Consider the following 57,671-nt stretch of genomic DNA (forward strand, 5'->3'; position numbering starts at 1 on the left):
TTCCCGGCCCGTACGGCCGTGGCCGACCTCAAGCGGCTGGAGGCGCTCGGCGAGGACCCGAACGCCATCGGCATGAACCTCTACGAGCCGTACGGCGCGGCGGAGGGGGAGCGGCGCTTCAAGCTCTACCGGCTGGGCGCGCCGATCTCGCTGTCGCGGGTGCTTCCGCTGCTCACGCGGATGGGCGTCGAGGTGGTGGACGAGCGGCCGTACGAGATCGACCGCGACCACGACCCCCAGACCAAGGACGCCTGGATCTACGACTTCGGCCTGCGGTACACCCCCTCGGAGGACGTGCACCGCGACGAGTTCAAGCGATTGTTCCAGGACGCGTTCGCCGTGCTGTGGCGCGGCGAGGTGGAGAACGACGGCTTCAACGCGCTCGTGCTGGCCGGCGGGCTCACCTGGGAGCAGGCCGAGATCCTCCGGGCGTACGCCAAGTATCTGCGGCAGGCCGGGACCACGTTCAGCCAGGCGTACATAGAGAGGGTGCTGCAGGGCAACGTGCGGCTGGCCCGGCTGCTGGTGCGGCTGTTCGAGGCCAGGCTCGACCCGCGCCGGCCGGACGACGCCAGGGCGGAGGTCTGCGACGCGCTGACCGAGGAGATCCTCGCCTCGCTGGACGAGGTGGCGTCGCTCGACGAGGACCGCATCCTGCGGGCCTACCTCGAGATGATCCAGGCGACGCTGCGCACCAACGTCTTCCAGGCCGCACGTGAGGACGGGCGCGAGGCGGGGGCCGCCGGCAGCCAGTTCGTCACCGGCAGGCGCAAGCCGTACATCTCGCTGAAGGTCGACCCGCAGGCGATCAGCGTGCTGCCGCTGCCCCGGCCGAAGTACGAGATCTTCGTGTACTCGCCGCGGGTCGAGGGCGTGCACCTGCGCTTCGGCAAGGTCGCCCGCGGCGGCCTGCGCTGGTCGGACCGCATGGAGGACTTCCGCACGGAGATCCTCGGCCTGGTCAAGGCGCAGATGGTGAAGAACACCGTCATCGTGCCGACCGGCTCGAAGGGCGGCTTCGTCGTCAAGCAGCCCCCGGCCGGTGGACGCGACGAGGTCCTGGCCGAGGGCGTGGCCTGCTACCGCCAATTCATCTCCGGTCTGCTCGACCTGACCGACAACCTGGTCGCCGGGCAGGTCGTGCCGCCGCCCGACGTCGTGCGGCACGACGGCGACGACACCTACCTCGTGGTCGCCGCCGACAAGGGCACCGCGAAGTTCTCCGACATCGCCAACGAGGTGGCCAAGGAGTACGGCTACTGGCTCGGCGACGCCTTCGCCTCCGGCGGTTCCGTGGGCTACGACCACAAGGCCATGGGCATCACCGCCAGGGGCGCCTGGGAGTCGGTGAAGTACCACTTCCGCACGCTCGGCGTGAACGTGCAGACCACCGACTTCACCGTGGTCGGCATCGGCGACATGTCCGGCGACGTGTTCGGCAACGGCATGCTCCTGTCGGAGCACATCCGGCTCGTGGCGGCCTTCGACCACCGGCACGTGTTCATCGACCCCGACCCGGACGCCGCGCGCGGCTTCGCCGAGCGGCGGCGGCTGTTCGAGCTGCCCAGGAGCTCGTGGGACGACTACGACAGGTCGCTCATCTCGGCGGGCGGCGGCGTGTGGCCGCGCACCGCGAAGTCGATCCCCGTCTCGCCGCAGACGCGCTCCGCGCTCGGCCTGCCGCACGGCGTCACCGCGCTCGCGCCGAACGACCTGATCAGCGCGATCCTGCGGGCCCCCGTCGACCTGCTGTGGAACGGCGGCATCGGCACGTACGTCAAGGCGTCGTCGGAGACCCACGCCGACGCGGGGGACAAGGCCAACGACGTGCTCCGGATCAACGCCGCCGACCTGCGCTGCAAGGTCGTCGGCGAGGGCGGCAACCTCGGCTTCACCCAGCGGGCGCGGATCGAGTTCGCGCTGAACGGCGGCCTGATCAACACCGACTTCATCGACAACTCGGCCGGTGTGGACACCTCCGACCACGAGGTGAACATCAAGATCCTGCTCGACCAGGTCGTCCGCGACGGCGACATGACCGACAAGCAGCGCAACGAGCTCTTCCTCGACATGACCGACGAGGTGGGCAGGCTGGTGCTGGAGGACAACTACGCCCAGAACGTCGTGCTCGCGGCGGCCCGCACCCAGGCGCCGGAGATGCTGCACATCCACGCCCGCTACCTGCGGAAGCTGGAGCGCGAGGGCCTGGTCAACCGGGAGCTGGAGTTCCTGCCGTCGGACAAGGTGCTCGCCGAGCGCCGCCAGGCCGGGCTGGGGCTGGCCAACCCCGAGTTCGCGGTGCTGCTCGCCTACACCAAGCTCGTGGTGGACGCGGAGCTGCTGCAGTCGGACATCCCCGACGACCCGTCGCTGGCGTCGTGGCTGGTGTCGTACTTCCCCTCGGCCCTGCGCGACCGCTTCCGCGCGTACATGGACTCCCACCCGCTGCGGCGGGAGATCATCACGACCCGGATCGTGAACGACCTGGTCAACTTCGGCGGGACGAGCCTGGTCTACCGCTTCGGCGAGGAGACCGGCGCGTCGGCGCCCGACATCGTGCGGGCCTACCTGGTGACCCGGGAGGTCTTCGACCTGCCGTCGTTCGTGCGGCAGGTCGAGGAGCTGGACAACGAGGTCGACACCGCGACCCAGCTCGCCATGCTGCTGGAGGGCCGCAAGTTGTCCGAGCGCGGCACCCGCTGGCTGCTCGGCAACCGCCGCCCGCCGCTCGACCTCGCCTCCACCGTCCGCTACTTCGTCGAGGGCGCGAACGGCCTGCTGCCGCACCTGCCCAAGCTGCTGACCGGCCCCGACCTGCTGGCGTACGAGGAGCGCAGGGACTCCTTCGTGGCCAGGGGCGTGCCCGGCGAGCTGGCCGAGCGGGTCGCGGCGATGGTGCCCGCCTACTCCACGTTCGACCTCGTGGAGATCGCGGCGTACACCGGCAGGCCGGTGAGCGAGGTGGCCGAGGTCTACTTCGACCTGGCCGACCGGCTCCAGCTCGCCCGGCTGCGCGAACGGGTGATCGCGCTGCCGCGCGACAGCCGGTGGAACTCGATGGCCAGGTCCGCGCTGCGCGACGACCTGTACGCCGCCCACGCGACGCTGACCAGGGACGTGCTGATCCACAGCCGGCCGGGCCTGTCGCCGGAGGAGCGGCTGGCGAGCTGGACGGAGGCCAACCAGGCCGCGGTGACGCGGTCGCGGCAGACGCTGTCGGAGATCTGGGAGAGCGACACCTTCGACCTGGCGACGCTGTCGGTCGCGCTGCGCGCGGTGCGGACGCTGGTCTCCACCAGCAACCTCCCCCACGCGGAGGCGTGACCGTACTCGGCGATCAGCGGTTGGAGCCGCCGGTGACGATGCCCTCGTAGCCGACGACGTGCGCGGGCGCGGTGGACGCCTTGGGCGGCACCGCGCTCACGTACTGCTGGGTCTCGACGATCTGCCGCTTCTGCCGGATGAACAGGTCCTTGGCGGGGCTCAGCAGCCAGCGGGCCGCGGCGGGGACCGTCACGGGACGCCCCTCGCCGCACTTGAGCCCCTGCGGGACGGGCGTCCAGGAGGACGTGCGGATCAGCGTGTACAGCATCATCGCGCCGCCGTCGCGCGTACGCAGCGCGAAGATCGGGTAGTTGGGCGCCGAGGCGAAGATCGACTCGTAGTTCATGCAGTCGTCGGCCTTCGCCGACTCCTTGGTCTCGCTGATCTCGTCGAAGAATCCGGTGGTCTGCGGGCCCGGGGCGATCAGCCCGGACGCGTAGCCCTTGGGGCCCTCCTCGGCGACCGTGGCGTGCAGCGGGCCCATCAGGTTGGGACTGATGGCGACCGTGGCGTCGCGCGACTCCAGCGCCGTGGCGAACCCGTCCGCGTCGAGGGCGACCGAGGGCGCCTTCGCGCCCGGGTAGAGCAGGGACGCGAAGCTGTTGCGCCACGGCCCGTCCTTGCTCTGCCGTACGAACGTGAACACGGCCGTGCGGACGTCGCCGGACGCGTCGCGCCGCTCCGCGGTGGCCGCGAACCAGACGGCCGGACGGGCGCTCTGCCGGGGCACGAGCACCTCACGGTTGTCCCAGGTGTAGCGGGCGGGCTTGCCCTCGCGGGAGTGGATCTCGGCGATCGTGATGGGACGCTGGCCGTCCTGGGTGAGCAGGAGCGCCCACCGGCCGGCCCCGGCCTGCCTGAGCACGTCGTCGGTGTCCAGGAACGCGTCGAGCGCCCGGGAGGCCTCCTCCAGCGTCACCGCCGGGGGGCTGGGCGACGGGCTCGGGCCGCGTTCCTCGCCGGGGCTCGGCAGCGCGGAGGTGGCCGCCGCCGGGCTCGCCGGCGACCGGGCGGGCTCCCCGCCCGAGCAGGCGACGGTCGCACACGTCACGAGGGCAAGGGCCAGCGCGCTCCGAACGACCCCGTTCACGCCAGCCTCCCCATGCAATCGATTCACATGCTATCGAGGTGCGCTGCCTGACAGGGTCTCCGATTCGCGTACCCTTTACAGACGTGGCAGTCATCGATCCAGCCGAAGAGATCAACGAGCTTGGCGGCACGCTGAAGAGCATTCAGGACGTGCTCGACCTCGACGCCCTGCGCAAGCAGATCGCCGAGTTGGAGGAGCAGGCTGCCGCGCCTGACCTGTGGAACGACCCCGAGCAGGCTCAGCGGGTCACCAGCCGGCTCTCGCACCTGCAGGCCGAGGTCAACCGGGTGGACGGCCTGGGCCGCCGCCTGGAGGACCTGCCGATCCTGTTCGAGCTGGCCGCCGAGGAGGGCGACGAGGACGCGCTGGCCGAGGCCGACAAGGAGCTCGCCGCGCTCAGGTCCGAGGTCGGCGCGCTGGAGGTCCGCACGCTCCTGTCGGGCGAGTACGACGCCCGCGAGGCCCTGGTGACCATCAACGCGCAGGCGGGCGGCGTCGACGCGGCCGACTGGGCCCAGATGCTGCTGCGCATGTACCTGCGGTGGGCCGAGCGCAAGGGCTACCCGGCCGAGACCTACGAGACCTCCTACGCCGAGGAGGCCGGCATCAAGTCCGCCACCTTCGCGGTCAAGGCCCCCTACGCGTACGGCACGCTCAGGGGCGAGCACGGCACCCACCGGCTGGTGCGGATCAGCCCGTTCGACAACCAGGGCCGCCGGCAGACCTCGTTCGCGGGCGTGGACGTGGTGCCCGTGGTCGAGCAGACCGACCACATCGACATCAACGAGGACGACCTGCGCATCGACGTCTACCGGTCGTCCGGGCCGGGCGGCCAGGGCGTGAACACGACCGACTCGGCCGTGCGGATCACCCACCTGCCGACCGGGATCGTGGTCTCCTGCCAGAACGAGCGGTCCCAGCTGCAGAACCGCGCGACGGCGATGGCCGTCCTCTCGGCCAAGCTGCTGGAGCGCAAGCGGCAGGAGGAGGCCGCGGCGATGAACGAGCTGCGCGGCGAGGCGACCACGTCGTGGGGCACGCAGATCCGCAACTACGTGCTGCACCCGTACCAGATCGTGAAGGACCTGCGCACGGGCGTGGAGGCGGGCAACCCCACCGCCGTGCTGGACGGCGACCTCGACGAGTTCATCGAGGGCGAGATCCGCTGGATGCGCCGCCAGGAGTCCGGCGACGCCGCCCAGTAGGCGTATCAGTAACCGCTGATGTGACCGACTGCCACCAGCACCACGACGAGCAGCACGATCAGCGCGATGACCAGGGGCGACAGCCCCATGAACCCGTGGTGGTGAACCTTGGCGCGGCCCTCCCGGCAGACGGGGCAGCGCCCCTCCACCACGGGGCCCGCGCACGCGGCGCAGATCAGATGTTCGCAGCTCATAGCAGCTTTACCGCCCCATCGCCCAAGGGCTAATCGTTTTGTTTCCGTTATGGACGTTCCATGCCAGTGTTACCCCTAGACTGGCCTTCGGCCAAACGGAACGTCGATCCCGAGCAAAGTGACCGGCGACCCCCGGACCGGCCGTCCCACCCCCTAGACTGGCTAGCCGTGATGCGCCCGTGATCCATTTCGATAATGTCACCAAGGTCTACGCGAACCAAAACCGGCCTGCCCTCGACCACGTGAGCGTGGACGTCGACAAGGGCGAGTTCGTCTTCCTGGTCGGTCCTTCAGGGTCGGGGAAGTCCACCTTCCTGCGGCTGGTCCTGAAGGAGGAGCGGCCCAACAGCGGCTCCATCCACGTGGCCGGCAAGGACCTGTCGAAGCTGTCCAACTTCAAGGTGCCGCACCTGCGCCGCCGGATCGGCTGCGTGTTCCAGGACTTCCGGCTGCTGCCGAACAAGAACGTCTACGAGAACGTGGCGTTCGCCCTGGAGGTCATCGGCAAGCCGCGCCGGTTCATCCGTAAGGTCGTGCCCGAGGTCATCGAGCTCGTCGGCCTGGAGGGCAAGGCGCATCGCATGCCGGAGGAGCTGTCCGGCGGCGAGCAGCAGCGGGTCGCCATGGCCCGCGCGTTCGTCAACCGGCCGATGATCCTGCTGGCGGACGAGCCCACCGGAAACATCGACCCCGCCACGAGCATCGGCATCATGAAGGTGCTCGACCGAATCAACAGGACCGGCACGACCGTCCTCATGGCGACGCACGACGCCGCGATCGTCGACTCCATGCGCAAGCGCGTGGTCGAGCTCGAGGACGGCAAGATCGTCCGCGACCAGTCGCGCGGCGTGTACGGCCAGGCGTATTAGGAGTAACTGGGACCATGCGGGCCAACTTCATCTTCTCCGAGGTCTGGATCGGCCTTCGGCGCAACCTCACGATGACCATCGCGGTGATCGTGACCGTGGCGGTCGGCATGGCGCTGCTCGGCGTCGGAATGATGATCAACTCCCAGGTCTCGAAGCTCACCGGCTTCTGGACCGACAAGGTCGAACTGTCGGTCTACCTGTGCACGAAGAACGCGCCTTTCGAGCCCTGTAAGAACAAGGGCGCGGTCACGCAGGAGGAGAAGGCCACCCTCAAGCAGACGATCGAGGCGCTTCCGGACGTCGAGCGGGTGCAGTTCGAGAACCAGGCCGAGGCGTACAAGCACTTCCAGGAGACCGAGAGCAACCGCACCCTCCTGTCGGTGACCAAGGCCGAGGACATGCCGGAGTCGTTCCGGGTGAAGCTGAAGGACCCGGACAAGGCGGCGGCCGTCGCGGCCAGCCTCAAGGGGCAGGCCGGGGTCTCCAACGTCGTCAACGAACGCGACCTGCTCGAATCGGTCTTCGGCTTCATGGACAAGCTGCGTTACATGGCGCTGGGCATCGCCGCCCTCATGTTGTTCGCGGCCATCCTGCTGATCGGCAACACGGTCCGGCTGTCGGCGTACAACCGCCGCAGGGAGACCGGCATCATGCGACTGGTCGGCGCGTCCAACATCTACATCCAGCTGCCGTTCGTGATGGAGGGCCTGATCGCCGGCCTCATCGGCGGCGTCCTGTCCGGCGTGATCCTGATCATCGTCAAGGTCTTCATCTTCGAGTCGATCCAGACGTACATGGCCGCGCCCCTCGGCTGGGACACGGTCGCCGGTGTGATCACCGGCACCATGGCCATCGGTGTGCTGATCTGTGTGCTCGCCTCGTTCGTCACCCTGCGCCGCTACCTGCGGGTGTGATCCCGCAGCGCCGCGCAGCTCGTTTCCGCCCCTCGCGGCGACGGTAGGCTCCCCTTATGCCACGTGAGACCGGGCGCAAGCTGATCGCCCAGAACAAGCGTGCCAGGCACGACTTCTTCATCGAGGACACCTACGAGGCCGGGCTCGTCCTGACCGGCACCGAGGTCAAGTCCCTGCGGGCGGGAAAGGCCAACCTGACCGACGGCTACGCCTCGGTCGAGGGCGGCGAGCTCTGGCTGATCAACGTGTACATCCCGGAGTACAGCCAGGGCACCTGGACCAACCACGCCGCGCGGCGCACGCGCAAGCTGCTGCTGCACCGCAAGGAGATCGGCAAGCTCGAAGCGTCGCTGAAGGAGAAGGGCCTCACGCTGATCCCGCTGTCGATGTACTTCAAGGACGGCCGGGCGAAGATCGAAATCGGCATCGCCAGAGGTAAGAAGGACTACGACAAGCGGCAGACGCTGATGGAGAAGCAGGCGAACCGGGAGATGGCGCGGGCCATGTCGAACGCGGTCCGCCGCCGGGGGGGCCGTTAGGCCGTGTCCTTCCGAAGATTCGGGGCCGTCCGGGCGAGAGCCGTACGGGCCGCGCTCGCGCTGGGCCTGACCGCCCCCCTGCTGACCGGCTGCTTCGAGGAGCCGTCGCCGCACGAGGCGGTGCGCGACTTCCTCGTCGGCTGGCAGACGGGGGACTACGCGGCCGCCGCGCGGCGGGCCGACGGCGACCAGGCGGCGGTGCGCAAGGCGCTGGAGAACGCCCGCCTGCAGTTGGACGCCGCCTCGGTCCGCTTCTCCCTGCGGGGGATCGACCAGGACGGCGACGCCGCGCAGGCCGGCTACCACGCCGAGGTGGACCTCGGGGAGAACAACCCCCTCTGGCAGTACGACGGCAACCTGCCCCTGCACCTGGTCGGCGGCCAGTGGAAGGTGCGGTGGTCGCCGAGCGTCATCCACCCCGACCTGCACCCCGGGCAGCGGCTCGCGGTCGCCACCGTCCCCAAGGGCCGCAAGCCCATCCTCGACCGCAACGGCAACGCGCTGCAGGACGAGACCGTGCTGCACGTCGCCGGGGTCACCCCCGCGAAGGTCAAGGACCCCGGCCGGCTCTGCGACCAGTTGTCGAAGGTCACCGGCTTCGCCCAGGACCGCCTGCTGAGCCGCATCCTGTCGTCGCCCCCGCAGGACTTCGTCCCCCTCGCGACGTTCGGGCGGACGAAGTTCGCCCAGATCAGGTCCAAGCTGGAGGCCATCAGAGGTCTGGAATTCCAGACCGACAACCCGCCGGTCGCGCCCAAGTCGCCCACCCAGATCGTCGGCGTGGTCTCGGCCATCACCCCGGAGGCGGAGCAGCGGCTCGGCGGACCGCAGCGGGCGGGCGACACGCTCGGCCGGGACGGCCTGCAGCAGGCCTACCAGGACCAGCTCACCGGCTCGACCGAGACCCGGGTCGTCGTTCTCGACAACGCCACCGGGCAACAGGTCAAGGAGCTCAAGGCGTGGCCGGGGCGGGAGAACTCGTCGGTCCAGACCACGATCGACAGCCGGCTCCAGAGCGCCGGGGACGCCGCGGTCGCGGGGCCCCGCCCGGCCGCGCTCGTCGCGGTGCAGGCCTCCACCGGCGAGGTGCTCGCCGTCTCCACCAACCAGCTGCACCAGGAGGACGACGCGCTGGCGGGCAAATACGTGGCGGGCAGCGCCTTCTCGATCATCGCCGCGGAGGGACTGCTCCAGTCGGGCCTCGACCCCAAACAGAAGGTGCCGTGCAGCGCCGACCGCACCGTGGGCGGGGCGCGCTTCCAGCAGCCCGGCGTCGACGGTGTGACGACGCCCACCTTCCAGACCGACTTCGCGCAGGGCTGCGTGACCGCGCTGGCGTCGCTGGCCCGGCGGATCAGCGGCCAGCGGCTCGCCGCCAGCGCGACCCAGTTCGGCATCGGCAGCGACTGGAAGCTGCCGCTGAAGACCTTCAGCGGGTCGATCGCCGCCCCCGACGGCGACGCGGCCATCGCGAAGATCATCGCCGGGCAGGGCGCGCGGGTGAGCCCGCTGGCGATGGCCCTCGTCGCCGGGGCCGTCAGGTCCGGCACGTGGCGGCCGCCGGTGCTGGTGGTCTCGCCCCTCGCGCCCGATCCGAGCGCCGAGGGCGGCACCACCCCGGCCACCGCGCGGCCCGTGACGCTCGACCCCGCGGTCACCGCGAAGTTGCGCACGCTCATGCGGGCCGGTGTGTCGTCCGGCGCGGCCTCCGCCGCCTCCGCCCCCGGTGATCCCGTGTACGGCGTGGCCGCCGAGGTCACCCAGACGGAGAAGAAGGAGCGCACGAAGCTCTCGTGGTTCGTGGGCTGGCAGGGGGACGTCGCGGTCGCCGTGCTGGCGCAGAGCGGCGACCTGTCGGCCGCTCCGGCGATCGCGGGGAGCTTCTTCCGCGGGGCTCAGCCCCAGACCTGAAAAAGGCGTGAGGGCGAGCAACCATCCGGGCGGTGACCGGCGTCTTTCTAGGTGACTGGGACCCGCTTGGGGGGTTGCGGGCCCAGTCGCCGTGATGAGGACAGGGCTCCATCTCGGGGGGAGCCCTGCCGTCCGGACCGGCTCGACCCTGCCGGTCGGCCCCCGGGGCGTGCGCCAGAGGCCGCGTCCCGGGGGCTTCGGCGTCCCCCGGCCCACCGGTTCGCCGGCTGCCGGACCGGGGGAAGGAATTGGAGTCGCGTCGTCCGTGTTGTCATGAGTAAGCTTGTGACGCCGGCCCTCCGGGGCCGGGTTGACAACTGCACAGGGGGTGACCGGTTTCGACTTCGACATTGCAAGTCAGGGGAAGCGGGTCGGGGACTGCGGACATAACCCCGTCAACACTGTGACCGCAAACAAATAAGTGCCAATAACAAGAGCACTGAGGTCAGCCAGGCTTCCCTGGCTCTCGCCGCCTAAGCAGCGAGAAACCTCTGTCAGCCCGGGAGTGCCTTCGGCCCGGAACTGACATCGCTAGAAGGCTCAACCGTCCGGCCCGGTCACGGGGCCGTACGGGAAATCAAACAGTGACTGGGCCCGTCGGCGACTCGCCTGTGAGATTGCCGGGGCCGAGAAAATCGCAACAGGCTGCACCCGGAGAAGCCCTGTCTTGGTGTTGAAGGACGCGGGTTCGATTCCCGCCACCTCCACGTCTGTCAGAAGGGGCGGGGAGGAAGCGCATGCTTCCTCCCCGCCCCTTCTGCTTTTCCCGGCCGGGTCAGGTGGTCGTGTGGCCGGGCGCGCGTCCGGCCCGGACGCGGTGCGCGGGGATCGTCATCGCGAGGGTCCCTTCCAGATGCCTGATCTGGACAGGAAGTTAGGGATCGGCGTCCGTGACCCGCGTCACCCTGGGGAGCCCAACCGCGGAGTGGCTCTCAGGCATGACGAGTACCTAGAGTCGGGGCGTATGTGGGAGGGGTCTGCCGTGGGGGAGCCGGAAGCCGTGGGAGAGCGGAAAGTGGTGGTGCGGCGGTCGCTGCCGTCCGAGCCGGCCGTGCGGGGATCGGCCTCGCTGTTCCTGACGGAGGCGGAGCGGCAGGGGGTGCGGGCCGGGCGCAGGATGCTGTACGTCGGCCCGGAGCCCGCGTCGGAGCACGTGGCCGCCGGGCTGCGGGTCGAGCCGGGCACGCCCGTGCTGGCCCGGCGCAAGCTGCTGCTCGCCGGCGACGTGCCGGTGCGGGTCGCCACGAGCTTCCTGCGGCTCGATCTCTTCGCGGACACCCCGTTGTGCGAGCCGGGCTTCCTGTCGCCGAGCCTGCAGGCGCGGATCGAGGAGCTGGGCCACCGGTTCGGGCGGGCGGAGGAGCAGTTGGTCGCCCGGCCGCCCCGGGACGACGAGGCGGCCACGCTGCACCTTGATCCCGGAGAGTGGGTGATCCAGATCGTGCGGGCCGCCTACTCGGCCGAAGACGTACCGATCCACGTGCTGGAGACGGTCTGCGCGGCCTCCCGCCACGTCTTCGACATCGTTCAGGTGAGCGGCGCCGACGAGTTCTGACCGGCGCGGGAGCCTCAAAGAGCTGTGGTACGGCGTAGTACGGGTCGCTTCGATGGAACGATGAGCGCCAGACCCAGACCTGTCGATGTCAGTGTGCGGCAGTTCGTCAGCGACTCCGGCAGCATCACCCGGGGGCTACGGCAAGGGCAGCAGTATGTGTTGACGATCAACGGCGAGCCGCTTGCCGAGATCATTCCGATCAAGCGTCGCCGGGCCGTACCGACCGCGGAGGTGCTTGCCGTTTTCGCCACCGCGCCGGTTCTCGACGCCGACGAACTCCGTGCGGACCTGGACGCCGCGATCGATCAGGAGTTGCCCGCCGATCCGCTGGAGGGGACCGGCCTGTGAGGCATATGGAGGGTGTGCTCGACACCAACGTCGTGGCCGTCCTGCCCCTGTTCGACGCCGCCGAACTCCCGGAAGCATCCCTGATCACCGCTGTGACGCTCGGAGAGTTGTCGGACGCGCCGCATGCCACCACCGACCCGATCAAGCGGGCCCGGAGGATCGCGGTCCTGCAGCATGTCGAGGCGACTTTTGACGCGCTGCCCTACGACGCCGAGGCTGCCCGGATGTACGGCCAGATATGCGCTGCGGTTCGTATCTCTGGCCGCCAGCCACGCGGCAGGGTGGCAGGTCTGATGATCGCCGCGATCGCGGCCGGCAACGGGCTTCCTCTCTACACCGCCAATCCGAAGGACTTCGCCGGTCTCGACGGCATCGTGGAGGTAGTGGCCGTATCGCGGCCTCCGGACGCGACGGCCTAAATGATCAGTTCCAAGGGTCAGTGGTCGTAGCGATCCCGGACTTGCCGGACGGGTGGCGCGGCCCCATAGGCTAAGCCCCCCGTCCGCAATGTCTGGGGGAGTCATGACCAGTAGGTTCACCGAGTTGGTCGTCGACTGCCACGATCCGGAGCGGCTCGCGGCCTTCTGGTGTGCGGTCCTGGACTTCAAGGTGATCGATCGGAGCGAGGGCAAGGTCGAGATCGGCTCCTGGGAGCCGACCGTCGAGGAGGTCCGGGCCCGCCAGATGCCGCCCACCCTGATGTTCATCCGGGTGCCCGAGGGCAAGACCGTGAAGAACCGGCTCCACCTCGACGTCAGCCCGATCGACGGCAGTACCGACGACGAGGTGGCCAGGCTGCTCGGCCTCGGCGCCGCCAAGGTGGACGTGGGGCAGGGCTCCGGCCGGAGCTGGGTGGTCATGGCCGACCCCGAGGGCAACGAGTTCGATGTCCTGCGCACCCTGGCACCGGCCAAGTACATGATCGGCCCGGAGGGTTAGTGGTCGAGTTCCGGTTCGGCGTCTAGCAGGTCCGGCAGCGTCTCGCGTGAGCGGCCGCAGTCCACGATCCATACGTCGTCGCTCCACACTGGAATCGATCATCTAGGTGAGCGGCGTCGACGAGTTCTGAACGGCGTAGGCGTCGATCTCCGCGAGCAGGGCCGATTTGCCCTCGGCGCCGAGGAAGGACGCCTCCACCGCGGCGCGGGCCAGGTCGGCGACGCCCTTCTCGTCGAGGGAGAGCAGCTCGGCCGCCACGGCGTACTCCCGGTTGAGGTCGGTGCCGAACATCGGCGGGTCGTCGGTGTTCACCGTCACCGGCACTCCGGCCGCGACCAGCGCGGGCAGCGGATGCTCGGCCAGGCTGGGCACGGCCCCGGTGCACACGTTGGAGGTGGGGCAGACCTCCAGCGTGATCTCGTGCTCGGCCAGGTGCTCCAGCAGCGCCGGGTCCTGCACGCTGTGGATCCCGTGGGCGATCCGTTCGGCGCCGAGGTCGCGTACGGCCTGCCAGACGTGTTCGGCGCCGGCGACCTCACCGGCGTGCGGCACCGAGTGGAGCCCGGCGGCGCGGGCCGCGGCGAAGTGCGGGGCGAACCACGATCGGGGCACCCCGGTCTCCGCGCCGCCGAGACCCAGGCTGACCAGGCCGTCCGGCCGCTGGTCGAGCGCGATGGCGAGGGTCTGCTCTGCGGGCGGACCCGGGATGCCGGGGATGTCGAAGCACCAGCGCAGGACGGTGCCGAAGTCCGCCTCGACCCTGCGGCGGGCGTCCTCGATCACCTCGCAGAACTCCTGCGGGGCGAATCCCCGGGCCAGGTGGGGCTGGGGCGTGATGGTGAGCTCGGCGTACCGCACCTGCTGGGCGGCCATGTCGCCGCCCACGCCGTGGATCAGCGTCCACAGATCCTCGGGCGTCCTCACCAGGTCCATGATCTGTGGATAGACCTGGAGGAAGTGAGAGAAGTCGCGGAAGTCGTAGAACGTCTCGACCAGTGCGGGGTCGGCGGGCACGGGCGTCGCCCCCTCATAGCGGGCGGCGAGCTCGGCGACGATGTGCGGTGACGCCGCACCGATGTGGTGCACGTGCAGTTCCGCCTTGGGCAGCCCGGCGATGAACCGGGTGAGTTCCGGGGAGATCACGGTCCGACCGTAACAACCAGCTGGGAGCCCTCTCCAAGCCAAATCGCGGTATCTCACACGAGTTTGTCAGGATCGGGCTCATCCCCCGGCCGGCAGTTCGCTGAGCACCACGGCGACCGTCCTCCTGGTGCCGTCCGGACGCATCAGCTCCACCCGCACCCTGTCGCCCGGCTTGAGCGTGGCCAGGATCTGCGCCAGGTCGCTGGCGGTGGGGGTGGCGGTGCCCTGGACCTTGACGATCACGTCGCCGGGGCGGATGCCCGCTTTGTCCGCGCCGCCGCCGGGAGACACGGAGCCGACGGCCACGCCGATCGGTTCGCCGCTCGCGTCGACCGCGGTGCCGACCCGTACGCCGAGGGCCGCCCGGCGGCTGTTGACGACCTGGCCGTACCGGATGATCTGGCGGGCCACGTCGGTCGCGGTGTCGCTCGGGATCGCGAAGCCGAGGCCGGGCGCGGTGCCCTGCTGCGGATCGACGGCCGCCAGCGTCGGGATGCCGATGACCCGGCCGGACAGGTCGACCAGGGCGCCCCCGCTGTTGCCGGGGTTGATGGGCGCGGAGGTCTGGATGGCGTTGGTGATGGTCGCGGCCCCGCCGCCGGCGTGCCTTTCGCCCGTCACGGTGCGGCCCAGGGCCGACACGATGCCCTGGGTCACGCTGCCGGAGAAGCCGAGCGGGTTGCCCATGGCGAGCACGATCTGCCCGACCTTGAGGTCGGCGGAGCGGCCGAAGGTGGCGGGCGTGAGCCCGGTCGCGTTCTCGACCTGGATCATCGCCAGGTCGCCGGGGGGAAAGGAGCTCACCAGCCGGGCCCTCCTCGGCTTGCCGCCGGTGGCCAGCGTGACCTGGAACTCCGTCGCGTCGCCCACGACGTGGGCGTTGGTCAGGATGTGGCCTTGGGTGTCGTAGACGATGCCGGAGCCGAGGGCCTGGCCGGTGGTGATCTGCACGATCGACGGAAGGACCCTCTTGATGACCTGCTCGTAGGTCGTCTCGAGCTCGATCGGGCGGCTGGGCACGGGCGCCGCCGTGGCCGTGCCCGCCGTCGGGGTCGCGGCCGGGGTGGCGGTCTCGCCCGGGGTGGTTCCCGACGCGCATCCCGCCGCGACGAGCGCGGCCACGGCCGGGCCGGCGACCGTACGGAGGACCTTCCGTGAGAGCTGCATAGCCCCCTGTCTACCTGCGTGAACGGCCGCCGCAAGGCGGCGCGCCGGGACCGGCGCAGGTCATGACGGGTGCCGGGGACGGCCGATACCGGAGCCCGCGGAACCCCGGCCTAGCCAGCGAATATTCCTCTAGAATATGGTTCTACAAGGACCTAGCGCTGGAGGAACTTATGGCGATCGGGCTGAGCGAGGAGCACGAGGCGCTTCGCGAGTCGGTGACCGGATGGGCCGAGCGGGCCGTGCCCGCCGACCTCGTGCGGAGCGCGGTGGGCGTCCTCGCCGATCCGGGCACGGAGGAGCGTCCGGCCTTCTGGTCCGCTCTCGCCGGCCAGGGGCTGCTCGGGCTGCACGTCCCCGAGGAGTACGGCGGCTCCGGCTATGGCCTGCTGGAGGCCGCGGTGGCGATCGAGGCGCTGTCGGAGCGGGTGGCGCCCGGGCCGATGGTGCCGACTGTGCTCGCGAGCGCCGCGATCCTCGCCTCGGAGGGCAAGGCGCAGGCCGACCTGCTGCCCGGGCTCGCGGACGGATCGCTGACCGGCGCGGTGGCGCTCGACGGCGCGGTCACCGGTGCGCGCGACGGCGACGCGCTGACGATCGGCGGCACGGCCGCGTACGTCCTCGGCGCGGCGGTCGCCGACGTGCTTGTCCTGCCGGTGGTCACGGACGCCGGCGAGGAGTGGGTGGCGATCGACGCCGCCCAGGCCACGGTCACCACGGTCAAGCCGCTCGACCTCACCCGGGGCGTGGCCAAGGTCGAGCTCGACGGCGTACGGGTGCCCGCCGAGCGGCTGCTGACCGGCCTGACCGGCGCCGAGGTGCGCAACATCGCCGCGATCGTCCTCGGCGCGGACGCGGTCGGGGTGGCCGCGTGGTGCGTGGCCGCCGCCGCCGACTACGCGAAGGTCCGGGTGCAGTTCGGCCGCCCGATCGGCCAGTTCCAGGGCATCAAGCACAAGATCTCGCGAATGCTGGTGGCGCTGGAGCAGGCGCGGGCCACGGTCTGGGACGCCACCCGGGCGGAGGACGCCGAGCGCGACTACGCCGCCGCGATCGCCGCCGTCATGGCGCCCGACGCGGCCGTGCAGTGCGCCAAGGACGCGATCCAGACGTTCGGCGGCATCGGCTACACCTTCGAGCACGACGCGCACCTGTACTACCGCCGGGCGCTGACGATCCGCGCGCTGCTCGGCTCGTCCTCCGAGTGGTCCGACCGGGTGGCCGCGCTCGCACTGGGAGGCGTCGCGCGGGAGATGGAGATCGACCTGCCGGAGGAGTCGGAGCCGCTGCGCGAGTCCATCCGGGCGGAGCTCGCCGAGATCGCCGCCCTGGAGGGCGCCGAGCAGAAGCGGGCCCTGGCCAAGGCGGGCTTCGTCATGCCGCACCTGCCCAGGCCCTGGGGCCGGGCGGCCTCCCCGCTGGAGCAGGTGCTCATCCACCAGGAGGTCAGGGCGGCCAAGATCAAGCCGCCGCAGATGATCATCGGCGCGTGGGTGGTGCCGTCGCTGGTCACGTACGGCACGCCGGAGCAGCAGGAGCGGTTCCTGCCGCCGACGCTGAGCGGCGAGCTGATCTGGTGCCAGCTCTTCTCCGAGCCGGGGGCCGGGTCCGACCTCGCGTCGCTGCAGATGAAGGCGGAGAAGGTCGAGGGCGGCTGGAAGCTCAACGGCCAGAAGATCTGGACGTCGGTGGCGCACGTCGCCGAGTGGGCCATCTGCATCGCCCGTTCCGACACCTCCAAGCCCAAGCACGACGGCATCACCTACTTCCTCGTGCACATGAAGGCGCCCGGCGTCACCGTGCGGCCGCTGACCGAGATGACCGGGGAGAACCTGTTCAACGAGGTGTTCCTCGACGACGTCTTCGTGCCGGACGAGATGGTCGTCGGCGAGGTCGACGAGGGCTGGCGGGTCGCGAGGAACACGCTGTCGAACGAGCGGGTCTCGCTGTCGTCCGGTTCGGGCGGCACCGGCGCCTCGGTGCCCGACCTGCTCGGCCTGGCGGGCCGGCTGGGCCGCGAGCTCACCGCGGCCGAGCGGCAGGACCTCGCCCGCGTCGTCTGCGAGTCCCACTCGATCAACGCGCTGTCGCTGCGGGTGACGCTCAAGCAGCTCGCGGGCAGCGAGCCGGGCGCCGACGCCTCGGTGCGCAAGCTGCTGTCCACCGCGCACGCGCAGCACGTCTCCGAGGTGGCGGTCTCCCTGCTCGGCCCGGCCGCCGTCACCGCCGCCGACTGGAAGCTCGGCGACGCCGGCTACTGGAACCGCGCCGTGCTCGCCACCCGGGCGATGACCATCTACGGCGGCACCACCGAGGTGCAGCTCAACATCGTCGCCGAGCGCATGCTCGGCCTGCCCCGCGACCCCGAGCCGGGCAAGTAGCCCGGGACATAGGGGGGCACATAGGGCGGCTCGTAGCGGTGAAGAGCGCGGCACGGCCGGGTCACGCGGGCGTCCTGAGCCCGCGTGACCCGGCCGTCTCCTGTACGGTCACCGGTCCATGGCACAGGCGGAGGCCGCGAGACCGGCCGTCGGCGCGGACTCACGCCCAGGCGGCGAAACAGCCGCGGACGCGGGGCAGGGGGTCAGCCGTCGTGGTGGCGCGTCCCACGGGCGGGATCGCCGAGGTCGAGCCGGCCCAGTTCGGTTCTGGAGGCGACGCCGAGCTTGGGAAAGGCCTTGTGCAGGTGATAGCCCACGGTACGCGGGCTCAGGAAGAGCTGGGCGCCGATGTCACGATTCGTGGCGCCCCGCGCGGCCAGGCGGACGATCTGCAGCTCCTGCGGGGTCAACAGGCCGGCCACGCCCACCGCGCGGACGTCGCTGGACACCTCTCCCGTGGCACGCAGCTCGGCTCGCGCACGCGTGGCCCAGGGATCGGCGCCGGCGCGTTCGAACATGTCCAGCGCCTGCCTGAGGTGGATTCTGGCGTCGGCCTTGCGCCGGTTTCTGCGCAGCCATTCTCCGAACAGGAGTCTGGTGCGGGCCTCCTCGAACGGCCGGCCTCCGTTCAGGTGCAGGCTGACGGACTGGATGTAGTCGCTCTCCGTCTTCTCATCCCGCGTGGCGGTCAGCGCTCTACAGCGCAGGGCGACGGCGCGCGCCCAGGGCTGCCCGGTGGCGGTGGCCCATTCGTCGAACCTGGCGAGCGGTGCCCTGGCCCGTTCGGGTTGCTCGCACCGGACCGCCGCCTCCACCAGATCCGGCACGAACAAGGTGGTCGTGAGCTGGTGGCGAACGGTGCCGGCGATACCCGTCTCCAGGTGGTCCAGTGCGGCCTGCGTCCTGCCCTGTCCGAGGGCGAGCAGGCCCTGCGCCCAGACCGCCCAGGCCAGGCTCGACACGTTGCCATGATCGATGGCGTGGGCGCGAACGCGGCTCGTGAGCTGTTCGCAGGTCCGGTCGTCGCCGGAGACCGCGGCGAGCCACGCGAGCACGCCATGGAGGTGGTCGACGCGGTGGTGCTGCCCGGTGTCCTCGGCGATGCGCACGGCTTCGGTGGCCGACGCCTTCGCGTCCTGGAACCGGCCCAGGTAGAGCTGGCTGCTGGCGAGGTTCTGCAGCGCGTGCGGCAGCCAGCCGATCATCGCCTGGGCCCGGCAGTCGTCGGCCAGGCCGGCGGCCAGGTCCAGGGACGTCTCGTCGTCGCCCACCATGAAGGCCATCGACGCGATGATGAGCCGTTCTCCGGGGCCTGCCGGCTGGGATCGCCTGGCGTCGGCGAGTGCCGCGTGGATGGGCACCAGCCCGCGGGCCGGGTCGCCCGCCAGCAGGGCGGCCAGGCCGGTCATCGCGGAGATGACCGGGTGGAGGGGATGCCCGGGCGGCAGCTCCAGGGCGTGGAGGCGGTCGACGGCCTGCCCGGCCAGTTCGGGCGCACCGGCGAACCAGGCGTCGCGTACGGCTTCCGCCAGCATGGACGCGGCCATGACCGGGTCCGCGGCCGCGATGGGCGCGGCGGCGGTCATGAGGATGCCGTGCGCGACCCGCGGTGAGCCCTGCTCGAACTCGACGGCCGCGCGGACTCCCGCGAGCTTGGCCCGCTCGCGCGGATCGTCGGTGAGCAGGGCCGCCCGGTCGGCCAGCGCGCGCGACCGCAGGAGCTGACCTGCGTCCATCGCCGCCTCGGCGGAGCTGATCAGCCGGCGTACCCGCTCGCGGGGGTCCGGGGTGAGCTGCGCCGCGCGCTGGTAGGCCGCGGTCGTGGCGGCGTGGCCGCTTCTGCGCCTGGCCCGCTCGGCCGCGTGCTCCAGCTCGGCGGCGACGGCTTCGTCGGGTTCTGTGCACGCGGCGGCGAGATGCCAGGCCCGCGCGTCGACGTGCCGGCCGCCGTCGGCGGCTCCGGCCAGTGCGGCGGCCAGTGCCCGGTGCGCGGCCACGCGCCTGGTGAACGAGGCTCCTTGGTAGGCGGCCGCCCTGATCAACGGGTGGCGGAAGGCGAGCTCCCCGTCGACGCGGATGAGCCCGGCACGCTCACCCGGTTCGACCGCGTCAGCGCCGACGCCCAGCCGCTGCGCGGCCGCGAGGATAACGGTGAGGTCGCCGGTGCTCTCCGCGGCCGCCACGAGCAGCAGGGTCCGGGCGGGTTCGGGCAGGGCGTGGATCTGCGTCTGGAAGGCCTCCTGCATCCGTCCGGTGAGCGGGAGTGGACCGAGATGGTAGGCGAGCGGGTCGACGTGCCCGGCCCGCTGTTCGGGAGTGAGCGCCGCAGGAAGCTCGATGAGCGCGAGTGGGTTCCCCTCGCTCTCGGCGAGGATGCGGTCCCTGACGTGCGGCGCCAGCGTGCCGGTGGTCTCACTCAGCAGCGTGGCCGCGTCCGCCGGGCCGAGGCCGCCGAGCCTCATCTCGGGCAGGCCGGTCGGCCGGAATCCGTGGCTGCCGTCCCGGATGGACAGGATCAGCGCCACCCCTTCCGCCTCCAGCCGCCGCGCGGCGAAGAGCAGAGTGTCGGCCGAGGATCGATCCAGCCACTGGGCGTCGTCGACCAGGCACAGCAGGGGGCCGTCGCCGGCGAGCTCGGACAGCAGGGTCAGCGTGCCGAGACCGACCAGGAAGCGGTCGGTCGCGGTGGAAGCGGCCAGCCCCAGGGCTCCTCTGAGGGCGTCCGCCTGCGGGACCGGCAGCCGGTCGAGGCGGTCGAGCCCGGAACGCAGCAACAGGTGGAGCGCGGCGAACGCCAGCTCGGTCTCGCTCTCGATGCCCACCCCGCGCAACGTCCGCATCCCTGTGGCGGAGGCCTTCCGTGCCGCCTGATCGAGTAGCGCCGACTTGCCGATCCCCGCCGGTCCGCGAACCACCAGAGCGCCGCTTCGGCCGTCCCTGGCCTCGGCCAGCAGGTGATCTATGCGATCGGTTTCGGCCCTACGCCCGTACAACACGGCACGATCTTATTGAGGACGTGACGTATGTCCGCTTCGGGATGACCGGTCATGTGACAGATTACGGGCGGGCGGCGCCGCCCTAGCGTCGTCGGCATGGATCTCCCGACGTTCTCCCAGGCGGAACGGGACCGGCGCTGGGATCTCGCCCGCGAGCTCATGGACGCCGAGGGCGTCGACGCGCTCGTCGTTTACGGCGGACGCGGGAACGGCGGGCCGGCGGAGTGGGCGCCCGACGTGTTCTTCACCAACGACTGTCCCGGCGCGATCGTCGTCTTCCCCCGGGTCGGCGAGCCCATCGCGCTGGTCCGGTCTCCCGCGCATCGGCGACCACCTCGTGGCGAGAGCGCGCGGCGACGCGGTATGGATAAGGCCGGAGAACATGCTGGTCGCCGGGCACGCGTACGGCGTGGCCGAGGCGCTGCGCGCACACGGGCTCGACAGGTCGGCGATCGGCGTGCTCGGCCTGGAGGCCTGCCCGCCTTCCCACAGCGATCCGCCCATGCCGTACACGTTGTGGTCGTCGGTGCTCCAGCAGCTTCCCCAGCTGACCTTCAAGTCAGTGGAGCGCGGTTTCGTCACACGAACCCTGCCCCAGTCCGCCGAGGAACTCGCGGTCGTCGGCCATGCCGCCGCCGTCGGGGAGGCCATGGCACGCGCCATGTTGCGGGCGGTACGACCCGGCGTCAGCGAGGCGTCGGTGTTCGCGGCGGGCATGGCCGAGTGCCTGCGGCACGGCGCCATGACTCCGGGCATGTCGATCGCCTCGGGGAGGGAGCCCGTCTCATACGGCCCGCCCGCCTGGTCGTACAGGCCGCAGCGGCCACGCGTGATCGAGGACGGTGACCTGGTCCTGGCCGAGATCTCCTGCTCGTATGGCATGCGCGAGACCCGGCAACGGGTGGCCGTCGCAGTCGGCGGCATTCATCCCGAACTGGAGGCGGCGGCGAGGACCGCCCGCACCCCCTCGTGCACGCCGTCAATCCTCGCGCGGCGGTCGGCGGGTCCGGGGCCCGGCTCGCCACGTTGCCGGAGACCGCGCGCTACGGGCTGCTCGCCGAGCAGCCCACCATCGGCTCCGATCTGCCCCTCGCTCCGGGAATGACCTTCGCCCTCACGCCCACCTGCGCCTACGGCCGCCGGTCGGCCGGCCTCGGCGGCACCGTCGTGGTCGGCGAGGACGCGCCGACCGAGCTCAACACCACCACCACCCACCTCATGAGGAGCACTGGATGACCCGTCACCGTTCCACCCTCGCCGCCGGCCTCGTGGCCGCCGCCCTGATCGCCCTGTTCGCCTACCTGTCACCGGGGCTGGCGCTCTGGCTGACCTTCATCCCGGCGATGGTGATCGCCTACGGCTGCCACCTCGCGACCACCGACCGATGGCTTCCCGACCCCTCCCGGGTGCTGCCGATCTACCTCATCGGCCTGGCCTGGCAGTTCCTCCACTTCGGGGAGGAGTTCATGAACGGGTTCAACTGGCGCTGGCCCACCGAGGTCTTCGGCGCGCATGCCATGTCACTGTCCCTGTTCATCTGGATCAACATGATCTCCTACGCGGCCTTCGCGCTGGGCGCGCTCGCGATCTACCGGGGCTGGCGGGTGCCGCTGCTCATCGCCTGGTTCTTCGCCATCATGGGCGCGATGGGCAACGCGATCGGCCACCCCGTCTACGACCTGGTCTCAGGTGACCTCGCCTTCCCCGGCATCGTCACTTCCCTCGGCTACTGGGTCATCGGCCCGATCCTCGTGCACCGCTTGTGGACGTCCGCCCGCCCGCACGCGGACGTCGCCCCCGGCGCCCGCCCGGTCGCCGCCTCCGTCTGATCGCCGGGTACGCCGACGCGCTCTCGACGGCGGCGTCCTCACTGCAACCTGCACCGAAGGGAATCGTCATGTCCATCTCTCGCATTCCGGAGCGCGAGATCGCCGAGCGGCCCACGGGCTACGGAGGTCCGAACCTGTCGCCGGTGGGTCTCGAACTGGTGCCGCATGAGTTCACGCCCGGCGTGTGGGCGCTCATGGCCAACCTGCCGCCGAAGGACAACAACGGCGTGATCGCGGGGCGGGACGCCGCACTGGTGGTCGACGCCGGGATCACCTCCGGTGTCTCGGCCAAGATCCAGGCCGCCGTCGCCCGTCTCACCGACCGGCCGCTCCGCTACCTGGCCAACACGACGTACCACGGCGACCACACCTTCGGCAACGCCGCGTTCCCCCGGGAGGTCGTGATCGTCTCGTCCGGGGCGAACAAGGCGAACATGACCGACCTGGCGTACGAGAAACAGACCCGCTCGGCCAACATGTACGGCGACGCCGCACTGCTCGACGAGGTCACCGTGTGGCGCACGCCGGACCTGACGTTCGAGTCCTCCGCCGAGATCGACCTGGGTGGACGCGTCGTCCAGCTTCATCACTTCGGCCCCGGCAACGGCCCGGGAGACACGATCGTGTACGTCCCCGACGCCCGTACCGCCTGGACCGGCAACTTTCTCTGCCATGCCGGCACTGCCCACATGCTGCTCCAGGGCGGCCCCGAACCGTACCTGGGCTCGCTGCGCAGGATGCGCGAGGCCCTGCCCGATCTGGAGACCATCGTCCCCGGTCACGGCCCGATGGGAGACGGGCCCGCGGCTGTGGACGCTCTCATCGGCTACCTCGAACGGCTCCATGCCGAGGTGGAGGCGAGTGTGAAGGCGGGTCGCAGTCTGGAGGAGACGTTCGCCGCGTGCACCGATCCGTGGGCGGAGCGCCTCGATCCCCGGCTGTCGGCCGCCCTCGCGCGCTATCCGGTGCCACGGCAACCCGCCCAGCAGGGCATGCTCACCCTCTGCCGTGATCTGCACCGGCTCAACGTCCTGGCCACCTACCGCCTTTACGAAGACCGGTGAGAACCCGCCGCGTACGGCGGTGCCGCGCCGGAGCCTTCTCCGGCGACAGCGGCGGCTCGAATCGTTGTCAGCGTTGACCGGCGGGTCGGCCCAATAGCCTGTACGACATGTGGCGGCCCTTCCGGTTTGTGCGGCTTGGCCTTTTGAGGCGTGAGAGCGCCGCGCGGGGGCCGGCGGTCGTGCGGTTCGGACCGGCCCTGCTCGGCCTGGCGCTCGGCGTGCTCGCGCTCGGGCCCGCCCTGGGGCCGGGGTTCACGCTGCGCTACGACATGGTCTTCGTGCCGGACCCGCCGCTGCGCCTCGGCGACGGCTTCCCCCGCGCCGTGCCGAGCGACCAGGTCGTGGCGCTGCTGTCCGCCGTGATCCCGGCCGAGATCGTGCAGAAGGCGATCCTGCTCGGGCTGTTCGCACTGGCCGCATCCGGAGCGGCGGCCCTGGCCGGCGACGCGCTCCCGGCGTACGGCGGGGGCGCAGGGGACAGAGCCGGGACGCCGGGGGCGATGCTCGTGCCCCGGCTGGCCGCCGCCGCCTTCTACGCCTGGAACGCCTATCTCGCGCAGCGCCTGCTCATCGGCCATTGGGCGCTGCTGCTGGGGTACGCCGGACTGCCCTGGGCCGTGCGTGCCGCGGCGCGCGGCGGGCCCGGGCGGCTCGCCGCGGCCCTCCTGCCCGCCGCCGTGGGCGGATTCCAGGCCATGCTGGTCAGTGCCGTGGCCGTGCTCCCGGTGGCCGCGCTGCGCGCCGGGAAAGGGCGGGCGCGCGCGGCGCTCCAGGCGTCGGCCGTGGTCGTGGTGCTCAGCCTGCCGTGGCTCGTCCCCGCCCTCCGGTCGGACGCCGTGACCGATCCCGCCGGGGTGGCCGCGTTCGCGCCCCGGGCGGACGGGCCGTTCGGGACGCTGGGCAGTTTGCTCACCCTCGGCGGCATCTGGAACTCCCACGCCGTCGTGCCCGGCCAGGGCGGCCCGGGGCTCGCCGCCGCCCGCCTCGCGCTGACCCTCGTCGCGGTCGCCGGTTTCGTACGGCTCGGCGGTGCCACCCGCAGGCCCGTGTGGTGGCGGGGATTGGTGGTGGCGGCGTGCGCGGGTGTCCTGGTCGCCTGCGCCGGGGCCTTCGCGTCCGGTGTGCTGCGGGAGCTCATCGGATGGTGGGCGGGCTTCGGCCCGCTCCGCGACGGCCAGGTGTACGTCGCGCCGTTCGCGCTCGCACAGGCGGTGGGCGTCGCGGTCGTGGCGGCGGCCCTGCGCCGGAACCTGCCCGCTCCGGTGGCGGCGGCCGCCGTGGCGGTGCCGGTGCTCGTGCTGCCGACCTTCGCGCTGGGCGCGTTCGGCAGGCTCGGGACGGCCGAGTACCCCGGCGAATGGCGCCGCGTCCAGGCCGTCGTCAACGGCGACCCCGCTCCCGGCGCGCTGCTGTCGCTGCCCTGGAGCGCCTACCGGGCTTTCTCCTGGAACTCGGGACGGGTGGTCCTCGACCCCGCGACCAAGATGTTCTCCCGGCCCGTGCTGTGGGACGAGACGCTCGTCGTCGGCGTGCCCGGCGGCGGGCGGATCCGGGTCGCGGCCGAGAGCCCGCGGATCCGCCGGATCGAGGCGGTGGCGTCCGCGCTCACCGCGGCCGGGGGCGCGCCGCACGTCGGCCCTCCGGCCTCGTCCGCGGCGGACGGGCTGCGGCGGGAGGGGGTGCGCTACGTGCTCGCGGCCGGGCTTGATGAGAACACGTTCTTGTCTCGGCTGCCGGGGGCGACCCCCGTCTACCGGGGCCGTGAGCTACTGCTGGTACGCCTGTGACCAGCCAAGATCGGGGACCTGTGGCATACTGGACAGTAAGTCTTTTTATCACGGTTTGACCAAGGCTATGGTGTAGGCCCTGTATCACGTTCTACTCTCGGCCTCTATCGCCCGCTCCGGCAAGGAGGAAGCATCCCGTGTTGAAGGTGCTGGCTGCTCTCGCGGTCGGGGCCGTGCTCGCCGGCGTCGCCTCCGTGGCGGTCGTCAACGTGGCAGCGCCCACCGCGGAGCCGCCGAACAAGCCGCTCTACAACTACGGCGACAGGTGAACGCGGCAGACCTGACCCCCGTTCCATAAGGACTCCCGCGAAGACCGAGCCCGTCAGGGGGCGTGGTTTCGCCACGCCCTCATGCGTCCGTGCCCCGATTCGCCCGCACCGCCCTGCCCGCCCCGTTCCGGCGACGCGGTGCTCCCCGAACTCCCGCCGAGACGTGTCACCCGAAGGAGTGGTCGTGGTCGCACAGGGTGCGAAGGCGAAGCCCTCGGGGCGCCCGGCCCCCCTTCCCGAGCCGCCCGACAGGCCGCACCTGACGGCCGCCGGTGCCGCCCCTGCCGCCGTTCCCCCGCTCGACGGCGTACGCGTGGCCGTGCTGAACTTCCGCGAACCGAGCCAGACGGTCGCCGGCGGCGCGGAGGAGTACGCCTGGCGGGTCTCCGCCTACCTCGTCGGCCAGGGCGCGAGCGTCAGCTTCCTCACCAGCCGGGAGCGGTACCAGATGCGCGCCGAGTCGCGCGACGGCATCCGGCTGCGCAGGATGGGCGGCAAGTACCTCGTCTATCTCCTCGTCCCGCTCTGGCTGCTGCTGCACCGCCGCCGGTTCGACGTCGTCGTCGACTGCATGAACGGCATCCCGTTCTTCTCCCCGGTCGTGGCGCGCCGCCGTACGCGGGTGATCTGCGTGGTCCACCACGTGCACGACCGGCAGTTCTACGCCTTCTTCCCGCGCTGGCTGGCGCGGATCGGCTGCTTCATCGAGGGGCCGGTGGCGCGGCTGCTGTATCGCCGGTGCACGACGGTGACGGTCTCCGAGTCCTCCCGGCACGAGCTGCGCGAGCGCCTGCGCTGGCTGGCCCCGATCGAGGTGGTGCCCAACGGCAGCCTGACCGCCAGGCCCGTCGCGAGCGAGCCGGTGTCGGGCGCCCCGGCCGTCGTCTACCTCGGACGCCTGGTCGGGCACAAGCGCGTCGAGCGGGTGGTCGAGCTCGCCGCCGAGCTGGCGCCCACCCGCCCCGGCCTGCACGTGCACGTCGTCGGGAGGGGGCCCGAGCACGACCGGCTGGCCGAGCGGGCGGGCGTGCCCGACGTCGCCGGACGCGTCCACCTGCACGGATTCCTGCCCGAGGCGGAGAAGAACGCGGTGCTCAGCCGCGCCAGGCTCAACGTCACGGCCTCGGAGTTCGAGGGCTGGGGGCTGACCGTGATCGAGGCGGCGGCCCTCGGCGTGCCCACCGTCGCCTACGACGTGGCCGGCCTGCGCGACTCCGTACGGCACGGCGTGACGGGCTGGCTGGTCCGCGACGGCGAGCGGCTCGCCGACGTGGTCGACCTCGCCCTGCGGGAGCTGGACGACCCCCTGACGAGGGCCCGGATGGCCCGGGCGTGCCGGCGCTGGGCGGGCGAGTTCACCTGGGGGAAGACCGGGGCCGCCGTGACCAGGCTGGTCGCGGCCGAACTCGGCCGGCTCCCCGCACGGCTGCCGGGCAGCCGCCATGAGCAGGAGGCCTGAGCGCGCCCGTGTCCGTCGACGTCCCGGTCCAGCCGCGGGAGCCCGCGCGGGAAGAGGTGACCCGCGCGCCTGACGAGAGCGCCGGAGCCCCGGAGCCCGCCCCCGCCGCCCGTCCCGCGCCGCCCGGCCGGACGCTGCGGCACCGGCTCCGGCTGCTTGCGGGCTGCCTGCTGCTGGCGGCCGTCGCCTTCAACACCGCGCCCGGCGCGGTGATCTCCGAGACCAAGCTCGACATGGCGGTGAACCCCCTGGGGTTCCTGTCGCGCGCGCTGCACCTGTGGGATCCGGCCTACTTCGGCCACCTGCAGAACCAGGCGTACGGCTATCTCTTCCCGATGGGGCCGTTCTACGTGCTCTTCCGGGCCATGGACATGCCCGCCTGGGACATCCAGCGGCTCTGGATGTCGCTCGTGCTGTGCGCGGCGTTCCTCGGGACCGAGCGGCTGGCCCGGGCGATGGGGATCGGCTCGCCCGGCACCCGGATCCTCGGCGCGCTCGCCTACGCCCTGGCCCCGCACGCGCTGGCCCTGATCGGGATCAACTCCTCGGAGTTCCAGCCGAGTGCCGTGCTGCCGTGGGTGCTGCTGCCGCTGGTCCGGGGCACCCGGGAGGGCGCGAGCCCGCGCCGGGCCGCCGCGCTTTCGGCCGTCGCGTTCCTGTTCGCGGGCGGCGTCAACGCGGCGGCGGAACTGGCCGTGCTCGTCGTCCCGCTCGTCTACCTGCTCAGCCGCCGCCACGGCGGGCGCAAATGGGCCCTGCTCGGCTGGTGGCTGCTGTTCGTCGGCCTCGTGTCGATGTGGTGGGTCGTCCCGCTGCTGCTGCTCGGGCGCTACATCTTCTCGTTCCTGCCGTTCATCGAGACGGCGTCGGCGACCACCAGCGTCACCTCGCTGGTGAACGCGCTGCGCGGCACGTCGAGCTGGATCTCGTTCCTGCCGGTGGACGGGCAGCCGTGGCTGCCGGCGGCCTACGACCAGGCCACCGTGCCGTGGCTGGTCGCCGCGACGGCGCTGGTGGCCGGGCTCGGGCTGACCGGCGTCGTCCGCAGGGCGACCCCGGAGCGGACGTTCCTGGTCCTGAGCGTGGTCGCCGGCCTGCTGATCGTCACCGCGGGCCACGCGGGCGACCTCGCCCACCCCTGGACCGGCCAGGTCAGGGACCTGTTCGACGGGCCGCTCGCGCCCTTCCGCAACCTGCACAAGTTCGACGCGCTGATCCGGCTGCCGCTGGCGCTCGGCCTGGCCGCGCTCCCCGTCGCCCTGCCGAGCACAGGACCGGCGCGCCTGCGCGGGCCGGTCACCGCTGCGACGGCCGGGCTGCTCGCGCTCACGCTCGTGCCGGTCGGGACGGCCGGGATGACCGCCCGCGGCTCCTTCGCGGACCTCCCCACCTACTGGCGGGAGGCGGCGGCCTGGCTGAACCGCAACGCGGGCGACGGCATGGTCCTCGCCATGCCCGGCTCGGCCCGGGGGGAGTATCTGTGGGGCCGGCCGCTCGACGAGCCCATGCAGTCGCTGCTGACCGTGCGCTGGGCCACCCACGCCAACGTGCCGTGGGGCTCGCCCGGCCTGGCCCGGCTCGTGCAGGCGGTGGACGAGCGCTTCGCCACCGGGCGCGGCTCGCCCGGCCTGACCGAGGCCCTGCGCCGCGCCGGGGTGAGCCACCTGCTCATCCGCAACGACCTGATCAGGGAGACGCTCGGCACCGCCTGGCCCGCCCGGGTGCACCAGACTCTGCAGGACTCCGGGCTGTCCAGGACCGCCGAGTTCGGGCCGCTGGTCGGCCTGACCGCGAGCGGCACCGCCTCGGGCTGGCTCGACCAGCCGTACCCGGCGCTGGAGGTCTACACGATCCCGGGGACGGCCCCGCTCGCCTCGACCGTGCCCCGTGCGGGCACGCTGCACGTGGAGGGCGCCTCCGAGGCCGTGCTCGACCTGGCCGAGGAGGGCCTGCTCACCGACGACCGGCCGGTGCTCGTCGGCGACGAGCCGGGCGCCGCGGCGATCCCGCCCCGCGACACGATCCTCACCGACACGCTGCGGAAACGGGACATCGTGTTCGGCGACGTACGGCGCATCGCGTCGGCCACGCTGCCCGACGACCAGGCGCCGGTGACCACCGACCTCACCGACCCGGCCTGGTCGGCGGCCACCTCGACCGCCCGCTATCTCGACGTGAAGGACGTCACCGCCTCGTCGGCGGACTCCGGCGTCACGGCCGCCGCGGGCCAGCGCGACCCCGGGCGGCAGCCGTACGCCGCGCTCGACGACGACCCGCGCACGGGGTGGCGGTCGGACGGCTGGCACGGCGCGGTCGGGGAGTGGCTGGAGGTGCGCTTCACCGGCCAGGTCGACCTGACCGAGATCTCGGCGGCGTTCGAGCAGGAGGCGGTCGGGCCGCCGGTGGCCGAGGTCGCGCTGGAGACCGAGCGCGGCGTGCGGCGCGTCGCGGTGGCGCGGACCGACGCGCTCCAGCCGCTGCTGCCGGTGCCGGGGAAGAGCCAGTGGCTGCGTATCCGGGTGACCAGGCTCGCGTACGAGCCGAAGACGGCGCTCGGCAGCCGGGTCGGCATCACCGACCTGCGCGTCCCGGGCGTGCGGGCGGTGCGGACGATCTCGGTGCCGGACACCGGCGCGGGCGATCCCGGCACGATGCTGCTGACCAAGCAGGGGGACGCCGACGCGTGCATGCGGGGCTCGGTCACCTGGACGTGCTCCTCGCGACTCCAGATCCTGGGCGAGGACGGCAACGGGTTCGACCGGCTCGTCCCGGTGGCGCGCGACGGCGTGCGCACGCTGCGCGGGCAGGCCGTGCTCACCGACCCCAAGGCGGCTGACCTGCTCACCACGCTGCCGAAGCAGTACCCGCACGTGAGCGCGTCCTCGACGGCGGCCGAGCACGGCGCCGTGCTGGGCCGCCAGGCGATGGACGGCGACCCCTCGACGCTGTGGTTCGCCCAGCCGTTCGACCGGCACCCGACGCTGTCGATCGACCTGGGGACGACCCGGAGCTTCTCGCGGATCCGGGTGCTGTTCCCCGACTCGGCGCAGGGCATCCCGCCGGTGAAGCTCACACTGCGCGCGGGGACAGCGCTCACAGAAACACGGGCCGTGCAGGGCTGGGTGGACCGCGACGGCGTGTTCACCTTCCCCGCGCTGAGGACGCGGACGTTCTCCATCGAGTTCACCGCGCCCGCCTCCCGCGCGATCGAGGTCGCCGAGATCGCCGTCCCCGGGGTGAAACCCCTCGGCGGCCTCGGCGCGATCCCCCTGCGGCTGCCCTGCGGCTACGGCCCCACCCTGCGGGTGGACGGCGACGACGTGCCGACCCGGGTGGTCGAGGGCACCCTCGACGACGTGCTCAACGGCCGCCCGCTGACCTACTCGGGCTGCGCGCCCGTGCACCTGACCGAGGGCCGCAGCAGGGTCAGCGTGGCGCCGGGCGACGCCTTCCGGGTGCGCTCGGTGGTGCTGGACGACGGAAGCGGGCAGGAGCGGAAGGCGGTGACGGCCGCCCCCGCCACGGTGACGTCGTGGGGGCCGCAGGAGCGCCGCCTCCGGGTCGCCGCCGCAGCCCCGTCCTATCTGGTCGTCAACGAGAACTTCAACGCCGGCTGGCAGGCGTACGTCGACGGAGCGCGGCTGACCCCGGCACGGCTCGACGGCTGGCGGCAGGCGTGGGAACTGCCGGCCGGCGGCGGCGAGGTGGTGCTGCGCTACGAGCCCGACCCGGCCTACCGCACGGCGCTGCTCGCCGGGCTGGGCCTGGCCCTCGCGGTGGTGGCCCTGGCGCTGGTGCGCGGCCGGTCGCGGTCGCGCGCCGCCGGGCCGGGCCGCGTCCGCGCGCTGTGGGTGTGGATCGCGGCGCCGCTCGCCGGGCTGTGGGCCGGGGGCGTGCCGGGTGTGGCCGTCGTCGCCGTCGCGCTGGCGGCGTTCCTGTGGCTGCGCGCGATCGCCGGCGCCCAGCACGCGGGTCCGAGCCGCCTGCGGGCTCTCGCCCGCCGCGGCGCCTCCGCGTGGGTGGTGCTCGTCGCGCTCGGCCTCGCCGGCGTCGCCCAGGCCGCGGGGCAGGGCCCGGCCGCCGACGCGCTCTGCCTCGTCGTGCTCGCCCGGCTGCTGGCCGCCGTAGGGGATCAGGGAGAGGTGAGCCGATGACAAGCGCTCTTCCGCGGTCGCCGCGCACGCTGCTTCTGGCGGGCATCGCCTTCCTGGTCACCGTGGGGGTGCTGTTCCACTTCTACGTCTCCCCGCGGACCACGGTGCTGCCGCTTGAGCTGACGAGGATCCAGCGGCTCGTCTCGCCCTCGGCCACCTACCTCGACACCGCCACGTTCCGCCTCCACCGGGGCGTGCCCGTGCAGAACACGGTGGCCGTCTACGGCGATCCGCGGGCCGGGGACGACCGCACGGCCGTGTGGGTGGAGTTCTCCTCGCTCGACACCCGGGACGGCGAGCGCGTCGACTACCACGAGCGCCGCACGGCCTTCGACCGGCGGACCGGCCTCGCCGTCGACTGCTGCGGGGGGTACGTCGACGAGGATCCCGGCGTACGGCAGACCGGGCTCGCCTTCCGCCTGCCCGCCGGGGCGGAGCCGCGCTCGTACGGGATGTTCGACCCGGTGCTGCGGCGGGAGGCGCCGATGCGGTTCGAGCGCGAGGAGACCGTGGAGGGCCTGCGGACCTACCGCTACACCTACGCGGCCGGGCCGGTGAAGACGGCCGACCTGCCCGGACCGGTGCCCGGCAGGTCGGTCGGCATGCCCGGCGAGCCGCGGGTCACCGTGGCGAGATACACCGAGATCACCCGCACGATCTGGGTCGAGCCGGAGAGCGGGCTGACCGTGCGCACGCAGGAGCGGCGGCGCGACACCCTGCGCACGCCCGACCAGGTCGAGCGGCAGGTCGCCTTCGACGCCGACCTGAGGACGAGCGCCGCCGAGGTGCGGGCGTTCGCCGACGAGGCGGCCCGGTTCCGCCGGTGGATCCTGCTGACGCGCGAGTGGATCCCGCTGGCGTGCGGCCTGCTCGCGGTCGTGCTCGCCGCGGTCTACCGGATCGGCACCCGGACGAGGAGGTCAGCGGCGGCGCAGCACCAGCAGCAGGTTCCACGTCACGATCTCGCGAACGCCGGGTAGATGGATCACCGGGGTCGCCCAGCGAGGGTGATAGCGCGGCAGGGCGTCGACGAGGTCGGCGCCGGGGTGCCGCCGGGCCCACGCGAGCGCCCGGGCCACCGACACGGCGTACATGCTCGTGCCGTACACGTTCTTGGGGGAGCGGCCGTGGCGGCGCGTGTAGCGGCGCGCGGCGCGGTGCCCGCCCAGGTAGTGCCACGGCGAGGTCTCGTGGCCGCCCCAGGGCGACAGCCAGTTGGTGAACGACAGGTAGACCAGGCCGCCCGGCCGCGTCACCCGCACCATCTCGTCGCCCATCCGCCACGGGTCGGGCACGTGCTCCAGCACGTTGGAGGAGAAGCACACGTCCACGGAGCCTGTCTTCAGCGGCAGGTCGAGGGCGCTGCCGAGCACCGCGCCGTCGGGGATCGCGCCGGTGCGCGCGCTCATCTCCCCGGCGTCGCAGTCCACGCACACCGGCCGCGCGCCCACGGCGCGCAGCGCGTCGGTGAAGTAACCGGGCCCGCCGCCGACGTCCGCGACGAGCGCGCCGTCCAGGTCGGCGTACGCCGCGAGCTGGGCGACGGTGTCGCGGGCGAGCAGGCCGTAGAAGAAGTCGGGGTCGGTCTGCTCCTTGCGGAAGGCGCTGAACAGGCGAATCGAACGGGCCAGGTCGGCGCGGAACGGCTCGGCGTGCACGACGTCCCTCTCCTGTCGGGTGCGCCGGAGCATAACACCCCTTTTGTCCCACTGCGCTGGGAGAATCCCGATGAGTCAGATCATGCGTACCGGACAGCCCGGCATGGCGCCGGCATGGCGAGCGGGCCTGGCGAATCCTGTCATGATCGCGGCGGTCCTGCTGGTCGCGGCGTCGCTGGCGGTCCGCGTCCCCGTCCTCACGTCGTCCTCCTTCGTCGAGGACGACTTCCTGTTCGTGGGTGACGCCTACGAGCACTCCCTCACGTTCGACTTCCTGTTCCGCGTCCACAAGGGTCACCTGATGCCGGGGGCGCTCGGGCTCACCTGGGTGCTGTCGCGGCTGTCGCCGTACGACTGGCTGCTGGTCTCGGCGGTCACGTTCGCGGTCCAGGCCGCAGCGGCGGTCATGCTGCTGCGGCTGCTCGTGCGGTTGTTCGGCACGCGGCCCGGCATCATGCTGCCGCTCGCCCTCGCCCTGTTCTCGCCGCTGACCATCCCGGCCTTCGGGTGGTGGTCGGCCGCCATCAACGCGGTGCCGCTCCAGCTCGCCATGGTCATGGCCCTCGCCGCCCAGGTGAGGTACGTCAGGGAGGGCGGGGCGCGGCACGCCCGCTGGGCCTTCTTCTGGGTCCTAGCCGGCATGGCGTTCAGCACGAAGGGGGTCTTCGTCCCGTTCCTGCTGTTCGCGCTCACCACGTCGCACCTGCGGCCGTGGGCGGGCCCGTGGCCGGCGCTCATGCTCCGCGAAGCGCGCGCCCACTGGCGGCTGTGGGGGTCGTACGCGGTGCTGACGGGCGCGTACGCGGCGCTGTACCTGGCCCGCCGCGGCACCGCGCCGGGCGAGGGCGCGGCCGTCCCGGCGCCGGGCGACGCGGCTGACCTGCTGGGCCGCCTGCTGGGCGAGGTCTTCCCCGCCGGGGTGGTCGGCGGGCCGCTGTCGTGGGGCCCGGTGCTGCCCAACGGCGGGCTGGCCGACCCGAGCCCGCTGCTGGTGGCCGCCGGATGGGCCGTGCTCGCCGCACTGGTGGCCGCCACCGTGCTGTGGCGGCGGCGGGCCGTGCGGGCCTGGCTGATCCTGGCGGGCTACCTGGTCGCCGCGGACGGCGTGCCCACGGCGATCGCGCGGGGCACCGGGCTCGCCCAGGTCGTCGGCTCCGAGACCCGGTACGTCGCCGACGCGGCGATCGTGTTCGCGGTCTGCCTGGGGCTCGCGCTGCTGCCCATGCGGGACGAGACCGAGCCCTACCGGCGCCCGATTCCCGCCGGGAGCGGGCTGCCGACGGCGGCGGGACTCCTCGCGGGCGCCTACCTCGCGATGTCGATCGTCTCGATCCAGAACTACCGCGACACGCTGTCGGGCGACCGTGTGCGGGCCTACCTTGCCGCGGTGCGGGCCTCGCTCGCCCGGGTGCCGGACACGGCGGTCATCTACTCCAGCCCGCTGCCCGAGGACATCGTGCTGCCCTGGAACGGCAACCGCAGGCTCAGCCACCACCTGCTGGCCCCGCTCGCCCGGCCCGCGCTGCGCGCCCGGATACGGGTGCCCGAGCCGTCGGAGCAGGCGCTCGTCTTCGACGACAAGGGCGGGCTCGCGCCGGTCGAGGTCAAGGCGTCGGTCGGGGTGGTGCCGCCGGGGGGCCGCCCGTGCTTCCCGCTCTTCGGCGACGCGATCTTCTTCCCCGACGTCGTGTCCTTCGGCGGGCCCGGGCCGATCGCCGGGCTGGCCTACACCGCCGAGCGCGCGGGCACCGGCGATTACGAGATGAGCGGGCAGCGGGGACAGTTGCGGTTCCACGCCACCGGCTCCGGCGGCGCGCTGGTGCGCTTCCCGGTCACGGCCGTCGGCAAGGGGCTGCTGATCCGGCTGGACGACCCGTCGGGGGTCTGCCTGAAGGGCTTCGCCTACGGCGACCCCGTGCCCGGCGCGCCCGCCCCTACGGCCGCGGCGACGCCGCGGCCGTCTCCGTCGGTGTCTCCGTCGGTGTCTCCGTCGGTGTCTCCGTCTCCGTCCGCTTCCGTGACGAGGTCGCCAGGCGGGCGAGGCGCCTCGCCGGCTCCTCGACGTACCGGTGGGTGAGCGTGGCGAGCAGCAGCGTGAGCGCGCCGACCACGACCAGGTTGCCGGCGAAGTTCCCGCTCCACGCCTGTTGCTCGGTGAAGTCGTACCAGAGATAGAGGGCCACGAACTGCCACAGGAACACGCCGTACGACACCCGGCCGAGGAAGCGCATCACCCGGCTGCTCAGGAAGCGGCCGTACGGCGAGCCTCCGGCCGGCAGCAGCGCGGCCGGGGTCACCAGCCCGGCCGCCACCGTGGCGTACAGGGCCAGCTCCGACAGGTCGGCCCAGACGCCGTCCACGCCGCTGAAGCGCGTGCCGGTGAGCGGCGAGGCCGCCACGGCGTACGCGAGGGCGGCGACGAGCAGGAACGAGCCCGCGGACGCGCCCACCGCCCGGACGAGGCGATGCGCAGGGCCGCCGGGGTCGCGTTCCTCCCGCGCCCACTCGGAGACGACGGCCAGCGCCATGCCGACCGCGAAGAACACCCAGGCCCGGGGCAGCCAGGCGTTCAGGAAGGGCCGGTAGACCGGGTAGTAGGTGAGCAGCGCCCACGCGAACGACGACGCGGCGAGCACGGCGACGCCGGTCAGCAGCCGCCGCGCGCGGGCGTCGAGGCCGGGGCCGCCGCGCCGCGCGAACGCCGCGAGCACGGCGGCGACCAGCGGCAGCAGCACGTAGAAGGCGGCCTCGACGCACAGGCTCCACATCTGGGCGAGCCCGCGTGGCCCGAGGCCGAACCACCAGGGGTGGATCTCGTAGGTATGGCCGAGCAGCAGCAGTTGCAGCCACGTCTTGACGTCGCCGAGGTGCGGCTTGGACCACAGCACCATCGCCACGACCACGACCAGCCAGTACGCCGGGAGGATGCGCAGGGCGCGCTTGACGAGGTAGTCGCGGGTGCCCGGGGGACGCCCGCCGAGCAGCGCGGCACGCGCGTACGGCCGGTAGAGGAGCAGCCCGGACAGCGCGAAGAAGATGGGGACCGCGACGTCCCCCCGGGCGAGCAGGCTGCTGAAGAAGTTGTCGTGCAGCGCCGCCGCCGACTCGATCGCGACGTGGAAGACGAGGACGGCGAGGGCCGCGAGGGCCCGCACGCCGTCGAGGGCGTCGACGTGACCGGTGGGCACGGCAGTGTCACGAACGGGTTGCGAACCGGCGGGTAACATGTCACGAGTCACCGACGAGCTAGAACCTGTTTCGGTCACTTTTCCATATCCCTCGTGACGTCGGTCACTGCCCCGTCTAACATACAGCGAAATAGAAACCTGTTTCAGGATAAATAGGCGTCAACTGGCCTGCCCCCAGGAGGAGCGATGCGCCGCGCAGTGGGAGTTGTTCTCTTGGCAATCGGGGCGTTCCTCGTCGTCTTCGCGCCACTGCTGCGGTTCCAGGTGGCGGACAAGCTCGTGCAGGCGCCGGCCGACCAGTACAGCGTCGCGAAGCTGACCGCTCCCAACGCGCGTTACTTCAGCATGCGCGACCTGAAGGTCCTCACCGGCGACCTCGACATCACGGTCACCGTCCGGGGCGACGTCAAGGAGTCCAAGGACGACCACGTGGTGTGGGACCAGTTCACCGCCGCCAGCGACGTCACCAACAACAACCCGCGGATCTCGATGACGCAGTTCCGCAGCGCGTTCAACAAGTTCAACGGCCAGGGCGTCACCTGCTGCGGCACCAGCGTCGACAACGGGGAGGGCGCGCAGCCCGTGCAGCTGCAGGGCCAGGTCTTCCTGTTCCCCTTCGGCGTCGAGAAGAAGACCTACCAGGTGTTCAACGCCGACGCCCGTAAGGCGTACGACGCGACGTTCACCGGTGAGGACACGGTCAACGGGCTGCCGGTCTACAAGTTCACACAGCAGATCCCCCCGACCGTCACCGACACGCTCAGCGCGCCCGCCTCCGTGCTCGGCATGAAGGGCACCGGGGACATCCAGGTCGAGCGCGTCTACGACGGCACCATCACGTTCTGGGTGGAGCCGAACACCGGCGTGGCGGTCAAGCAGGAGCAGCAGCGCCACGAGGTGCTGAAGACGTCCGACGGTGTCGAGCGCCTGCCCGCCTTCATCGCCACCGCGTCGTTCACCCCGGAGACCGTCGGCAACCTGGTGCAGACGGCACGCGACAACATGGCCCAGATCACGCTGATCAGGACGACGCTCCCGCTGGTGGCGCTCATCCTCGGGCTCGCGCTCGCCGTCGTCGGGGCGTGGCTGCTGCGGCCCCGCCGCGTGAACTGACCCGGGAAGCGGACCGGTCCGTGAAGCGGGAGAGCGCGCTGAACCCGCCGATGGGCCCGCCGGTGGCGACGCTTCCGGCGGGCACGCCCTCCCGGCGCGCATGCGCGGTCGGGCTGGCGCGGGCCTGCCGGCCCCGGCAGTGGCTCAAGAACGCGCTCGTCTTCGCCGCACCGGCCGCCGCCGGAGTGCTGACCACCGGGGCGGGCCTGCGCGGCTCGCTCGTCGCGTTCGCCGCCTTCTGCCTGGCCGCGAGCGGCTCCTACCTTTTCAACGACGCGGCCGACGTGGCCGCCGACCGGCGCCACCCGCGCAAGCGGCTGCGCCCGATCGCGTCCGGGATCGTGTCCGTACGGCTCGCGCGGGCCGTGGGCGCGGCACTGCTGGCGGCCGGTTTGCTCGCCGGGCTCGCGGGCGGGTGGCCGCTCGCCGCCGTGGTGGCCGCCTATCTCGCGCTCACCTTCGCCTACACCCTCTGGCTCAAGCACCAGCCCGTGGTGGACCTGGTCGCGGTGGCCTGCTGCCACGTGGTGCGCGCGTACGCGGGGGCGGTCGCCGTGGCCGTGCCGGTGACGAGCTGGTTCCTGGTCGTCGTCTCGCTCGGCTCGCTGCTGCTGGTGACCGGCAAGCGGGAGGCCGAGCTCCGCGCCCGGCCCGGGGACGGCCCGATCGCCCGGGCCACGCTGGAGACCTACACCGCGAGCTACCTCGGCCACGTGCGTGTCATGGCCTCGGGGGCGATGATCGTCACCTACTGCCTGTGGGCGCTCCAGGAGCACACCGGGCCGGCCAAGGTGTTCTGCGCGCTCAGCATCGTGCCGTTCGTGCTGGTCGTGCTGCGGCACGCGCTGCTGGTCGACCGCGGAGTGGGGGAGGAACCCGAGGAACTAGTGCTGCGCGACCGCCCGCTCCAGGTCTTCCTCGCGCTGATGCTGGTCCTGCTGGCGTGCGGTATCCAACTGGCATGACTCTGCTGACGGGATGGGGGCGCACGGCGCCCACGCGCGCCACCGTGGCCCGCCCGCGCATCGCCGAGGAGGCGGCCGCGCTGCTGGCGAAGGCGGGAAGCCGTGGCGTCGTCGCCCGCGGCCTCGGCCGCGCGTACGGCGACGCCGCGCAGAACGCGGGCGGGCTCGTGCTCGACTGCACCGCGCTGGAGCGGTCGTGGCAGGTCGACTCCACGGGGCTCGTCACCGCGTCGGCGGGAATCAGCCTGCACGACCTCATGACCGCGCTCGTCCCGCGCGGCTGGTTCGTCCCGGTGACCCCCGGCACCCGGTACGTCACGGTCGGCGGGGCCGTCGCGGCCGACGTGCACGGCAAGAACCACCACGTGGACTCCTCCTTCGGCGCCCACCTGCGCTCGCTGCGCCTGCTCACCGCCGACGGGAGCCTGCGGACGCTCGGCCCCGGCGACGACCTGTTCTGGGCCACCGTGGGCGGCATGGGGCTGACCGGGGTGATCACCGAGGCGACGTTCCGGTGCGTGCCGGTCGAGACCGCGTGGGTGCGGGTGGACGTCGAGCGCACCCGCGACCTCGACGAGACCCTGGCGACGATGACCGCGACCGACGACGGTCACCGCTACACGGTCGCGTGGATCGACCTGCTGGCGCGGGGCGGGCGGATGGGCCGGGGCGTGCTCACCCGGGGCGACCACGCCGTGCCGGGCGACCTGCCCGCCCGCGCGCGCGGGAACCCGCTCGCCTTCGCGCCGCGGCCCCTGCTGTCGGCCCCGCCCCGGGTGCCCGGCGGCCTGCTCAACCGGGGCACCGTCCGGGCCTTCAACGCCGCCTGGTACGGCAAGGCCCCCGCCGCCCCGCGCCGGATCGTCCAGGGCATCGCGCCGTTCTTCCATCCGCTCGACGGCGTGGACGGCTGGAACCGGATGTACGGCCCGCGCGGCTTCGTGCAGTACCAGTTCGTGGTGCCGATCGGAGCGGAGGACACGCTGCGCCGGGTGGTCGAGCGGCTGTCCGGCGCGGGGGTCGTGTCGTTCCTGACCGTGCTGAAGAGGTTCGGGGCGGGGACCCCCGGCATGCTGTCGTTCCCCATGCCGGGGTGGACGCTGGCCCTGGACATCCCGGCCGGGCAGATCGGGCTGGCCGCGATGCTGACCGAGTTCGACGAGTGGGTCGCCGCGGCCGGGGGCCGCCTCTACCTGGCCAAGGACTCCCGCATGTCCGCCGCCACCATGGCCGCGACGTACCCCCGGCTGCCGGAGTGGCGGGAGATCCGGCGCCGGGCCGACCCGGACGGTGTCTTCGTCTCCGACCTCGCCCGTAGGCTGCGCCTGTGCTGAAGGAGTGGTTGTGAGGAACGCACTGGGTTCGGTCGACACCGTCCTGCTGCTCGGCGGGCGCAGCGAGATCGGCCTCGCGATCGTGGAACGGCTGGTCCGGCGGGGCGCCCGCCGGGTCGTGCTCGCCGTCCGCGGTGCTTCCGCACCCAGGGAAAACGGTGCCTCCGCGTCCGTGAAGGACGGCGGCGCCGCCGTGCCGGTGGAGGACCTCGAACGGCTCGGGGCCGAGGTTCACGTGCTGGACTTCGACGCCGCCCGCCCGGAGACGCACGCCGCCCTGATCGAGGAGGCCGCCGCCAGGGCCGGCGACCTCGACGTGGTGATCCCGGCGTTCGGCGTGCTCGGCAGCCAGGCGGTCTACGACGCCGACCCGGTGGCCGCCGCCCGAGACGTCGCGGTCAACTTCGGCGGCCACGTCTCGATCGGGCTGGCCGCCGCCGGGCGGCTGCGCGAGCAGGGACACGGCACGCTCGTCGTGCTGTCGTCGGTGGCCGGGGTGCGGGTGCGCAAGGCCAACTTCGTGTACGGCTCGGCCAAGGCCGGGCTCGACGGCTTCGCCCAGGGACTGGCCGACGCGCTGCACGGCTCCGGGGCCCGGGTCGTGGTCGTCCGGCCGGGTTTCGTGATCGGCCGGATGACGCGGGGGATGACCCCCGCCCCGATGTCGGTGACGGCGGCCGAGGTCGCGGACGCGGTCGTGGAGGCCCTGGACACGCGGCAGGGGACCGTGTGGGTCCCCGCGCGGCTGCGCCTCGCGTTCGCCGTCATGCGCCTGCTTCCCCGCCCCATATGGCGCAGACTCCCCCGCTGACCCTGTGCCGGGCCGGCGGGGGAGCCTCCTCCGATCGGCTGGATCAGCCGGTGACGAGGGTGAGGCCGTACGCCGAGAGGGCCTCGTTGACGGGCTGGAAGTAGGTGGTGCCGCCGGAGGAGCAGTTGCCCGAGCCGCCGGAGGTCATGCCCTGGGCCTGGCTGCCCGAGATGAACGAGCCGCCGGAGTCACCGGGCTCGGCGCAGACGTTGGTCCGGGTCAGCCCGCTGACCGTGCCCTGCGAGTAACGGACGCTGGCGTTGAGCTGCTGGACGGTGCCGCAGCGCCAGCCGGTGGTCGAGCCGGACCGGCAAATCGAGGAGCCGACGGCGGCGACGCTGGAGCCGGCCACCCTCACGTTGCCGTACGACACGATGTTCGTGGGCGTCCAGTTGCTGTTGACCGCGACCCAGGAGTAGTCGTTGCCGGGGAACGAGGAACCCTGGAAGGTGCCCTGCGCGACCCGGTTGTAGCCGGTCGTGGTGTTGCCGGCGCGGCCGCAGTGGCCGGCGCTGACGAAGCCGGGCGTGCTGCCCCTGCGCACCGAGAAACCGATGGAGCAGCGGGCGGAGCTGTTGATGTAGTACGCGTCGCCGCCCTGCAGGTTGTAGAAGGTCTGCGGCTGCTCGTTGGACTGCTCGACGCGTACGGCGGACTTGTCGGCGCCGCTCGCGGCCACGAACGCCTCGGCCTCGGCGGTGTTGGAGGACAGCACGACGACGCTGTTGCTGCGCACGTCGACGTACCAGACGGACGTGGAGGCGGGCGCGCCGGCGGCGGCCCGGTCCAGCGCGGCCTCGGCGGACTCGAGCGTGGCGAGGTTGCGGCCGACGATCTTCGGCTGCGCGCCCGCGGACAGGATCGCGCCGGCCTTGGACGCGTCGGCGGTGGCGACGATGAAGCTCTCGGAGGTGGTGCCGGAGACCCAGGATCCGGCGTAGGCGTCACCGATGGTGGCGCGCACCTTGGCCTCGGTGGCCATGGCCTTCGCCTCGTTCGCGAGGCGGGCGTCGACCTGGGCGGAGGTGAGTCCGAGGTCGCGCTGCATCGCCTCCACCATCGCGGGCGGCGGCTTGACGGCGGAGGAGGCGGGAGAGTTGTTCGGCTCGGCCATGGCGGGGGTGGCGACCGTGGCGAGGGCCGTGACGGCCAGAGCGCATCCGGCGAGTACGGTGCGTCTGTGGAGCATGTGGGGCTCTCCTTGTCTTTGGGGGGTGCCGTCAACGTAACCGACCTCCGCTGTCACGTGGATCTATCAATTCGCCCCTATCACCGAGTTATGGAACCGCCCTCGCTGGGGGATTCGCTGGCCCGGAAATAACCGCCCTCGGACCTCCGGGCGTGCGTGAGCGCGAGAAGAGGCAGGCGCCGCGGCGTACGCCGGCGACCGGGCGGGCGATCAGGCTCGGCCCGAGTCCCACAGGACGGCCGCTATGTCTCGGCGGCGCCGTCCGTGTCCCCGGAGGAAGACGTATCGGTCGAGGCGGTGGTTTCTCGGAAGTTGGCGGTGCGGGTGTCCTGGATCTTCCGGGCTTCCTTCAACTGGGCCTGCAAGTAGAGGATGCGTCTGTGAAGCGCTCGGTCGTCAGGCGGCCGGGTGCTCCTCCACAACCGCACGATCCTGTCCGCGCCCGCGGTGGCGAGCAGATGGCCATGCGGGTGGAAGGCGATCGCGCGGATGGGACCCGTGTGGCCGGTCAGCGGACGCCCCACCTGGTCACCGGAGTTCAGCCGCCAGAACCGGACCATTCCATCGTCTCCGGCGCTGGCCACCAGGTCCGCTGCCGGGTGGAAGGCCACCGCCCGGACGGGACCTATGTGACCGGCCAACGGCTTGGTAGCAGCCTGGCGTGCGGCCACATCCCACAACCGCACCGATTCGTCGTCGCCACCGCTCGCCAGCGTGTGCCCGTCGGGGTGGAACGCGAGCGCCACCACAGCCCCGCTATGGCCTGCCAGCGCCTCTCCAACGGGTTCGTCCATGGTGGTATCCCACAGCCGCACGACGCCGTCGTCGCCGCCGTTGGCGAGCACACGCCCAAACGGCTCGAATGCGAGGGCCCAGCCGGCGCCGTCATGGCTGTGCAGAGGTTCCCGCAACGGCTGCCCCGAGCCGGCGTCCCATAGCCGCACGGTTCCGTCGATGCCGCCGCTCGCCAGTACGCGCCCGTCGGGGTCGAAGGACACCGACCAGACGCTGCCCGTGTGCCCCCGCAACGGCTCACCCACCGGTCGTCCTGAGTCGGCATCCCAGAGCCGGATCTCCTTGTCGCTGCCTCCGCTGGCCAGCAGACCTGTCTTCGGGTGGAAGGCCACAGCCACAACGGCACCCGTATGGCCCAGCAAAGGCTCCCGTAACGGCTTCCCCGCGGCGACATCCCACAACCGCACCGCCCCGTCACCGCCGCCGCTCGCCAGCACGCGCCCGCCGGGATCGAAGGCCACCGACCAGACGGCGCCGGAATGGCTCCCCAGAGGGCCGCCTGCCAATCGGTACAGATCTTCCGGTTCACCCTGCGCTTCGAGGATCGGTCCCTGAGACACTTCCGCCCGTACCTCGGACCGGGTCCTGGCAGCCGGGTGGGGTTCGGCCTGGTCCTGGGCGCTACGGGCGGCGACCCAGAGAGCGTGGAACTCCGTGACATCGCCCTTCAGCGCCTCAACGACGAGTTCCAGGTTGCCCCACCGCGGCAGCTTCTCGCAGCGGACGGCCTCATGCGCCGTGGTATGGCTCATCGCCCCCGTCCGTCTGGCCAGAGTGCGATAACTGGGCTCGCCCGCGTGTACATACAGGGTCCTCAGTCGCTCGCGCAGAGTGGCCAGAGCGGTCTCACGTGGCAGGTGGCTCGGCGATGGCATTTCCATCGCAGCATCCCATGATGCCGGGAGCGAAATCCAGAAATGTCAGGGAATGTAAAGCGAATGACCTCTCCTCCGACTCGGGCTCTGATGTAAGCCCGTTCAGCAGGCGTCCGGATTCATCAGATGGCGTAAGGCCTTGGAGCCCATCGTCAACCGTGCTCCGGCACGCCCCATGCTGGTATCACGCCCACAACACCAGCCATGGGTATGGAGATCCCTGAATGGAGTTCGGTGACATGCTGCCCCACCTGACCGCCCTGGTCACGGCGAGCGCCGTGCTGTTGTCCGTTCCTGCCGCTACTTACATGTTCTCGGCCGACTCAGGGCGCCGTTCCCGGGCGCTGCGCCTGCTGCGGTTACTGTTGTTGCGCCGTTAGTGCTGTGCAATGCGGGAGATACGCGTAATAGCAGGTCCAGCTCGATCGGCAGCCCGTACGCGCAGCTGCGTGGCGGTGTGGCAGACGCCGGCCCGGCCCGCCCAGGCCGGTCGGTCACGAGTCCCGCCGGCGGCCGGCTAAGGAACCGCGCCGTATTCGGGGTTGGTGACGAGCCAGTCCGCGTAGCGGGCACTGCGGCGGACCGCGTCGGCGTACGCGGCCCGGGCGTGGGCGGCGACCACGGGGGCGGCGGCCCGCGCGCCCATCGAGTCGGCGTGCCAGCCGAGCAGGTGCCGCCAGCGCAGCGGCGCACCGGCCAGCGGCATCATGACCAGCCCGGCGGTGAGGCGGAAGGTGGCCTGGCAGAGGGCGACCGCCTTGCCCACCCCGACCAGGTGCAGGCAGGTCGCCACGTCCGTCTCGTAGATGGAGTCGGGGACGAACCCGGCCCGGGCGCAGGCGGCGGCGAAGCAGTCGGCGAAACAGCCGTCGCCGGGGGCGACCGTCCAGTGTTCGTCGGCGAGGCTGGACAGCTGCAGTTCCCTCTCCCCGGCTAGTGGGTGGTCCTCCGACAGGAGCACGAAGACCGGGTCGGTGCCGACCGTGGTCCAGTTCATCGCCTCGGCCGGGGGAGGCGGGCTGTCGCCGCACGTCCCGAGCAGCACGAAGTCGAGCCGGCCGGCCACCGCGAGCGAGGTCAGCTCACCGGCCGACCAGGACGTGCGGGTGGTGACCGGGATGCCGGGCTGGTCGGCGGTCAGGCGCTCGACCAGCCCGCCGAGTATGGGCCCGTTCGTCGCGCCGATGCGATAGCCGGGCAGTTTGACCGAGGTGTTGGCGAACCGTACCGCGTCCTCCTGGAGGTCCCGTACGGCGGGCAGCAGCACCCGGGCGCGGGCCAGCACCATCTCGCCGAGAGGAGTGGGACGGGCGCCGTTGCGGTCGCGTTCGAACAGCGGACCCCCGAGTGAGCGCTCGATGCGCTTGAGCTGAGCGGTTAGGGACGGTTGGGCGAGGCCGAGCCGGGTGGCCGCTTTCGTGACGCTCCCGGCTTCGGCGACCGCGTGCACGATTCTGAGGTGGCGGATCTCCAGATCCATAGGGGGAAGGTACGACTCCCGTGGTATGGCCGCAATCCCGCATTGTCATGAAATCTGACTTTAACGGTGGTCATCGCCGGGTGATCGCCGCCCCGGCGCGCTGGAACGTGTTCTCGCGAGAGTTCCCGCCGCGTCCCCGGCCGTCGAGTTACCGACTGGTAGGAACGCGCCGAACGCAGGTCACTAGAACGCGTTGCAGTTCGCTGGAGGCCGTCGTACGTTCGAAGGCATGCGGACACGTGTCACCGACATGTTCGGTATCGAGTTCCCGATCTTCGCCTTCAGCCACTGCCGGGACGTCGTCGCCGCGGTGAGCCGTGCCGGCGGCATGGGAGTGCTCGGCGCCCTGTATTTCACCCCCGAGGAGCTCGAGATCGAGCTCAAGTGGATCGACGACCACGTGGACGGCCGCCCGTACGGCGTGGACGTGGTGATGCCCGCCTCCTACGCGGGGTCGGACCTCGACGTGGACTCCCCGGCCGACCTTGTGGCGCGGCTGCAGGGGATGATCCCGCAGGGGCATCGGGCCTTCGTGGAGGACCTGCTGGCCCGGCACGGCGTGCCGCCGCTGGACGGATCCGACTCGGGCAAGGTGCTGCTCGGCTGGACCGACGCGACGGCCCGGCCGCAGGTCGAGGTCGCGCTCCGGCATCCCATCGCGCTGCTGGCCAACGCCCTCGGCCCGCCGCCCGCCGACGTCGTGGAGCAGGCGCACGCGAAGGGCGTGAAGGTGGCCGCGCTCGCCTCCACGCCGCGCCACGCCGTCAAGCAGGTCGAGGTCGGCGTGGACGTCGTCGTGGCGCAGGGCACCGAGGCGGGCGGCCACACCGGCGAGATCTCCACGATGGTGCTCATCCCGCAGGTCGTGGACGCGGTGGACGTGCCGGTTCTGGCCGCGGGCGGCATCGGTTCCGGCCGTCAGATGGCCGCGGGCATGGCGCTCGGCGCCGAGGGCGTGTGGACCGGCTCGATCTGGCTGGCGGTGGAGGAGGCCGACACCTCCGAGACCGTACGGCGGCGCATCATCGCGGCCACCTCCCGCGACACCGTCAGGTCGCGGAGCTGGACCGGCAAGCCCGCCCGCCTGCTGAAGAACGAGTGGACCGACGCCTGGGAGTCGGCCGAGTCGCCCGGCACGCTGCCGATGCCGCTGCAGTTCATGCTGATCTCCGACGCGCTGCGGCGGATCGGCAGGTCGGACGCGACCGAGCTGGCCACGTTCCCGGCCGGTCAGATCATCGGCGCGATGAACCAGGTCAAGCCGGCCAAACAGGTCGTCTTCGAGATGGTGGAGGAGTACGTCGAGGCCATGGAACGCCTCGGCCGCATCACCCGGGACGAGTCCCGGGACGAGTGAGGCCCCCGCCCCCCGCTCGCGTGGCGCCCTGCTGCTTTACTGCTGGGGATGTCCCGCGAGCTGGGGGAGGACGCCGCGATGAGCCGTGCCGGTGACGAGACCGTGGCGGAGGCCCCGCCCATCCCGCCGCCGATCATGGGGAACGTCCCCGGTTCCTACGCCCTGAGCGTCTTCAGGGAGCGGCATCCCGTGCTCGTCCGCCAGGTCGCGCGGGCGCTGCCGTACGACCCGGACCGGCGGCGCGCGCTCGACCGGCTGCTCGACGAGGTCGTCCGTGACGTCATGGCGCCGCTGGAGCCGTCGGCGCACGACGGCGCCGCCTGGGCCGAGTGGGGACGCGGGAAGATCGGCCGCCGCTACGTCGACGTGCCGTTCCTGTGGGGCGAGAGCTACTTCTACCGCAAGCTTCTGGAGGCCACCGGATACTTCGGCGACGGCCCGTGGCGCGGGGTCGACCCGTTCGGCCCGATGAAGCAGGCCGAGCTCGAGGGCCCGGTCGTGGACGGGGAACTCGCGGCGCTCGACGAGACGGCGACACTGTCCCCGGACGAGCAGGCCCGGGCGCTCCTGCTCGGCTCGCTCTGGGGCAACCGCGCCGACCTGTCCTTCGGCGTCACGCTCGACGGGGACCACGAGAGGGCGACCGGCCTGGTCGTGGACGACGGCCCACTGCTGTGGTCGCTTCTCGAGGCCGCCGCACCGGGGCGGATCTGCCTGGTCGCCGACAACGCGGGGCGCGAGCTGCTGCCCGACCTCGTGCTCGTCGACCATCTCCTCGCGCGCGGGCTCGCGGGCGAGGTCGTCCTCCACGTGAAGCCCGTCCCGTACTTCGTGTCCGACGCGACCCCGGCCGACGTGCTCGCGTGCCTGCGGCGGCTCGCCGCGGCCCCCGGCCGGGCCGGGGAGGCCGGCGCCCGCCTGTGGGCCGCGACGGAGGAGGGGCGTCTCAGACTGCGGGCGCATCCCTTCGCCTGTGCTCCGCTGCCCTACTCGGACATGCCGGACGACCTGCGCGAGGAGTTCGCCTCGGCCTCGCTGACCGTCATGAAGGGCGACCTGAACTACCGGCGGCTCGTCGGCGATCGGATGTGGCCGGCGACCACGCCGTTCGCCGCGGTCACCGGCTACTTCCCCGGGCCTGTCGTCGCGCTGCGCACGCTGAAGTCGGACGCGCTCGTCGGCGTGCCGGAGCGGACGCTGGCGGAGCTGGACGCGACCGGCCGCCCATGGCGCACCACCGGCACTCACGCCATGGTCCAGGCCCGGCCCTGACCGGCTATCGGCCCTGGTAGACGGGTGGGCGCTTGTCGCGGAAGGCGCGCGCGCCCTCCTTGGCGTCCTCGGAGCCGATGACCGGCCAGCCGATCGCGTCGGAGACCTTGAACGCCTCGGCCTCCGGCATGCCCAGCGTCTCGCGGTAGGCACGCAGGATCGCCTGTACGGCGAGCGGCCCGCAGGCGGCCACCTGGCCGGCGATCTCGCGGGCCGCCGCGAGCGCCTGGCCGTCCGGCACGACCCGGTTGACCATGCCCATCGCGAGCGCCTCGGCGGCCGTGACCGCCCGGCCGGTGAGCAGCACGTCCATGGCGAACGCGTACGGGATCTGGCGGGGCAGCCGGATGGCGCTGCCGCCCATCGGGAACAGCGCCCGCCTGGCCTCGAACAGCCCGAGCGTGGCGCTCTCGGCGACGACGCGCAGGTCGGTGCCGACGAGGAGTTCGGTGCCGCCCGCCACGGCGTAGCCCTCGACCGCGCACACGATCGGCTTGGACGGCAGCGCCTCGGGGTCGCGCAGCAGGCCCTTCCAGTGGTAGTCGGGGATCTCGGCGGCCCGGCGGCGCACCCGCTCGTCCTGCGACGGCGTGCCCATCGCCTTGAGGTCGGCCCCGGCGCAGAACGTGCCGTTCGCCCCGGTCAGGACGCCGACCCGCACCTCGGGCTCGTCCGAGATGTACTGCCAGGCCTCGGCCAGCCCCACCAGCATGTCCTGTGAGAGCGCGTTCCTGGCCTCGGGGCGGTCCATCGTGACGACCACCACGTGACCGTCGCGCTCGATCCGGCAGTGCGGGGTGCTGATGGGCAGGAGCTCCACAGGTGTCCTCCAGCGGGACGGCGTCACCGGTTCGATCAAGCGCTTGTTAGACATCGCGCGCGGGGTTAGTCTGCCCGCAAGAACTAGAACCGATTCTCATCTGAGTCGCTCCGCATTGCCAGATCTTGTCAGCGTCGTGCCGGCGTGCTTCACTTCGCGGCCGCTGACGCCCGGGCTTTGTGGCGCACCCCCATAGGGAGCTGGCACATGGGCTCACTCGGTTTCTGGAGGCTCGCGCAGGCCGACCCCGCGTGGATCGCGGCGGTCGATCCCGACGGCACGGAACACTCCGCGGGCGAACTGCTCGCCCGGGCCAACAGCATGGTCCACGGCCTTCGTGCGCTGGGCCTGCGGCCGGGCGACGGCATCTGCGGCCTGCTGCCCAACGGCGCGGACGGCCTCGTGCTCTACCTCGCCGCCCTGCAGGCGGGGTGGTACTACACGCCGGTCAACTGGCACCTCACCGGGCCGGAGATCGGCTACATCGTCGCCGACAGCGAGGCCGCCGCGTTCCTTGTCCACGAGCGGTACGCCGCCGAGGCTGTCAGGGGCGCCCGGGAGGCCGGTATCGCGGCCGAGCGGTGCTTCTCCTACGGCGAGATCGAGGGCTTCCGCCCGGTGGCCGAGCTGACCGGCGGCATGCCCGAGACCCTGCCCGGCGACCGTACGGCCGGGGCCACCATGCACTACACCTCCGGCACGACCGGCAGGCCGAAGGGTGTGCGGCGCGCGCTCACCGGCCTCGACCCCGACGACGCCGCCGAGCTGATGACGGGCCTGCTGCGGCTGTTCGGCGTGACGCCGGGGCGGCCGAACGCCCACCTCGTCACCTCGCCCAGCTACCACACGGCCGTCACCCAGTTCGCCGGTACGGCGCTGCACATGGGCCACACGCTGGTCTTCATGGACAAATGGGACGCCGAGGAGACCCTGCGCCTGTGCGAGCGGCACCGGGTGACGAACTCCCACATGGTCCCCACGCACTTCAAGCGGCTGCTGTCGCTGCCCGAGGAGACGCGGCGGTCCTACGACCTGTCGTCGCTGCGGTGGATGATCCACGCCGCCGCGCCGTGCCCGGTGCCGGTCAAGTGGCAGATGCTGGAGTGGTGGGGCGACGTGATCTACGAGTACTACGCCGCCACCGAGGGCGGCGGCACGATCGCGACCCCCGAGGACTGGAAGAAACGGCCGGGCACGGTCGGGAAGGCCTGGCCGGGCAGCGAGCTGCTGATCGTGGACGACGAGCTCGCCCCGGTGCCCGCGGGCACGCCCGGCACCGTCTACATGAAGATGGGCATCTCCTTCGAGTACAAGGGCGATCCGGAGAAGACCGCGGCCAACCGGTTGCGTGATTACTTCACCGTCGGGGACATCGGCTACCTGGACGAGGACGGCTTCCTGTTCCTCTGCGACCGTAAGGCCGACATGATCATCTCGGGCGGGGCCAACATCTATCCGGCCGAGATCGAAAAGGAGATCATGGTCCACCCGAAGGTCGCCGACGTGGCCGTCTTCGGCATCCCGGACGACGAGTGGGGCGAGCGCATCATGGCCGTCGTCGAGCCCGCGCCCGGCGCCGTCCCCGGGCAGGAGCTGGCCGCGGAGATCGTCCTCTCGCTGGAGGGCCGCCTGGCCCGCATGAAGTGGCCGAGCGTGATCGACTTCATCGACGAGATGCCCCGCGAGCCGAACGGCAAGCTGCTCAAACGCAAGCTCCGCGCCCCCTACTGGGAAGGCAGGGATCGTGCCATCTGAGGAATCGCCGGTCGCCACCCACGTTCTGGAGTTTCCCGGCGGCTACACGCGGACGACCGGTCCGGTCATCGGGCGGTTCCTCACCGAGCTGCGCGACCGGCGGCTGGTCGGGGTCCGTACGGCCGGCGGGCGGGTGCTGGTGCCGCCGCTGGAGTACGACCCGGACACGGGCGAGCCGGTCACCGGCGAGTACGTGGAGGTCGGACCGGCCGGGACCGTCCAGGCGTGGGCCTGGGTCGGCTCCCCGCGCCCCGGCCATCCGCTCGACCGGCCGTTCGCCTGGGCGCTGGTCAAACTCGACGGCGCGGACACGGCCTTGGTCCACGCGGTGGACGCCGGAAGCCCGAAGGAGCTGCGGCCGGGCCTGCGGGTCCGCCCGCGCTGGCGGGCCGCGACGACGGGCCACATCACGGACATCGAGTGCTTCCTGCCCGAGGTCACCTCGCTCGTCGCGCCGGTGCGGGCCGAGTATCGCGTCATGCCGGGCCGTGCGCTCACCCGCTTCCTCGAAGGCGTGCGCGACGGCAGGTTCCTGGGCGGCCGGTGCGCCGAATGCGCCGCCGTCTACGTGCCCTACCGGGTGTCCTGCCCCGCGTGCGGCTCCGTCGTGGAGGAGGAGGTGGAGGTCGCCGACACCGGCACCGTCACCACCTACGCGATCAACAACCTGCCCGACCCACGGGCCCCCGAGGTGCCGTTCGTCTCGGCGTACGTGCTGCTGGACGGCGCGGACACGCCGATGATCGCGCTTATCGGCGGCATCCCGGCGCACGAGGTGCGGCAGGGCATGCGGGTGCGCGCCGTGTGGGTGCCGCCCGAGGAGCGGACGCCGTCGATGACCAACGTAAAGTGGTTCGAGCCGACCGGCGAGCCGGACGCCGACCTCGACGACTCCATCGGGGGGTCGTGATGAGGGACGTCGCGGTCGTCGCCTTCGCCCAGACCGTCCACACCGGCCACGACACCGGGCTGGCCGAGCCGGAGCTGCTGCTGCCGGTCATCGACGAGGTCAAGCGGGCGACCGGGCTCAAGAGGTTCGGCTTCACCTGCTCCGGCTCGTGCGACTACCTGGCCGGGGCGCCGTTCTCGTTCGTCTCGGCGCTCGACGCGGTCGGCGCCTGGCCGCCGATCAGCGAGAGTCACGTCGAGATGGACGGCGCGTTCGCGCTCTACGAGGCGTGGGTGCGGCTCCAGCACGGCGACATCGACACCGCCCTCGTCTACGGCTTCGGCAAGTCGTCGATGTCGGACATCCGGGAGATCATGACGCTCCAGCTCGATCCGTACTATCTGGCGCCGCTCGGGCTCGACCAGGTGTCGTACGCCGCCCTGCAGGCCTGCGCGGTGAACGCGGACAGAGCGGCGCTGGACGAGATCGTACGGCGCAGCCGGGCCGACGGCCGGGCCAACCCCTACGCCCTCGACCTGCCCGACCCTTCGGGAGAGGAGTTCGAGGTCGAGCCGCTGCGGCCGTACGACGTCGCGCCGGTCACGGACGGAGCGGCGGCCGTGGTGCTGGCCGCCGGGGACCGCGCCCGCGAGCTGGCCGGGCGGCCCGCCTGGATCACCGGCATCGCGCACCGCGCGGAGCCCCACTACCTGGGCATGCGCGACCTGTCCCGATCGGTGTCCACGGCCGAGGCGGGCCGGGCGGCCGGCGTGGGCAAGGGCCCGGTCGACGTGGCCGAGCTGCACACCCAGTTCAGCCACGAGGAGCCCATCCTGCGCGCGGCGCTCGGCCTGTCCGGCGACGTGACGGTCAACCCGTCCGGCGGGCCGCTCGCGGCCAACCCGGTCATGGCCACCGGCCTGATCCGCCTCGGTGAGGCGGCCCTGCGGATCCTCGACGGCTCGGCCGCCCGCGCGGTCGCGCACGCCACCTCGGGCCCGTGCCTGCAGCAGAACCTCGTCGCCGTGCTCGAAGGCGCCGTCCTCGACCAGTCTCTGTAGGAGTCGCCGTGGGAAACCGCTGTGCCGTCGTCGGCGTGGGCCAGACCCGCTACCAGACCAGACGGCAGGACGTGTCGCTGGCCGGGCTGGTCCGCGAGGCCGCCCTGCGGGCGCTGGAGGACGCGGGCCTGACGTTCGCCGACATCGACGCGGTCGTCATCGGCAAGGCGCCGGACCTGTTCGAGGGCGTGATGATGCCGGAGGCGTACCTCGCCGACGCGCTCGGCGGGGCCGGCAAGCCGGTGATGCGCGTGCACACGGCGGGCTCGGTCGGCGGCTCGACCGCGCTGGTCGGCGCGTCGCTCGTCCAGGGCGGCGTGCACGGGCGGGTGCTGGTCGTCGCCTTCGAGAAACAGTCGGAGTCGAACGCCACCTGGGCCCTGTCCACGCACCTGCCCTTCAACGCCTCCCTGGTCGTGGGCGCGGGCGGCTACTTCGCGCCGCACATCAGGGAGTACATGCGCAGGTCGGGCGCGCCGGACCACATCGGCACGCTGGTCGCGGTCAAGGACCGGCTGAACGCGCTGAAGAACCCCTACGCCCACCTGCGCATCCCCGGGATCAGCCGGGAGATGGTCGAGTCGACCCCGATGCTGTGGGAGCCGATCCGCTACCTGGAGACCTGCCCGTCGTCCGACGGCGCCTGCGCGATCGTGCTCGCCGCCGAGGACAAGGTGACCGGCACGCCCGCCTGGATCCACGGCACGGCGATGCGCTCGGAGCCGATCATGCTGGCCGGCCGCGACGTCGTGAGCCCGCGCGCGGGCCGCGACTGCGCCGCCGACGTCTACCGCCAGGCCGGCGTCACCGACCCGCGCCGGGAGATCGACGTCGCCGAGGTGTACGTGCCGTTCTCCTGGTACGAGCCGATGTGGCTGGAGAACCTGGGCTTCGCCGCCGAGGGGGAGGGCTGGAAGCTCACCGAGGCCGGATGCACGGCGCTCGACGGCGACACCCCGTGGAACGCCTCCGGCGGCGTGCTGTCGTCCAACCCGATCGGCGCCTCCGGGCTCATCCGGTTCGCCGAGGCGGCGCTCCAGGTGCGGGGCACGGCGGGGGAGCACCAGGTCGAGGGGGTGCGGCTCGCGCTCGGACACGCGTACGGCGGAGGCGCGCAGTTCTTCGCCATGTGGATCGTCGGCAGCAGTAAACCCTGAGCGCGGGAGGTCCGCCGGATGGAGTTCAACCACGCCGATCTTTTCGAGGGGCTCGCCGACGCCATCGGGGACCGCGTCGCGGTGGTCTGCGGCGACGACCGCCCGACGTACGCCGAGCTCGACGCCCACGCCAACCGGCTGGCCCACCACCTGGCCGCGCACGGCGTCGGCCACGGCACGCACGTGGGCATGCAGCTCTACAACGGGGTGGAGTACGTCGCGGCCCTGCTGGCGACGCTGAAGCTGCGGGCCGTCCCGGTCAACGTCAACTACCGGTACGTCGAGTCGGAGCTGCTCTACCTCTACCGGGACTCCGGCATCGCGGCCCTGCTGTTCGACGTGGAGTTCGACGACCGCGTCGCGGCCACCGCGCCCGAGGTCCCCGGGCTGCGCCACCTCGTCGCCGTCGGCGGCCCCACGGCCGTGCCGGGCGCGGTGCCGTACGAGGAGGGGGTGGCGGGGCAGTCCGAGAGCAGGGACTTCCCGCCCCGCTCCGGCGACGACGTGTACGTCATCTACACCGGCGGCACGACGGGCATGCCCAAGGGCGTGATATGGCGGTCGGAGGACCTCTTCTACGCCTTCGGCGGCGGCAACCCGTACGGCGACCCGCTGAAGACGCCGGAGGCGGTGATCGAGCAGGCGCGCGGCGCGGCGTCCCCGGTGGTCATGATGACGGCGGCGCCGCTGATGCACGGTGCCGCGCAGGTGGGCACCTTCATCGCCTGGTGGATGGGCGGCACGATGGTGTACGTCCGCAGGTTCGACGCGGCCGCCGTGCTGCGCGCGATCGAGCGGGAGAAGGTCGTCAGCCTGAACATCACCGGCGACGCGATGGCCCGTCCGCTCGCCGAGGAGATGGCCGCCGGGTCCTACGACCTGTCGTCGCTGTTCGCGCTCAGCTCGACCGGGGCGATCCTCAGCGGCGCCGTGCGCGCGCGGCTGGAGGAGCTGCTGCCGGGCCGGATGATCCTCGACAACTTCGGCTCGACCGAGTCCGGATACACGGCGTCGGGCGTCGACGGGTCGTCGCCGGAGTCGGGCCTGCGCTACCGGCCCAACGCGGGCGCCGCCGTGGCCGTGCTGGACGAGACGCTGACCCCGGTCGAGCCGGGCTCCGGGCGGATCGGCACGGTGGCCAGGAGCGGCTGGATCGCGTCCGGCTACCACAACGATCCGGGCAAGACCGCCCGCACCTTCGTCACCGACGCCCACGGCGTGCGGTGGCTTCTCACCGGAGACCTCGCGACGGTCGAGGAGGACGGCACGATCCGGTTCTGCGGACGCGGGTCCCAGTGCATCAACACCGGCGGGGAGAAGGTCTTCCCCGAGGAGGTCGAGGCGGTGCTCAAGGGCCATCCCGCCGTGTTCGACGCCGTGGTCACCGGCATCGCCGACGAACGCTGGGGCTCGCGGGTCGCGGCCGTCGTCCAGCCGTACGGCGGGACCGCGCCGACGGCGGAGCAGCTCGACGCGCACTGCCGTACCCGGCTGTCGGGCTACAAGGTGCCGCGGACCTACGCGTTCGTGGAGGAGATCGTCCGCTCCCCGGCGGGCAAGGCCGACTACCGGTGGGCCGGTCAGGTGGCCGCCTCGGCGCGTCCGCCGGAGTAGGCGGCGGCGAGGGCGTGGAAGACCTCCTTCGGCTCCCTGCCGCCGTCCTTCAGCAGCCGGACCACCCCGTAGGAGGCCATGTCGAGGTCCCTGCGCGGGTGGGGGTCGTACGGCAGGCCGTACCCGGCGAAGGTGAACCAGAAGGCGCTGTCCACGCCCTCCTCTTCGAACACGCCGAGCAGTTCGTGCAGGTAGCGGACCTGCTCGCCCTCGTCGCGGGTGAAGTTCCCGGTCAGCCGGGGCCGCCTTCGCGACCGATCCACGATGGCCCACGCCATGCCGCCGCGTGCGCCCGCCCCTGTGTAGGCGCACGTGCCGAACTCGGTGACCGCGACCGGCTTGCCGTGTCCGAAGAGGGAGCGCAGCCCCTCGCGGTAGGTCGCCGCGTTGCGCTCGTCGCGGTAGGCGTCCACCGCGACGATGTCGAACGGACTCCAGTCGACCCCCTCCCAGTCCCCCGAGGCGTACGTCACCCGCCCGCCGAAGACCTCGCGCGCCGCCCGGGCGGTCTCCGTCAGGAAGGGGTTCAGCAGAGCGGGGATCCCGGCGAACCGGGCGTACACCTCGGGGTCGCCCTTCATGAGCCCGGAGATGCGGTCGAAGACGGTGTCGCCGGGGAGGAAGCCGGCGGCGAACATGCTCAGCTCGCATCCGGTGACGAGCACCACCTCCGCGCCGTCGCGCCGCAGCTCCTCGGCCCGCCCGGCGCATTCGGCGAAGAACGGCGCGAGCTCCCGCGTGGTCATCTCGCAAGGGAAGGGCGCGAACCACACCTCCAGCCCGGCGTCGGCGGCGTGCCGCGCGGCGACGTCGAGCCGCTCCGGGTGGCCGCCGGTGACGCGGACGGCCGTGCAGTGCAGCTCCTCGGCGATGACCCGCATCTCCGCGCGGACCGTCTCGGAGTCGAAGGTCTCCCGGCTGATGTGCCCGCCGGGCAGGAAACCGGTGTCGTAGTTGATGCCCCTGCCCCTCATCGCGCGCCCCCCGCCTCCATCTTGACCATCATCATGATCGGCCCGGAGGCGAACGCGCCCGCGAGCACGAGCCCCAACGCGATGGCGACGATCAACATCACGTTGGACAGCCAGACCATGGTGGACACCGGCAGCGTGAACGCGCCGATCAGCCGGGCCACGCAGTCGGCGAGCATCACCCCGCCCCAGATGCCGCTGAAGAGGCGCTCGGCGCGGCGGAACCGGGCGGAGCCCGCCGCGAGCCGTTCCCAGGCGGCCTCCTTCGCCGCGTTCCCACGGGTGATGAACGCGCGCATGCCCGGGGTCATCACCGGGCGCGCGGTGAACGCCGAGAGCATCATGACCAGGCTGATCACGGCGCTGAGGGCCGAGTCCTTGGCGATCATCATGCGGGCGTCGCCGGTGCCGAAGCTCAGCGCGATGCCGGCCAGGTTGACCGCCAGCGTCAGTCCGGCGAGTCCGTTCAGGGTCCGGTCGCGGACGATCCCGGAGATCACCCGGACGGCCGGGATCACGCCGCTCACGGCCAGCGCGGCGACCTCGCTCACGCCGAACGCGCCGTGCAGGACGTAGTAGCAGACGAGCGGCGCGGCGACGTCCAGCGCCAGCGGCGTGAGCAACCGGCCGAGGTTGTTGCGCTGAGGTTGCCCGGCTCGCGGCGGCGCGGTCAGGGTCTGCGTCATCGGCTCCTCCAGGTCGTCTCTCCGCACGCATCAAGCGTCTCGAAAGCCGGAGGAGCCGGGCAGATTCAGCGATCCCGATTACGGCAGTACAAATGTCCCGGTAGCCGTCAGAGCTTCCTGGCGCCCTCGGTGGCCAGAGCCGCCACCGCGCCGAGACCGAGGTAGACGACGCCGCTGCCCCGGTCGAGCCGCCGCCGGGCACGGGCCGAGGAGCGCAGTCGGCCGGCGAGGACCGAGGCCAGTAGCGCGTACGTGCCGTCGCTGGCCATGCCGAGCGCGACCCACACGGCCCCGAGCACGAGCACCTGCGGCGCCACGGCGCCGAGCGCCGGATCGACGAACTGCGGCAGGAACGCCAGGAAGAACATGGCGGTCTTGGGGTTCAGCACGTTGACCACGAACCCCTCGCCGAACAGCCGGGCGTTCGAGGCCACCTTGACCACGGCGTCCTCCGCCTCCGGCCGCCGCATGAGCTTGCGAATCCCCAGGTAGACGAGGTAGGCCGCGCCGAGGTACTTCACGACGGCGAAGGCCGTGGCCGAGGCGGCGAGCAGCGCGGTGATCCCGAGCGCCGCGGCGGCGATGTGCACCAGCGAGCCGGCGTGGACGCCGAGCACCGACACCAGCCCCGCCGAACGGCCCTGGGCCACGCTGCGGGTGACGATGTAGAGCACGGCGGGTCCCGGGACCACGAGCAGCGCCAGCGTGGCGGCGGCGAACAGGGCGAGTGTGGGCAGAGTCGGCATGGCTCGGATGGTACGGACAACGGGCCTGTTCAGGCACTCCTATTTAGCGCTCCTGATCAGAGCACGGTCAGCACGCGGGGGCCGTCCTCGGTGACCGCGATCGTGTGCTCCATGTGGGCGGCCCGGCTGCCGTCCACGCTGTTCAGCGTCCAGCCGTCGCCCGCCGTGCGGTAACCGTCCCGGCCTCCGGCGATGAACATCGGCTCGATGGCCAGCGCGAGGCCGTGCCGCAGGGGATAGCCCCGGCCCGGCCGGCCGTGGTTCGGCACCGACGGGTCCTCGTGCATGCGGCGGCCGATGCCGTGGCCGCCGAAGTCCCTGGGCATGCCGTACCCGGCCTTCTGGGCGATCGTCCCGATCGCCGCCGAGATGTCCCCGATGCGGTTACCCACGGTCGCGGCGGCGATCCCGGCCTCCAGGGCCCGGCGCGTGGTGTCGACGAGCTCCAGGTCGCCGGGCCGCGGCGTGCCCACGATGAACGTGACGGCGGCGTCGGCCGTCCAGCCGTCCAGCTCCGCGCCGCAGTCGACGCCCACGACGTCACCGTCACGCAGCCGGTAGTCCGTCGGGATGCCGTGCACGATCGCGTCGTTGACGGACACGCAGATCACGGCGGGAAAGGGGGTCGGCGCGAAGTGCGGCCGGTAGCCGAGGAACGGCGAGCTCGCCCCCGCCTCGCGCAACACCGCCCGCGCCGTCTCGTCCAGGTCCGTCAGCCGCACCCCGATGGCCGCGGCTTTCCGCACGGCGTCGAGGGTGCGGGCCACCACGCGCCCCGCCTCCCGCATCGCGTCCAGCGCG

General features: G+C 72.1%; 47 protein-coding genes and 1 other RNA gene (2 of these 48 only partly in view). 33 read left to right on the plus strand and 15 right to left on the minus strand.

The features are described 5' to 3' along the window. Window positions 1-3,324, plus strand: the 3' portion of a protein-coding gene (locus HHX41_RS13210; RefSeq protein WP_182906176.1) for an NAD-glutamate dehydrogenase. 1,620 nt of this gene lie to the left of the window's left edge; 3,324 of the gene's 4,944 nt are visible here — the last part of the coding sequence; the start codon falls outside the window, past its left edge; it ends in the stop codon at window positions 3,322-3,324. Between the two features lie 13 nt (window positions 3,325-3,337). Here the strand turns inward: HHX41_RS13210 and HHX41_RS13215 are convergent, their stop codons facing one another. Further along, a complete protein-coding gene (locus tag HHX41_RS13215; protein ID WP_182906177.1) occupies window positions 3,338-4,414 on the minus strand; it encodes a hypothetical protein in 1,077 nt (358 codons plus the stop codon). 83 nt (window positions 4,415-4,497) lie between these two features. Between HHX41_RS13215 and prfB the strand changes: the two genes are divergently transcribed. Beyond that, window positions 4,498-5,619, plus strand: coding sequence for a peptide chain release factor 2 (gene prfB, locus HHX41_RS13220; protein ID WP_169982913.1), 1,122 nt, complete (start codon window positions 4,498-4,500; stop codon window positions 5,617-5,619). 5 nt (window positions 5,620-5,624) lie between these two features. Here prfB and HHX41_RS13225 read toward each other — a convergent pair whose 3' ends face one another. Beyond that, window positions 5,625-5,813, minus strand: a complete 189-nt coding sequence (locus HHX41_RS13225; protein ID WP_169982914.1) for a hypothetical protein — start codon at window positions 5,811-5,813, stop codon at window positions 5,625-5,627. A 179-nt stretch (window positions 5,814-5,992) separates the two neighbouring features. Here HHX41_RS13225 and ftsE point away from each other — a divergent pair, with 179 nt between their 5' ends. From ftsE to HHX41_RS13270, 9 genes are all read left to right on the plus strand, one after another. Continuing rightward, window positions 5,993-6,682 (plus strand): cell division ATP-binding protein FtsE, encoded by a 690-nt coding sequence (gene ftsE / locus HHX41_RS13230; protein WP_079315626.1) that lies wholly within the window; start codon window positions 5,993-5,995, stop codon window positions 6,680-6,682. A gap of 14 nt (window positions 6,683-6,696) precedes the next feature. Next, entirely contained in the window at window positions 6,697-7,596 is a 900-nt protein-coding gene (ftsX, locus tag HHX41_RS13235) for a permease-like cell division protein FtsX (protein ID WP_182906178.1), read from the plus strand. Between the two features lie 56 nt (window positions 7,597-7,652). Beyond that, on the plus strand, window positions 7,653-8,135 hold the full coding sequence (gene smpB / locus HHX41_RS13240; RefSeq protein ID WP_182906179.1) for an SsrA-binding protein SmpB: 483 nt from the start codon (window positions 7,653-7,655) through the stop codon (window positions 8,133-8,135). A 3-nt stretch (window positions 8,136-8,138) separates the two neighbouring features. Then, window positions 8,139-10,046, plus strand: a complete 1,908-nt coding sequence (locus tag HHX41_RS13245; protein WP_182906180.1) for a penicillin-binding transpeptidase domain-containing protein — start codon at window positions 8,139-8,141, stop codon at window positions 10,044-10,046. Window positions 10,047-10,370: 324 nt separating this feature from the next. After that, window positions 10,371-10,756: a transfer-messenger RNA gene (gene ssrA, locus HHX41_RS13250) on the plus strand. Window positions 10,757-11,046: 290 nt separating this feature from the next. Next, complete coding sequence (locus HHX41_RS40500; RefSeq protein WP_310741964.1) at window positions 11,047-11,601, plus strand: UTRA domain-containing protein; 555 nt, start codon at window positions 11,047-11,049, stop codon at window positions 11,599-11,601. 60 nt (window positions 11,602-11,661) lie between these two features. After that, a complete protein-coding gene (locus tag HHX41_RS13260; protein WP_182906182.1) occupies window positions 11,662-11,949 on the plus strand; it encodes a prevent-host-death protein in 288 nt (95 codons plus the stop codon). Between the two features lie 5 nt (window positions 11,950-11,954). Beyond that, a complete protein-coding gene (locus HHX41_RS13265) occupies window positions 11,955-12,368 on the plus strand; it encodes a type II toxin-antitoxin system VapC family toxin (protein ID WP_182906183.1) in 414 nt (137 codons plus the stop codon). A gap of 103 nt (window positions 12,369-12,471) precedes the next feature. Continuing rightward, on the plus strand, window positions 12,472-12,888 hold the full coding sequence (locus tag HHX41_RS13270; RefSeq protein ID WP_182906184.1) for a VOC family protein: 417 nt from the start codon (window positions 12,472-12,474) through the stop codon (window positions 12,886-12,888). A 102-nt stretch (window positions 12,889-12,990) separates the two neighbouring features. Here the strand turns inward: HHX41_RS13270 and HHX41_RS13275 are convergent, their stop codons facing one another. After that, window positions 12,991-14,031, minus strand: a complete 1,041-nt coding sequence (locus HHX41_RS13275) for an adenosine deaminase (protein WP_310741965.1) — start codon at window positions 14,029-14,031, stop codon at window positions 12,991-12,993. Between the two features lie 78 nt (window positions 14,032-14,109). Beyond that, window positions 14,110-15,198 (minus strand): S1C family serine protease, encoded by a 1,089-nt coding sequence (locus HHX41_RS13280; protein WP_182906185.1) that lies wholly within the window; start codon window positions 15,196-15,198, stop codon window positions 14,110-14,112. A gap of 170 nt (window positions 15,199-15,368) precedes the next feature. On the opposite strand from HHX41_RS13280, the gene HHX41_RS13285 reads away from it, so the two are divergent. Further along, complete coding sequence (locus tag HHX41_RS13285; RefSeq protein WP_182906186.1) at window positions 15,369-17,576, plus strand: acyl-CoA dehydrogenase; 2,208 nt, start codon at window positions 15,369-15,371, stop codon at window positions 17,574-17,576. Between the two features lie 203 nt (window positions 17,577-17,779). Here the strand turns inward: HHX41_RS13285 and HHX41_RS13290 are convergent, their stop codons facing one another. Continuing rightward, window positions 17,780-20,572 (minus strand): AAA family ATPase, encoded by a 2,793-nt coding sequence (locus HHX41_RS13290; RefSeq protein WP_182906187.1) that lies wholly within the window; start codon window positions 20,570-20,572, stop codon window positions 17,780-17,782. A 337-nt stretch (window positions 20,573-20,909) separates the two neighbouring features. Between HHX41_RS13290 and HHX41_RS13295 the strand changes: the two genes are divergently transcribed. From HHX41_RS13295 to HHX41_RS13325, 9 genes are all read left to right on the plus strand, one after another. After that, window positions 20,910-21,677: a M24 family metallopeptidase gene (locus HHX41_RS13295; protein WP_182906188.1), complete on the plus strand. Its 768-nt coding sequence runs from the start codon at window positions 20,910-20,912 to the stop codon at window positions 21,675-21,677. Continuing rightward, window positions 21,674-21,808, plus strand: coding sequence for a hypothetical protein (locus HHX41_RS40505; protein ID WP_259400910.1), 135 nt, complete (start codon window positions 21,674-21,676; stop codon window positions 21,806-21,808). The genes HHX41_RS13295 and HHX41_RS40505 overlap by 4 nt, the downstream gene beginning before the upstream one ends. Further along, a complete protein-coding gene (locus tag HHX41_RS13300; RefSeq protein WP_182906189.1) occupies window positions 21,805-22,401 on the plus strand; it encodes an HXXEE domain-containing protein in 597 nt (198 codons plus the stop codon). The genes HHX41_RS40505 and HHX41_RS13300 overlap by 4 nt, the downstream gene beginning before the upstream one ends. Window positions 22,402-22,469: 68 nt before the next feature. Further along, complete coding sequence (locus HHX41_RS13305; RefSeq protein ID WP_182906190.1) at window positions 22,470-23,465, plus strand: MBL fold metallo-hydrolase; 996 nt, start codon at window positions 22,470-22,472, stop codon at window positions 23,463-23,465. Window positions 23,466-23,644: 179 nt separating this feature from the next. Next, complete coding sequence (locus HHX41_RS13310; protein WP_182906191.1) at window positions 23,645-25,252, plus strand: hypothetical protein; 1,608 nt, start codon at window positions 23,645-23,647, stop codon at window positions 25,250-25,252. Between the two features lie 137 nt (window positions 25,253-25,389). Beyond that, on the plus strand, window positions 25,390-25,521 hold the full coding sequence (locus HHX41_RS40510; RefSeq protein ID WP_256862666.1) for a hypothetical protein: 132 nt from the start codon (window positions 25,390-25,392) through the stop codon (window positions 25,519-25,521). A 184-nt stretch (window positions 25,522-25,705) separates the two neighbouring features. Next, window positions 25,706-26,980, plus strand: coding sequence for a glycosyltransferase family 4 protein (locus tag HHX41_RS13315; protein WP_310741966.1), 1,275 nt, complete (start codon window positions 25,706-25,708; stop codon window positions 26,978-26,980). Window positions 26,981-26,988: 8 nt separating this feature from the next. Then, window positions 26,989-31,134 carry an alpha-(1->3)-arabinofuranosyltransferase family protein gene (locus HHX41_RS13320; RefSeq protein ID WP_310741967.1) on the plus strand — a complete coding sequence of 1,382 codons (4,146 nt, stop codon included), beginning with the start codon at window positions 26,989-26,991 and terminating at the stop codon, window positions 31,132-31,134. Continuing rightward, window positions 31,131-32,114 carry a DUF3068 domain-containing protein gene (locus HHX41_RS13325; RefSeq protein WP_182906193.1) on the plus strand — a complete coding sequence of 328 codons (984 nt, stop codon included), beginning with the start codon at window positions 31,131-31,133 and terminating at the stop codon, window positions 32,112-32,114. The genes HHX41_RS13320 and HHX41_RS13325 overlap by 4 nt, the downstream gene beginning before the upstream one ends. Here HHX41_RS13325 and HHX41_RS13330 read toward each other — a convergent pair. Together HHX41_RS13330 and HHX41_RS13335 are read right to left on the minus strand one after the other, a co-directional pair. After that, window positions 32,055-32,825, minus strand: a complete 771-nt coding sequence (locus HHX41_RS13330) for a bifunctional 2-polyprenyl-6-hydroxyphenol methylase/3-demethylubiquinol 3-O-methyltransferase UbiG (RefSeq protein WP_182906194.1) — start codon at window positions 32,823-32,825, stop codon at window positions 32,055-32,057. The two genes, HHX41_RS13325 and HHX41_RS13330, sit on opposite strands and share 60 nt — an antisense overlap. 1,901 nt (window positions 32,826-34,726) lie before the next feature. After that, a complete protein-coding gene (locus HHX41_RS13335; RefSeq protein WP_310741968.1) occupies window positions 34,727-35,980 on the minus strand; it encodes an acyltransferase in 1,254 nt (417 codons plus the stop codon). A gap of 186 nt (window positions 35,981-36,166) precedes the next feature. On the opposite strand from HHX41_RS13335, the gene HHX41_RS13340 reads away from it, so the two are divergent. From HHX41_RS13340 to HHX41_RS13355, 4 genes are read left to right on the plus strand one after another with little or no spacing between them, the layout of a single operon-like run. Then, window positions 36,167-37,093 (plus strand): DUF3068 domain-containing protein, encoded by a 927-nt coding sequence (locus tag HHX41_RS13340; protein WP_182906195.1) that lies wholly within the window; start codon window positions 36,167-36,169, stop codon window positions 37,091-37,093. 50 nt (window positions 37,094-37,143) lie between these two features. Beyond that, on the plus strand, window positions 37,144-38,058 hold the full coding sequence (locus HHX41_RS13345; RefSeq protein WP_182906324.1) for a decaprenyl-phosphate phosphoribosyltransferase: 915 nt from the start codon (window positions 37,144-37,146) through the stop codon (window positions 38,056-38,058). Further along, window positions 38,055-39,392: an FAD-binding oxidoreductase gene (locus HHX41_RS13350; RefSeq protein ID WP_182906196.1), complete on the plus strand. Its 1,338-nt coding sequence runs from the start codon at window positions 38,055-38,057 to the stop codon at window positions 39,390-39,392. Before HHX41_RS13345 ends, HHX41_RS13350 begins: the two co-directional genes overlap by 4 nt. Before the next feature lie 10 nt (window positions 39,393-39,402). Then, on the plus strand, window positions 39,403-40,203 hold the full coding sequence (locus HHX41_RS13355) for an SDR family NAD(P)-dependent oxidoreductase (protein WP_169982928.1): 801 nt from the start codon (window positions 39,403-39,405) through the stop codon (window positions 40,201-40,203). A 43-nt stretch (window positions 40,204-40,246) separates the two neighbouring features. Here the strand turns inward: HHX41_RS13355 and HHX41_RS13360 are convergent, their stop codons facing one another. Both HHX41_RS13360 and HHX41_RS13365 read right to left on the minus strand, forming a co-directional pair. Further along, on the minus strand, window positions 40,247-41,392 hold the full coding sequence (locus tag HHX41_RS13360) for a S1 family peptidase (RefSeq protein ID WP_182906197.1): 1,146 nt from the start codon (window positions 41,390-41,392) through the stop codon (window positions 40,247-40,249). Between the two features lie 242 nt (window positions 41,393-41,634). Continuing rightward, window positions 41,635-42,939, minus strand: coding sequence for a WD40 repeat domain-containing protein (locus tag HHX41_RS13365; RefSeq protein WP_182906198.1), 1,305 nt, complete (start codon window positions 42,937-42,939; stop codon window positions 41,635-41,637). A 347-nt stretch (window positions 42,940-43,286) separates the two neighbouring features. Between HHX41_RS13365 and HHX41_RS13370 the strand changes: the two genes are divergently transcribed. Beyond that, window positions 43,287-43,442 (plus strand): hypothetical protein, encoded by a 156-nt coding sequence (locus HHX41_RS13370; RefSeq protein ID WP_182906199.1) that lies wholly within the window; start codon window positions 43,287-43,289, stop codon window positions 43,440-43,442. Window positions 43,443-43,579: 137 nt separating this feature from the next. Here HHX41_RS13370 and HHX41_RS13375 read toward each other — a convergent pair whose 3' ends face one another. Further along, window positions 43,580-44,542, minus strand: a complete 963-nt coding sequence (locus HHX41_RS13375; protein ID WP_182906200.1) for a LysR family transcriptional regulator — start codon at window positions 44,540-44,542, stop codon at window positions 43,580-43,582. A gap of 229 nt (window positions 44,543-44,771) precedes the next feature. On the opposite strand from HHX41_RS13375, the gene HHX41_RS13380 reads away from it, so the two are divergent. Next, complete coding sequence (locus HHX41_RS13380; RefSeq protein WP_182906201.1) at window positions 44,772-45,899, plus strand: nitronate monooxygenase family protein; 1,128 nt, start codon at window positions 44,772-44,774, stop codon at window positions 45,897-45,899. Window positions 45,900-45,947: 48 nt separating this feature from the next. After that, window positions 45,948-47,171, plus strand: coding sequence for a damage-control phosphatase ARMT1 family protein (locus HHX41_RS13385; RefSeq protein ID WP_259400911.1), 1,224 nt, complete (start codon window positions 45,948-45,950; stop codon window positions 47,169-47,171). A 4-nt stretch (window positions 47,172-47,175) separates the two neighbouring features. Here the strand turns inward: HHX41_RS13385 and HHX41_RS13390 are convergent, their stop codons facing one another. Beyond that, the gene (locus HHX41_RS13390) at window positions 47,176-47,991 is read right to left on the minus strand and encodes a crotonase/enoyl-CoA hydratase family protein (RefSeq protein ID WP_310741969.1); all 816 of its coding nucleotides are present in this window, start codon (window positions 47,989-47,991) and stop codon (window positions 47,176-47,178) included. Window positions 47,992-48,198: 207 nt separating this feature from the next. Between HHX41_RS13390 and HHX41_RS13395 the strand changes: the two genes are divergently transcribed. Genes HHX41_RS13395 through HHX41_RS13415 form a run of 5 tightly spaced genes read left to right on the plus strand, consistent with a single transcriptional unit; the run spans window position 48,199 to window position 54,467 of the window. Further along, window positions 48,199-49,746 (plus strand): acyl-CoA synthetase, encoded by a 1,548-nt coding sequence (locus HHX41_RS13395; protein ID WP_182906203.1) that lies wholly within the window; start codon window positions 48,199-48,201, stop codon window positions 49,744-49,746. Further along, on the plus strand, window positions 49,736-50,656 hold the full coding sequence (locus HHX41_RS13400) for a Zn-ribbon domain-containing OB-fold protein (protein ID WP_182906204.1): 921 nt from the start codon (window positions 49,736-49,738) through the stop codon (window positions 50,654-50,656). The genes HHX41_RS13395 and HHX41_RS13400 overlap by 11 nt, the downstream gene beginning before the upstream one ends. Continuing rightward, entirely contained in the window at window positions 50,656-51,696 is a 1,041-nt protein-coding gene (locus HHX41_RS13405; protein ID WP_182906205.1) for a thiolase domain-containing protein, read from the plus strand. Before HHX41_RS13400 ends, HHX41_RS13405 begins: the two co-directional genes overlap by 1 nt. An 8-nt stretch (window positions 51,697-51,704) precedes the next feature. Next, window positions 51,705-52,853: a thiolase domain-containing protein gene (locus tag HHX41_RS13410; RefSeq protein ID WP_182906206.1), complete on the plus strand. Its 1,149-nt coding sequence runs from the start codon at window positions 51,705-51,707 to the stop codon at window positions 52,851-52,853. Window positions 52,854-52,871: 18 nt separating this feature from the next. Beyond that, window positions 52,872-54,467: an acyl-CoA synthetase gene (locus HHX41_RS13415; RefSeq protein ID WP_182906207.1), complete on the plus strand. Its 1,596-nt coding sequence runs from the start codon at window positions 52,872-52,874 to the stop codon at window positions 54,465-54,467. Here HHX41_RS13415 and HHX41_RS13420 read toward each other — a convergent pair. The 4 genes from HHX41_RS13420 to map form a co-directional block, all read right to left on the minus strand. Continuing rightward, complete coding sequence (locus tag HHX41_RS13420; protein WP_182906208.1) at window positions 54,434-55,441, minus strand: hypothetical protein; 1,008 nt, start codon at window positions 55,439-55,441, stop codon at window positions 54,434-54,436. The genes HHX41_RS13415 and HHX41_RS13420 overlap by 34 nt on opposite strands. Continuing rightward, entirely contained in the window at window positions 55,438-56,151 is a 714-nt protein-coding gene (locus HHX41_RS13425; protein ID WP_211592128.1) for a VC0807 family protein, read from the minus strand. The genes HHX41_RS13420 and HHX41_RS13425 overlap by 4 nt, the downstream gene beginning before the upstream one ends. Before the next feature lie 80 nt (window positions 56,152-56,231). After that, window positions 56,232-56,870, minus strand: coding sequence for a LysE family translocator (locus tag HHX41_RS13430; RefSeq protein WP_182906209.1), 639 nt, complete (start codon window positions 56,868-56,870; stop codon window positions 56,232-56,234). A gap of 56 nt (window positions 56,871-56,926) precedes the next feature. Further along, window positions 56,927-57,671, minus strand: the 3' portion of a protein-coding gene (map, locus tag HHX41_RS13435) for a type I methionyl aminopeptidase (RefSeq protein WP_182906210.1). It continues 23 nt past the right edge of the window; the window shows 745 of its 768 coding nt (coding positions 24-768); the start codon falls outside the window, past its right edge — the gene reads right to left on this strand; it ends in the stop codon at window positions 56,927-56,929.

Origin of the sequence: Microbispora sp. H13382 (assembly GCF_014161445.1) — a bacterium.
In the GTDB taxonomy this organism is placed as follows: domain Bacteria; phylum Actinomycetota; class Actinomycetes; order Streptosporangiales; family Streptosporangiaceae; genus Microbispora.

What these genes read in the sequence shown, in the direction of transcription:
- HHX41_RS13225 (WP_169982914.1), bottom strand. Translation starts at nt 5,813, where the DNA reads ATGAGCTGCGAACATCTGATCTGCGCCGCGTGCGCGGGCCCCGTGGTG.
- ftsX (WP_182906178.1), top strand. Translation starts at nt 6,697, where the DNA reads ATGCGGGCCAACTTCATCTTCTCCGAGGTCTGGATCGGCCTTCGGCGC.
- smpB (WP_182906179.1), top strand. Translation starts at nt 7,653, where the DNA reads ATGCCACGTGAGACCGGGCGCAAGCTGATCGCCCAGAACAAGCGTGCC.
- HHX41_RS13260 (WP_182906182.1), top strand. Translation starts at nt 11,662, where the DNA reads ATGAGCGCCAGACCCAGACCTGTCGATGTCAGTGTGCGGCAGTTCGTC.
- HHX41_RS13265 (WP_182906183.1), top strand. Translation starts at nt 11,955, where the DNA reads ATGGAGGGTGTGCTCGACACCAACGTCGTGGCCGTCCTGCCCCTGTTC.
- HHX41_RS13270 (WP_182906184.1), top strand. Translation starts at nt 12,472, where the DNA reads ATGACCAGTAGGTTCACCGAGTTGGTCGTCGACTGCCACGATCCGGAG.
- HHX41_RS13280 (WP_182906185.1), bottom strand. Translation starts at nt 15,198, where the DNA reads ATGCAGCTCTCACGGAAGGTCCTCCGTACGGTCGCCGGCCCGGCCGTG.
- HHX41_RS13285 (WP_182906186.1), top strand. Translation starts at nt 15,369, where the DNA reads ATGGCGATCGGGCTGAGCGAGGAGCACGAGGCGCTTCGCGAGTCGGTG.
- HHX41_RS40505 (WP_259400910.1), top strand. Translation starts at nt 21,674, where the DNA reads ATGACCTTCGCCCTCACGCCCACCTGCGCCTACGGCCGCCGGTCGGCC.
- HHX41_RS13300 (WP_182906189.1), top strand. Translation starts at nt 21,805, where the DNA reads ATGACCCGTCACCGTTCCACCCTCGCCGCCGGCCTCGTGGCCGCCGCC.
- HHX41_RS13305 (WP_182906190.1), top strand. Translation starts at nt 22,470, where the DNA reads ATGTCCATCTCTCGCATTCCGGAGCGCGAGATCGCCGAGCGGCCCACG.
- HHX41_RS13325 (WP_182906193.1), top strand. Translation starts at nt 31,131, where the DNA reads ATGACAAGCGCTCTTCCGCGGTCGCCGCGCACGCTGCTTCTGGCGGGC.
- HHX41_RS13330 (WP_182906194.1), bottom strand. Translation starts at nt 32,825, where the DNA reads ATGCTCCGGCGCACCCGACAGGAGAGGGACGTCGTGCACGCCGAGCCG.
- HHX41_RS13340 (WP_182906195.1), top strand. Translation starts at nt 36,167, where the DNA reads ATGCGCCGCGCAGTGGGAGTTGTTCTCTTGGCAATCGGGGCGTTCCTC.
- HHX41_RS13345 (WP_182906324.1), top strand. Translation starts at nt 37,144, where the DNA reads ATGGGCCCGCCGGTGGCGACGCTTCCGGCGGGCACGCCCTCCCGGCGC.
- HHX41_RS13350 (WP_182906196.1), top strand. Translation starts at nt 38,055, where the DNA reads ATGACTCTGCTGACGGGATGGGGGCGCACGGCGCCCACGCGCGCCACC.
- HHX41_RS13360 (WP_182906197.1), bottom strand. Translation starts at nt 41,392, where the DNA reads ATGCTCCACAGACGCACCGTACTCGCCGGATGCGCTCTGGCCGTCACG.
- HHX41_RS13365 (WP_182906198.1), bottom strand. Translation starts at nt 42,939, where the DNA reads ATGAGCCATACCACGGCGCATGAGGCCGTCCGCTGCGAGAAGCTGCCG.
- HHX41_RS13370 (WP_182906199.1), top strand. Translation starts at nt 43,287, where the DNA reads ATGGAGTTCGGTGACATGCTGCCCCACCTGACCGCCCTGGTCACGGCG.
- HHX41_RS13375 (WP_182906200.1), bottom strand. Translation starts at nt 44,542, where the DNA reads ATGGATCTGGAGATCCGCCACCTCAGAATCGTGCACGCGGTCGCCGAA.
- HHX41_RS13380 (WP_182906201.1), top strand. Translation starts at nt 44,772, where the DNA reads ATGCGGACACGTGTCACCGACATGTTCGGTATCGAGTTCCCGATCTTC.
- HHX41_RS13385 (WP_259400911.1), top strand. Translation starts at nt 45,948, where the DNA reads ATGTCCCGCGAGCTGGGGGAGGACGCCGCGATGAGCCGTGCCGGTGAC.
- HHX41_RS13395 (WP_182906203.1), top strand. Translation starts at nt 48,199, where the DNA reads ATGGGCTCACTCGGTTTCTGGAGGCTCGCGCAGGCCGACCCCGCGTGG.
- HHX41_RS13405 (WP_182906205.1), top strand. Translation starts at nt 50,656, where the DNA reads ATGAGGGACGTCGCGGTCGTCGCCTTCGCCCAGACCGTCCACACCGGC.
- HHX41_RS13415 (WP_182906207.1), top strand. Translation starts at nt 52,872, where the DNA reads ATGGAGTTCAACCACGCCGATCTTTTCGAGGGGCTCGCCGACGCCATC.
- HHX41_RS13420 (WP_182906208.1), bottom strand. Translation starts at nt 55,441, where the DNA reads ATGAGGGGCAGGGGCATCAACTACGACACCGGTTTCCTGCCCGGCGGG.
- HHX41_RS13430 (WP_182906209.1), bottom strand. Translation starts at nt 56,870, where the DNA reads ATGCCGACTCTGCCCACACTCGCCCTGTTCGCCGCCGCCACGCTGGCG.